The sequence below is a fragment of the Halomonas campaniensis genome (assembly GCF_002211105.1).
Classification (GTDB): domain Bacteria; phylum Pseudomonadota; class Gammaproteobacteria; order Pseudomonadales; family Halomonadaceae; genus Vreelandella; species Vreelandella campaniensis_A.
This window is the reverse complement of sequence record NZ_JPUA01000002.1, coordinates 1-57,047: the sequence shown is the minus strand read 5'-3', so window position 1 is coordinate 57,047 and position 57,047 is coordinate 1. Positions and strand designations below refer to the sequence as shown.

The window sequence follows — 57,047 nt, the reverse complement described above, 5'->3', positions numbered from 1 at the left end:
TAGCAGGATCGATACAATAAAGGTGATCATCTAAGGTACCTAGAGCAGTAAGGGGATGGGCGAGCATGCCAATGAGCACACAAGCAGGCACTTCTTAAGCAGGGCTGAATTTACAGATAAGTGCTATAAAATCACAGTTAGACTTTAGTGGGCCGCAAACAAAAAACGGACAGCCATAGCTGCCCGTTTTCCCTTATCAGCGGCGTCTGATGTTTTACGACCCCGCTTTTACCAATGAGCTTTTTTTAAAGTTTCACCCATTAAGATTCCACGACGCCACAGGCCATACGGGTGCCACCGCCGCCAAGATGGGGCTCATCTTTGTAGGTGTCGCCACCTTCATGAATCATGATGCTGCGACCTGGCATATCTTCCATGCTCAAGCGCGGTGCCAAAACCGGTAGGTTAGCTTCGCCATCTTCATTAACCGTCAGCACAGGTAGGTCGCCTAAATGGCCTTCGCCATAGGGGCCCTGGTGGGTGCCGGTTTCTTCGGGGTCATAGTGACCGCCCGCCGCGAAAGCAGCGGTCATTTCGCCGTCGTCATTCTCGGCAGGATCGCAGCTGGCGTTCTGGTGAACGTGAAAACCGTAAACACCGGGTTCAAGATCCGTTAGCGAAGGGGTCAGCAGTAAGCCGTGATCCGTATGCTCAAGGGATACGGTACCGATTGACTCTTCATTACCCTCGGTGCTGACTTTATGCATCTCGACATCAAGCGTTTCATTCGCTTGTGCCGCTGAGGTAGCGAGCAGCAGCGAGGCGGCAATAGCGGTAAGCGGTGTTGAGAAACGTATAGTGGAATAGCGCATGGTGATCTCCTTCCGAATCCATGGAAACGCTGTGGCAGCGTTGCTTATTCAAGGTAGCTGGCGAGCCGTTACTTCGCCACCCGCCTAGCGAGGATCTGCTGAGATATGTTGTAAATTCAGTAAAGTAGCCGTTAGTGCTTGCGTCCGCGGCACCAGCGTATCGAGTAAGCAGTACTCCTCATCAGTATGCATTTTCGCACCGACCGGGCCGAGGCCACACAGCGTGGGAACGCCCAAGCTGGCCGTCCAGCCCGCATCGGAACAGCCGCCGGTAAATTCGCCATCGACAGCAAAACCGATCGCTTTAGCTTGCGATTGATAAAGCGCAAACAGCGCGCTGCTCATACGCTCTTCAAGCGGGAAGAACTCCGATGTCTGCTCGATGGTGGCTAGCGTGCCGGGAATATCAGGCTCGGCGATTATCGCCTCAATGGCTAGATAAAGCTGGTCACGTTGCGCTGTGGTAACAAAACGGACATCCAACTGAGCAGAAGCCGAAGGCGCGACGGTGTTGCGAGATACGCCGCCAGTGACAGTGCCCACATTGGTGGTTATGCCTGCCTCGTAATCGGTCAGCGCATGCAGTTTGATGATCTTGCGGGCGAGTGTTTCGATGGCGCTGGCACCATCGGCATGGCTCACGCCGGAGTGGGCGGCTTTGCCGGTGACGTTGATTAAAAAACCAGCGCCCCCTTTTCGGCCCGTGACCACATTGCCGCTGACGCGCCCAGGCTCGACGTTCAATACGGCACGTGCCCCCTCTGCCGCAGCCTCAATAAACGGCCGTCCATCCGGCGAGCCAATCTCCTCATCGGCGGTAAACAGGGCGCGAACGGGCAGCGGGCAGTTGGGCAGACGGCTTAGCGCGCGCAGTACAAAGCAGTTCATCACCAGGCCGCTTTTCATATCGGCAACGCCAGGGCCAAAGCCAAGGTTCTCTTTTTGGCTATAGCCTCGGCCCGCCACTGTGCCGGTAGGAAAAACCGTATCCCGGTGGCCCATAAGTAGCGCATGGCCTTGGCCAGCCTCACCCAGTTGGGCCTCTAAAATATCGCCTGAGTCGGGGCGTTGGTGGCGTATCACCGTGATGCCATCCTGTTCGAGCCACTGGGTAATCAGGTCAGCCACCTCATCGTTACCCGCTTTGTCGTAGCTATTGGAGTCGATATTGACCAGGGCCGCTAAGCAGTCAACCATTGCCTGCTGCTGTCCCTCCAGCCAATCGCAGGCTTGTTGTATTAGTGGCTCTTGCATGACGCTCGCTCCTTATGAATCTCTGCACCTTGGGCACTCAAATCCCAGAATAGCCCTGCCATTAATATAAGCGCTTCTGAGGCAATGCTTCCCAACAGGTGTTCATCGGGGGCGTGTTGCGAACAGGAGGGGTAGGAGTGGGGAACCCATAGTGTGGGTAAGCCCAGCGTCTCGGCAAATACATCGTTGGGTAACGAGCCGCCCAGGTTAGGTAACAGCGTGGGCGTTTTATGGGTCGATAGCTGCATTGAGGTTAACGCCCAGCTCACCCAGGGGTCTTCAGGATCAAGCCGCGTCGCATTCATCTGTGACATGCGCGCCGCGCTCACTTCAATATCGCTATAGCCGTGTTGATCCAGGTGGTGGCGCAAATGGGCTAAAAAGTTATCCTGGTCACTGCCCACCACATAACGCAGCTGGCAGTGGGCGTAGGCGTGGGGTGGAATCGCATTGGCCGGGGCATCCGGGTTGCCTGCCTTCATGGCGAGCACTTCTAGCGTGTTCCAGCCAAACAGGCGCTCAGCGGGGGATAGCCCTGGCTCCCCCCAGTCGGTGTCGATGGCGGGGGCATTGTCACCAACCCCTACCTCGAGTAAGGCAAGCGCTTGGCGCACGGCGTCGGGTATCGGCGCTGGGCGTAACCCTTCAATCTGGATCACTCCATTGGCATCTACCAAGGTGGCAATTGCATTGGTTAACCGCACGGCAGGGTTTTTGAGCACGCCGCCCCAGTTACCCGAGTGGTGTGCGCCTTCACGGGCTTGTAGTTTAAGGTCAAAATTGAAGGAGCCCCGTGAGCCTAAAAACAGCGTGGGGGCGTCAGCGTTCAAACGGGGGCCATCCGAACCGATAAACATATCGGCCGCCAGCCGCTCGCGGTAGCGGTGGCAGACCTCTTTTAGCCCCGGCGATCCGGTCTCTTCGCCCATCTCCAGCACCAGCTTCACGTTATAGCCCAGATGCCCTCCGTTGGCTTTTAGCACACAGCCCAGGGCGGCTAAATTAATCGTGTGTTGGCCTTTGTTATCGGCGGTGCCACGGCCATACCAGCGATCCCCCCGCTGGGTGATTTGCCAAGGTGACAGCCCGTCGGCCCACTGGTCATCATAGCCACGTATTACATCGCCATGGCCGTAGGTTAATACGCTGAAGGCGGCCTCTGGCTCAACTCTTTCCGCGAGAAGAAAGGGCCCAAACCCTGCCACCGGGTTATTGACGATTTCCCATGTAAAACCGAGCTGCTCAATGTCTGGGATAATCTGTTCCGTCAGATAAGCGTGCAGTTCCTCCTGCCTATTCGATTCCTGGCTTTCACTGCGGATGGCAATACGCGGGGCAAGCTGAGCATAAAACTCACCACTATCAAAATAGGCTTTGGCATTGTCTAAGGCGTGTTGGCGCGACATAACTATTCCTTTTAACGTGAGGCGTTAATTAACCGCTGTTAGGCAAAGTGGCAGGCGACACGCGCCTGATTGCCGTGACGAGTCGCCTGAGCAGACGTCTGAGCAATAGCGCTCAGCGTTGGCGCCTGCTGTGAGCATGTGGGCTGAGCAACGGGGCATCGAGGGTGGAAGGCACAGCCCGAAGGTGGCTGTGTAGGGTCGGGTTGCCCCGCCCCAAGGCCGATATCAGGCACGCCCAAGCCAGGCTCTGGGGTCAGCGCAGAGGCCAGCAGCGCTTGGGTGTAAGGGTGGCGGGGCGCGGTGAAGATTTGTTCACGGGTACCCTCTTCGACAATTTGCCCCAGGTACATCACCGCCAGCCGATCCGCCAAATGTTCCACCACGGCGAGGTCGTGGCTTATAAACAGATAGGTAAGACCAAACTCATCTTTAAGGTCGAGCAGGAGATTGAGAATCTGGGCCTGAACCGACACATCCAGTGCGGAAGTGGGCTCGTCACAAATCACCAGGTCAGGGCGCATAATCAGTGCCCGGGCAATCGCCACCCGCTGGCGCTGCCCGCCAGACATTTGCCCTGGGTATTGCTGGGCCGCGCGTTTGGGCAGCCCGACCAACTCGAGCATCTCCTCGACTTTTACGGCCTGCTCCTTGGGGGTGCCGATGGCATGAATACGCAGCGGTAGGCCAACGATCTGGGCAATCCGCTGGCGGGGGTTCAGTGATGAGTAAGGATCCTGGAAAATTGGCTGTATATGGCGGGCCAGTGCCTTTTGGTTAGCGTTAACAATCGCTTTGCCATTGATCAGCACATCGCCTGCGCTAGGGGGCGTCAGCCCCAGCAGCATTTTGGCCAGGGTGCTTTTACCGCAGCCTGATTCGCCCACCAGCCCCATCACCTGACCGCGGGGAACGCGCAGCGATACATCGTTGACGGCTTTTAAGGTACGGCTTTTATGCAGCATCCCGCCGCCCAGTTTGAATGTTTTGGACAGCGCGCAGAGCTCAAGGGCAAGCGGGTCAACAGGGATTTCGGCACTGCTCATAGCGTTACCTCCTGAGCGTTTAGCTGCGCTGGGTTTGATAGCTGATGAGCAAAGTGGCAGCGCGACAAGTGACCATCTGCGACGGTTTGCAAGGGCGGTGTGGTGTGACAAAGCTCATCCGCTTGGTCGCAGCGATTACAAAAGGCGCAACCGTCAACTTTCTCTACCAAGTTGGGCACTACCCCTGGAATAGCCTGCAAACGGCTGCCCGGCAGCGTTTTTCCGGGTGTCGGTATGCAGCGCAGTAATCCTTGGGTGTAGGGGTGGCTAGGGGCTTGAAAGAGCGCCTGGGCAGAGGCGGTTTCAATCACTTCACCGGCATACATCACGGCAACCCGATCGGCGATGCGTGCGACGACGCCTAGATCATGGGTGATGAAGATAACCGCCGTGCCAAACTCCTGCTGCAGGTCGCGCAGCAGGTGCAGGATTTGCGCCTGAATCGTAACGTCTAGAGCTGTGGTGGGTTCATCTGCAATGATCAAATCGGGTTCGCACATTAGCGCCATGGCGATCATGACCCGTTGGCGCAGCCCGCCCGAAAGCTGGTGGGGGTATTGGCGCATACGCTCTTCGGCGGCGCTGATGCCTACTCGTTTAAGCAAATAGAGGGCGCGGTCGTGGGCCGCTTTACGCGATACACTCTGATGGCGGCGCAGGGCTTCGCAGAGCTGATTGCCCAGGGTGTAGGCGGGGTTGAGGGCGGTCATGGGCTCTTGGAAAATCATCGCCATGCGCGCACCGCGCAGGTTGCTGCGCTCGCGATCGGAAACCGTCAGCAGATCAACGCCGTCAAAGTTGAGGCAGTCGGCGTTGATCTGCGCTTTGCGCGGTAGCAGTCCCATTAATGCAAGCGACGTCATGGACTTGCCACAGCCCGATTCGCCCACCAGGCAGAGCATTTCACCCCGTTCAACGTGGAAGTCGATTCCCCGCACGGCGTGAAGGGTACCTTTTGCTACCGGCAAGTCGACGCGCAGCTGTTTTACGGTGAGCAGTGGTGAGGCTGGTGCTGTTGAGCGCTCAGCTGAGGAGAGATTACTCATTGCGGCCTCCTGGTGCGCTGAGATCGCGCAGTCCATCGCCTAGCAAGTTAATCGCCAGCACTAGAATAAATAGCGCGCTGCCGGGAATCGTAATCACCCAGGGCTGAAAGAACATATAGGCTTTGCCTTCGGCGATCATCAGCCCCCAGGAGGGCGATGGTGGCTGCACGCCCATGCCCAGAAACGACAGCGTTGCTTCGAGCAAAATGGCGTTGGCGACCTCAAGCGTGGCCACCACGATGAGAGCACCGGCAATATTGGGCAGCACTTCGCGCAGCAAAATATACGGCAGCGGACAGCCCAGTGCCTGGGCAGCCTGTACGTACTCGGCATCGCGCAATTGCTGAGTCGCCGAGCGGGCAACGACTGCAAAGCGATCCCATAGCAGCAGCCCCAGCAGCAACGTGACGGTTAGCATCGAACCGCCCATCAGCGAGGCCATGGCCAGGGCTACCAATACCACGGGCATAGCAAGGCGAGTGGTGAGCAGGTAGCTCACTACGGCATCAACGCGACCGCCGAAGTAGCCTGCCAGCACGCCCAGAGTGGTACCAATCAGCCCTGAAATCAGCGCCACCACCAGCCCGATAAAGAGTGAAATTCGGGTGCCATAAATCAGTCGGCTCAGATAGTCACGGCCGAGGCGGTCGGTGCCTAATGGGTGCGTCCAGCTACCGGTTTCGTGCCAAATAGGTGGCACCATGCGGTTAGCGGTATTCTGTAAATAGGGATCATGAGGGGCTAGCCAAGGGGCCAGAAGCGCCACAATCCCTAGTGAAGTGATGATCAATAATCCTATGGTTAAGCTGCGGTTATTGAGCGTGCTGCGCAGTAGGCGAGATTGCCAACTGCCGACTAAGTGTTGCTCTGCCGCCACCGGTGAGGAAAGGGTGTGTGCCATGGTGTTCTCCGTTAGCGCGCGCGTAGGCGTGGGTCTAAAACTGCGTTGAGAATGTCGGCAAGCAGCGTCAGCACGATATAAAACAGCGCAATGATCAACACGATGGCTTGAACCACCGGATAGTCATTGCGTGAAATCGCGTTCCAGGCCAGTTGCCCTAGCCCGCGCAGCGAAAAGACGGTCTCGATGACCACCGAACCGCCGAGCATAAATCCCAGCTCCACGGCGGCCAGCGCCACCACCGGAATCACCGCATTGCGTAGCGCGTGTTTGAAAATCACCGTGCCGGTGTGCAGCCCCTTGGCCCGGGCGGTGCGAATGTAGTCAGCCTCTAGGACTTCCAGCATGCCGCTGCGGGTTAGCCGCATCATGGCGGGGGTGGCGTAATAGCCCAGCGCTACGGCGGGCAGTACAAAGCCTTGCCAGCTATCGCTACCCGCCGCAGGAAACCACTGCAACTTGACGGCAAACACAATGATCAGCGTTAAGCCAAACCAGAAATTGGGCATGGCCTGGCCAGTCACCGCAATCGCCATGGCCATGCGGTCTATCCAACTGCCCCGCTTGAGGGCAGCTACGACGCCGAGGGGTATAGACACGCCTAGTGCAATTGCCAACGCTAATATCCCTAGGGTCATCGTTACCGGTAGGCGCTCGACCACCAGATCCATGACCTCGCTCTGATAGTAGTAGGAGCGCCCAAAATCGAGCTGAACCGCCCCCCATAGCCACGTGGTAAATTGCTCAAGCACCGGGCGATCCAGGCCGTACTCAACGCGGATTTGCTCCACCTGTTCAGCGGTGGCCTCGGGGCCGCCAATGGAGAGCGCCAAGTCCCCTGAGAGCTGCAGCAGACTAAAACAGAGCACCGAAATGGTGAACGCGACGCTAAGGGCTATCAGCGTGCGCTTGAAAACAAATGCCCACATAAAGCATCACTCCCTCGCTGCGGAAAGCGAGCCGTGGCGAGATTGCCACGGCTGCCATTACGTCGATCACACGCCGTTACTTCCAGCTCGCCTCGTAGAAACGGGGGAGTTCGTCCGGGTAGGCGGTGAAGTCGAGATCAGCGGTGTGGGCGTAATAGGTGGAGTAGGAGAACAGCGGCGCCCAGTACGCTTGCTCGGAGATGCGGGCGAACGCTTTTTGGTAGTGCTCTGAGCGCACATCAGGATCTACCGAGGTGTCGGCGGTCTGAAGCCACTCTTGCACTTGGCTGTCCTGCCAGAGATCGTCAATACCGCCTGTGAAGTAGACGCTCACGAAGGCCGATACATCGTTAATAGAGAATGAGCCCCAGGCTTTAAACGACATATCGGTTTGGCCGTTACGCTGAAGCTCAAGTAGTGCGGGGGAGGTCATAAAGCGCAGGTTGGCATTGATGCCTACGGCGCGTAGATCGCCAATCATCGCTTCAGCGTAGTCGCGTTCCCGGTAGGCGTGAAGGTCGATATCAAAGCCATCGGCGTAACCCGCTTCGGCGAGGAGCTCACGGGCTTTTTCAGGGTCGTACTCATACTCGATGACGTCTTGTGTTTCACAGCCGAACTGGGTGGGAAAGCAGGGGGCGTAGAGGGCCTGGCTGCCGCCGCGTACTAGATCTTTAGCGAGGCCTTCCCGGTTCATGGCGTGGTTAATGGCTTGGCGCACGCGAATATCATGTAACGGCGAATCTTCTCGGGTCGCGGAGTCCAGGCCGATATAGCCGACGCGCATGGTTTCGCCGCCCAATACGCTAAGTTGGGGCATACCGCCTAATGATTCAGCTTGATCCGACGGTACGCGCCAAATCCAATCCACTTGCCCCGACATCAATTGCGCCATACGTGAGTCCGCATCGGCAATCGCCTTGAACTCGATATTGCCAATCTCCGGCTGACCAATGGGGCTATCGGTAAAATAGTCATCAAAGCGCGTCAGGCTGACGCCATCCCCCGGGCGGACATTGGTAATCCGGTAAGGGCCGGTGCCGACGGGCTCGCGGCTAAAGCCCTCGATACCGACTTCCTGGAAATACTCATCGGGATAAATCGGCATCGGGCCTGAAAGATACTCAAGGGCCGCTGGGAAAGGCTCCTTGAGATGAATGCGAACCTGGTAATCATCCAGTTTCTCAACGCTTTCGATCCAGTCGACATTCTGGCGTGTTACCACCCGCGACTCCGGTGACACCGCATAGTTGAAGGTGAAAACCACATCGTCGGCGTCGAAGGTCTCGCCGTTATGAAAGGTCACGCCCTCGCGAAGCACAAGATCCAAGGTCGAGTCATCGACCCACTCCCACTCTGTCGCCAAACGGGGCTCGTACTCATTGGTTTGTGGGTTGCGGTAAATCAGCGTGTCCCAGGCCAAATGGGCGAGAATCACCCCTTCGCGCAGGTTGTTATGGTAGGGACTAACGTTCTCAGGTTCGCTGTCAGAAGCATAGACCAGCGTGTCGTTGGCCTTGCCCGCCACTGCCGACGTGGCGAAGCCGAGTAACGTAATTGAAGCAGCCCAAGCGGAAACAGCCCGAGCGAGTTTGCGTTGTGGATGCATGTCATACCTCGTTATTTTTTACTAAGAAAGGTTATGAGCGTTTGGCGTACCAGCGGGGCTTTTTATTGTGTTGGATGAGTTGCCCTCTGAGTTAAAACTAAGCTATTGATTAGTCATGCCGCCAGTGCAATGTTTAGAATTTATCATTGCCATTTCGGCAATGATGATGGCGAAGGGAGCCTTTATGAATTCACGGGTGCTACAAGAAACCGCGTTACGCTATTTTTTAGAAGTCGTGCGCTGCGGCTCCATCAGTGAGGCTTCGGGGAAGCTAAACGTGGCGCCTTCGGCGATCAGTCGTCAGATTGCCCGGCTGGAAAGTGAGTTGGATACGCTGCTGTTTGAACGCCGTGCCCGGGGCATGGTGCCGAGCGCGGCAGGCGAACTGTTGGCGGTGCACGCACGCCATATGCAGCTGGAAGCCGACCGTATTGGCAGTGAAATTCTGGCGCTGCGTGGATTGCAGCGGGGCAAGGTGCGCTTGGCTAGTTCAGAAGGCTTTGCCGTGGATTTTTTACCGGCGGCCATCGCCGCTTTTCGCAAGCGCTATAGCGGTATTCATTTTCATTTGATGGTGGGGCCACCTGCCCAGGCGACCCGGCATGTCAGGGAGGGCAATGCAGACATCGGTATTACCTTCAGCCTAAAGCCCGAAGCAGATATTAGCGTCGCGCTTAGACAACCCGCGCCAATTATGGCGCTGGTTTCACCTGGCCATGAGCTAGCCACAAAAAAACACCTAACGTTAGCGCAGCTACAGCGCTATCCACTGGCGCTGCCCTCGCCAGAAACGACCCTGCGGCAGCTGTTTGATATTTGCTGTAGTCGCCAAAATCTGGCGTTTGAATCCATTTTTAGCAGCGATTACACCGAGGCATTGATTAACTTCGCTATGTTGGGAGGCGGGGTAGCGCTTGCCGGTGAGATCTCCGTTCGTTACCGCATTTATCAACAGCGTGTCGTCGCGATTCCTATTCGTGACCAGGGCATGGATTCCCGCTTTATCGAAGTCCAGACCCTCGCCAATCGCACCTTGCCGAGTGCTACCCAGGCTTTTTTGGCGTTTATTAACGAGCACATCCCGGGTGGGAAGCTGCCGTTTTTACCAAATCCACAGCTATTGACGGATATTCATGCGCCTTCTGAGTAAACATGGGGAAGTGATGCAGCATTGCTTGGATGACATCTCCCTGTCTAGCCGCGACAATAGCGACCTGTTGCCATTGTGATCGATCTTTTTTGTTGCCAGCTTTTACTCGGGAGCGTTATGACGCCACTTAACATCCTCTATCAGGATGAGCATCTAGTTGCAGTGCACAAGCCATCAGGGCTTCTCGTGCACCGCTCGGCGCTGGCCCGTGGCGAAACTGAATTTCTACTCCAGCGTTTGCGTGACCAGCTTGGTAAACGGGTATACCCAGTTCATCGGCTGGATCGTCCTACTTCTGGAGTGATCGTGTTTGCGCTCTCTTCAGCGGTTGCCGGGTTGCTCAGCGAAGCCTTTAGCGAACGTCACGTAGAAAAGCGCTATTTGGCGGTGGTGCGCGGTAAAGCGCCAGAAAGTGAACGATTGGATTACCCACTGCGGGAAGAAGACGGTACGCGGCCTAAGGCGGAGATGCCCGCCATGCCCGCGATGACCGATATTCGCCGCCTGGATAGCGTGGAGCTGCCAGTACAGGTCGACCGCTACCCGGTGGCGCGTTACTCATTGGTGGAGGCGCGGCCGCTGACCGGGCGGCGCCACCAGATTCGCCGCCACCTCTCCCGGCGGGGCTATCCGATTATTGGCGATGCCAAGCACGGTAAAAGTGTCCACAACCGTTTTTTTGCCGAGCAGATGGGGGCGCCGCGTTTACTGCTGGCGGCGACCTATTTGGCCTTTGACCATCCGCTGTTAGACAAGCGCGTGCAGTTGAGCTGCGCTTTGGATGAAACCATGATTGCGCTGTTTAATCAGCTTGGCTGGGCAGTGCATTTGCCGATGGACAGCGTGCGTACCCCGCCTCAGAAAACGCCCTCAGCCCTCCAAGCGCTATAAGTGAGTCTGCTATGTCCTCAACTGTGTCATTGACCTCGTCATCGGCTGCCACTGCCGACTCATCAAGTGACTATGAGTTTCGCTTTGGCGGCATTCGCCGTCTTTATGGCCAGCGTGCAGCCGAGACGTTTCGTCATGCCCATGTGGTGGTGGTAGGCGTCGGCGGGGTAGGAAGTTGGGCGGTGGAGGCACTTGCACGTTCGGGCATTGGCAAGCTGACGCTGATTGATCTGGACGACGTCTGTGTCTCCAACGTCAACCGTCAGCTCCACGCCCTGGATGGCACCATTGGTCAGCCCAAGGTGGAAGTGCTTGCCGAACGCTGCCGCTTGATTGCTCCAGAAATCGAGATTGTGGCCGACACCGCCTTCGTCACACCCACCAACTTGGCTGAGCGGATTCCTGATGACGCTGACCACGTGGTGGATGCCATCGACAGTGTGATTGCCAAAGCTGCGCTGATTGCTTGGTGCAAACGACGCAAAATTCCCATCACGGTGACCGGTGCGGCCGGTGGGCAAACCGATCCCACGCGTATTCAAGTTGCGGATCTCACCCGTACCGAGCACGACCCGCTGCTATCCAAGGTGCGCTCGCGGCTGCGTCGGGATTACGGCTTCTCCCGCAACCCCAAGCGGCGCTTCTCGGTGGAGTGCGTCTACTCCGACGAGCAGTTAATCTATCCCGGCGCCGACGGTGAAGTCTGCCTGCAAAAGCCCGGCAGTGGCGACGCCACGCGCTTGGACTGCGCCTCTGGCTTTGGCGCCGCCACATTTCTGACCGGCACCTTTGGTTTCGTCGCCGCCTCAAAAGTGCTGGAACGCTTGGCCAAAAAAGCCAATCAGCCAACTGCCGCAAACGCCACTTAAGAGGAAACCGAATGACCGCGCCCGTTCCCGGCATTTACCGCCACTACAAAGGCAGCCTCTACGAAGTACTCGGCACTGCTCAGCACAGCGAAAGCGAAGAGCCCCTGGTCGTCTACCGCGCCCTTTACGGTGAATACGGCCTCTGGGTGCGCCCGCTCGACATGTTTGTTGAAACGGTGACTAAAGAAGGTCTCACCCAGCCGCGCTTTGCGCTGGAGAAAGTGTTTTAAGTCGGAATTCCGCTATCAAGGAGTATTCATGCCCCCTATATCACCCCAGCAAACGCTGAAAGACGTATTCGGTTTTGACGACTTTCGTGGCGGCCAGCAGGCGGTGGTGTCCAGGGTGTTGGATGGCCACTCCACGGCGGCGATTTTCGCCACCGGTGCGGGAAAGTCGCTTTGCTACCAGCTCCCAGCGTTGCATCTGCCGCATCTCACCCTGGTGGTGTCGCCGCTGCTGGCGCTGATGCAGGATCAGCTCTCTTTTCTAAACCGCCATGGCGTGGCTGCCGCTAGCATTGATTCCACTCAAGACCGCGAAACGACGCGCGATGTCATGGAGCGCGCCAAAAGCGGTGAGCTGAAAATCCTGATGATCTCGGTGGAGCGGCTCAAGAACGAGCGCTTTCGCCACTTTCTGCGCCAAGTGAAGATCTCGCTGCTGGTGGTCGATGAAGCACATTGTCTTTCAGAGTGGGGGCATAACTTTCGCCCTGATTATTTGAAGCTGCCGGATTACCAGCGCGATTTTGCCATTCCCCAGGTGCTGCTGCTTACCGCCACTGCGACACCCACGGTGATTGCCGATATGGGCGAGAAGTTTGCTATCGCGCCAGAGAACGTCATCACCACCGGCTTTTACCGCCCCAATCTCGAACTGCTGGTGGCACCCGCTATGGAGGATCGTCAGCAGCAGTTGATTGAGTGGCTTAAACCCCAGATGCAGCCGGGCAGCGAAGCGCCAACGATTATTTACGTCACCCTGCAACAAACCGCCGAACGAGTGGCGAACGCACTGACAGCCCAGGGCATTACCGCCCAGGCGTACCACGCGGGACTAGATTCCCAGCGGCGGGATGAAATTCAGCGCCAGTTTATGGGCGGGGAATCGCCCTGTATTGTGGCCACCATTGCTTTTGGCATGGGCATCGACAAGGGCGATATTCGCAACGTGGTGCACTATGACCTACCCAAATCCATCGAGAACTACAGCCAGGAGATTGGTCGGGCGGGGCGTGATGGCCTGTCTTCCACCTGCCTGACCATGGCCGGGCGGGATGGCCTGCGGGTGCTGGAGAACTTCGTTTACGGCGATACACCCGAATACGCGGGCATCTACCGCCTGTTGGAAGAGATTGCTGCGGCAGGCCAATCGGCAGACCAACAGTGGGAGGTGCTACTCAATACGCTTTCCCGGGATACCAATATCCGCCCGCTGCCGCTGAAAACACTGCTGGTACGGCTGGAGATGCACGGCATTATTGCCCCGCGCTTTGCGTTTCTCGCCGAGTATCGGCTGCGCTACCATCTTGAGCCTAGTGAATTGGTAAATGGATTTGAAGGCGAGAGGGCGGCGTTTGTGCGACTTTTAGTCGATAATATTCTCATCGCCCGCACCTGGGGTACGGTGGATTTTGAGCGCCTACATCAGGCGGGGCAGGCGCAGCAGATTGACGCTTCCCGTGCTCGCGTCATTACCGCCCTTGAGTACTTTCAAGATAAAGGCTGGCTGACCCTGGAAGGCAAGCGGATGACCGATGTTTACGAGGTATGTCAGCCCAGTTTTGCCATTGAAACGCTGGCGAGCCAGCTGTATGAAGACTGCCTCAAGCGTGAACATATCGAGATCGAGCGGCTTCAGGCCATGCTGGCGCTGTTTGAGTCGGAGAGCTGCCTAACACGACGCCTGGCCGAGCATTTTGGCGATAGCACTTTTGATACGCCATCCGACACCGAGCAGGGGCGCTGTGGTCACTGCTCGGTGTGTTACGGCCACCCGGTAAAACTACCGGATGCACCTCCACAACCCGAATTAACGGCGGCTGATTTTCAGCGCAACGCAACGCCGCTGATTGAGCGTCACACCGACCAGTTTGGTCAGCTACCCAATGCACAGCGGCTGGCGCACTTCCTGTGCGGCTTTACCATGCCGATCTTCACCCCACTCAAAGCCCGCAGCCTTAATGGCTTCGCGATCTTTGAGCAGCGCTCCTATCCTGAAGTGCGCCAATGGGCGGAGGCAATGCTGTAGCGAGTAGCCCTAGGGCAATACTGCTGAACCGAGCTTCAAATGAAGCAGCTCAGCGGCACTTCTGCCCGCTACAGCCCCCAGCACCACAGCACTCAGCAGCCCATTGCCAGAAAGATAGCCGCTATCGTTGGAGCCTGAAACACCCCGGGCAGCGCCGCCTGCGGCGAACAGGTTGGGTAGCGCTTGGCCTTGGGTATTGAGCACGCGTGCAGTGCGATTCACTTCTAAACCGCCCTGGGTATGAAACAGCGCACCGGTCACGCGAATGGCGTAATAGGGTGGCTCGAGTAGGTTCACTGAGTCAAAACGGCGTCCAAACGCATCCTCCGTTTGCTGTTCGGCATGCTGCTGCATCTCCGCAAAGGTGGCCTGCAGCGCTGTTAGCGGCAGGTTCAAACCAGCGGCCATCTTTTCAAGGCTGGCAAAGCTGCGCACCGCGCCGCTCTCCTGGGCATTACGATAATCTTCAAACGCCTGAGCCGATTCATGAATACGGGCGTCATAAAGATTCCAGACAATTTTCTCCGGCTGGGCCAATACCTTGGCCGCTTGCTCTGAGTAGCCGCCGTGCTCGTTGGAGAAGCGCTCGCCGTTGATGTTGACCTGAATGCCGCCTTGCATCATCAGCGCCCAACTGATCAAAATCTGATGGGGCGTCGCCAGCGAGCCATGCCCCTGGCAGGCGCCCAAGTCTTTGGTGCTGGCGCCCATGGCCTGACCCCACAGCAGTGCATCACCTTGATTGCCTTCATGGCCGTAGTAGAGCGCGTGTTTGAGCGTGGGCAGGTAGCGCTCAACCAGCTCAGCGTTACCGCCATAGCCGTTGCAGGCCAGAATCAACGCATCGCAGCCGATGCTTTCGCGACTGCCGTCCGGGCGCTCAAGCGTGACGCCACGCACCCGCTGAGCGTCATCGACGTGTAAATCCACCACTCGCGCCTGGGTCAAAATATCGATACCCGCCGCCTCAATAGCGTTGAGCAGCGCGCCCATCAGCTCTTCGCCGGTTCGCCTTGGAGTAGCGTGCATGCGCAGGTGGCGGTGCCCAGGGTAGAGAAAGCCCTCCACCAGTTCAAAGGGCACGCTGTGCTGATCCGCCAGCCACTCGATGGTTTGGCCTGATTGAGTAGCGAGTAGTTCGACAATAGCTGGGTCTGCCTCAAAACCGTTCTTCTTTTGAATATCTTCCGCCATGGCTTCAGCAGAGTCAGTGACGCCCAAATCATGCTGAAAGCGCGTATTGGCCGCGGGAATAAAGCCCGATGACATCGCCGTACTGCCGCGGGGCAGGGCGTCGCGCTCTAAAACAGCAAGCTCAATGCCCGATTCCTGGGCGGCCAGCGCCGCGACCAGGCCGCAGGCCCCTGCGCCGATAATCAGCAGCGGAAGGTGGGCATCAAATCCGTCGTGTGTGTAGGGAAGTATCGCCATTACGCCTGCTCCGCAGCATGGTGGAAGGCATCCAGAATCTCACCCGCCGGGGCCTGCCACACTTCCGGATGCCCGTTAATATGGGCCAGCACTTCTTCTAAGCAGGCAATGCGATGGGGCTGGCCCACCAGCCAAGGGTGGAGGTTTAAGGCGAATAAACGACCGCCCTGCTCGCGAGACTCTTCCAACAGAAAATCGAAAGCGTCTTTCACCTGGGTCACCCAGGCATCTTCCGAGTGCAGGTTCTGGCTCATCACAAACTGGTCTTCGATCTCGGTGGCCAGCGGCATCATGGTCAAATTGCCTGTCTTGGTTTCACAAGCATAAGGCATATCGTCATTCACCCAGTCGGCGCAGTACTCAATGCCGTTTTCTGCCAGCAGGTCAGGGGTGTTGAAGCTTTGATGCTTGGCCGGGCTTAGCCAGCCGCGAACGGGTTGGCCGGTGACGCGGCGCAGGGTCTCCACGGAGCACTTGACCAGTTCGGCCTCCTCTTCGATGGGCTGGCCGCCGTAATGCAGGTGATCCATGTTCCAGCCGTGGGCGATAAATTCACCACCATGCTCTTTCAAGCGCTGCACCAGATAGGGCGTCTGCTCCGCCAGCTGTGCGTTGATCGCAAAGGTGGGCGTGATGTCGTGCGTGGCCAGCGCTTTGAGCACGCGATAGATGCCCACGCGGTTACCGTAATCTCGCAGCGAAAAGTGGCGCAGGTCCGGGTAAGGCATGGTCATGCCGTTAGGCACTTTAAACGGCATGCCGCGCTGGTTCAGCGGATAAAACTGCAGCGAGATATTGATCCATACCGCCAGGGTTTTGCCCTCGGGCCAGGTCACCTTCGGGCGTTCACTCAGCATCGACCATGCATAGCGCTCATGGTCGTAGCCGTGGCGGCGGTAAGGGTAGTCGAGATAGTCGTCATTGAGCGCCATAGCGTTATCCCTGTTTGCCTGCGGTGGCGGCCTGGGCCGCGATACTGTCGAGGGCGGCATCGTAATAGTTGGCTAAGTAGTAATCAGCAATCTCGCGCCCGGTGGCGACCCATACATCCGGATGGCCGGTGATGTACTCCAGCGCCTCTTCAAACGCCTTGATACGGTGTGGGCAGCTCACCTGATAGTTGTGGGTGGGAATGCACATCACCGTGCCAGACTCCGCGCCCTCGGCATATAGGCGGTCAAAATGGCGCTTTAGCATGGTGGCGTACTGGCGTGGCTCTACTTTGTTCACTGCGTAGACAATGGTGTCGTTCATCTCCAGCGAGTAGGGCATGGAGATAAACCGCTTACCGGAGCGAACGCTGATCGGCGTCGGCTGGTCATCGTGGAACAGGTCGCAGGTATAAAGCCCGCCTTTCTCGCCGAATAGCTCTTCGCCCACTTCAGCAAATAGATCCAGGGTGCGCTCTGAGTGGGAGAGCGCAGGCGCCAGATAGCCCGCGCAAGCTTGGCCGGTATGGCGGTGAATGGTTTCCATGCTGTCGCGGATCATCGCCCGCTCCTGGGCTTCGCTCAGGCCGTAGGTGTAGCGTGTGTTGTAGATGCCGTGGCTAAAGAACTCCCAGTCACGCTCGCGGCACATCTGGATAATCTCAGGGTGGTGCTCGCAGAGCGCCACCGACAGCGACACCGAGCCGCGAATGCCGTACTTCTCCAGCAGGGCCATTTGACGCTGGTGGCCAACCCGGTTGCCGTAGTCCCGAATGCTGTAGCCGGGCACCGAAGGGTGCGGATGCGGCCAAGGGTTGCGCTGGGGGTTCAGCGGCGGGTCGAGTTCGTAATACTCGATATTGGGGGCGACCCAGAAGGCCACCTTGGCGCCTCCTGGCCACTCGATTTTAGGGCGTTGGTCGTAGGCCCAGTAGTCGTAAACGCCTAGTGACTCTTTCATAACCGGCTCCTTTGAAACTTGGTAGGCCTTAGGCGTTGCCACTCAGCCATTCGAGTACATCGGCAACCGGCAGAACATCGGCGTACTTGAGGTGCAGGTCGGTCAGGTTGGCGTAGTGGTAGCTCTCGTGCTTGTCTGCCACGCACTCCATGGGCACGATGGTGCGGTAGCCCCGGGAAAGGCTCTCCACGGCGGTGGCTCGAATGCAGCCAGAGGTAGAACCGCCGGTAATAATCACCGTGTCGACCTGATGCCACACCAGCAGCGACTGCAGCGGCGTTTCAAAAAACGCTGAGGGCATACGCTTGGTGTAGATCACATCGCGGCTGCGGTCGATCTCGCAGCGCTCGTCGAATTCGGCCCGCTCAGAGCCGTACTTAATGTTTTGCAGCGAATCAGGCGTATCGGTGCGAGTGCCCCAAACCCCTGCGTCTTCGGCGGAGTCTAGAAAAGCGACGTGAGTCCAGACCACCGGCCAACCTTTCTCCCGAAAACCGCGTGCCAGCTGGTTGGTGTACTCCAACTGCTTGGGGTCGGTTTCGTAGGCGGTTTTGAAGAGATCGGTGCGGGTGTAGGCCTTTTGCGGATCGACGTTAACCAGCACCGCTTTGTTGCCAAAACCAAACGGCACCCGCTGAGGGTTAGCCATGACATCGTTAAAAATCTCTTTCGCCGTTTTGTCAGTGGTCTGCATCGTCGTCTCCTGAATAGTTATTTATTCGCACTTATAAATAATGGGCATGGTTTGGTGAGCGAGGGCTAGCGATTGTCGTACTGCTCGCCAAGCTCCAGCATCGCCTGGGTGCCTAAATAGTCGTTAAGCTGTTTGAAATCGAGCATCTGGTCGCGGAAGGCATCGGTGGTACCGTCCTGTTTTAGCGTGGCAAAGAAACGGCTGGCCATATGGGTAATCGCCCGCACCAGTGCGCCGGGGAAAATCACCAGCGAGAAGCCAAGGTCTTCAAGTGCCTGGGCGTTCTGCAGCGGTGTGTCGCCGCCTTCGACCATATTGGCCATAATCGGCACCTTGCCTTTGAACTGGGTCATGATCTTGCTGATATCTTCGTCGCTACGAATGCCTTCGATAAACAGCATATCCACGCCCGCTTCATAATAGGCCTGGGCGCGCTCAATGGCGCTGTCGGTGCCTTCCACGCCCAGCGCATCGGTACGGCCAATAATAAGCGTGCTGTCGCTTTCTCGGGCGTCCAGTGCAGCATGCAATTTGCCGACCATTTCGCTTTTGGAGACCAGCGTTTTACCGCGCAGGTGGCCGCAGCGCTTCGGATAGGTTTGATCTTCCAACTGAATAGCATTGGCGCCAGCGCGTTCCAACAGGCGCACGCTGCGCATCACATTCATGGCGTTGCCAAAGCCGGTGTCGCAATCCACGACCACGGATAAGTGGGTGCGCTCACGAATATGCGACATGGCAGTGCAAATTTCGGTAATGCTGAGCAGGCCAATATCCGGCCGCCCCAATTGGGTATAGGCCAGGCTGGCGCCTGAAAGGTAGACCGTGTCGAAGCCAGCTTGCTCGGCCAGGGAGGCGCCTAGGGCGTCAAACACGCCAGGAGCAACCACAATGGAGCTGTCTTGCAACTGCTGTTTAAGTTGGGCGGGCTGGTCTGTAGCGTGCTGTTGGCGTGTCATAGCTATCTCGTCATTGTAAGGTAAGCGAAAGGTAGGGTAGGCGTTAGCGGTAGCTGCTTGGTCTAACGACTAGCGCCAAGTCATTCCAAACGTCCTGGCGGGTAATCAAGCCATCGGTTAATTCAAAACGGTCAATAAAGCGCACGCCGGTGGAGGTGCTGCCATCCAACCACTCCACTGCCAGCTCGCCATGGCAAACCACTACGCTGTGGGTAGTGGAAGTGTCACAGTTTGGATAGCGGCAGAGATCGATGGCGTAAAGGATTTTGCTCACCCGGCGGTAGCGGGTTTTTGCCCACTCAACGACTTCGCTTAATTGCTGCATAGGCGGAGCGCCAGGGAACTGCATTACCACGTTAGCCGCCAGATAGCGCTCTGCACTGGCCAGGTCGCGGGCTTCCATGGCACTTAGAAAAGCGCGCACCTGCTTTACATCGTGGCTTTCTGAGTCAGTCATCTCTGCGTTAGGCATTTCGACTCTCTTGCAACTAGCTGCTCACGTGAGGCCACATCGTTAGCGATACGAAACAGCGCTGGTTCTGTGATAATGGCCTTCAAGTGGCAGTGATTGTGTTATTGATTAGCTGTCGATATGTATTATATGTAATACATTTTTATGTCTATTATTATCCCTACGTCAAGCCTGACATGAATTTTTTGAACAACATCCTGAGGAGAGGCGTGGATGAGTGAGGCACAATCCTCTGCGGTGGGCGGCACCAAATCCCACCGTATTTACCTGTTACTGAAAGATGCAATCTTGAGCGGGCGGCTGCCTGCGGGCAGTAAATTGCCCGGCGAAAATAAACTGGCGGAGCAGCATGGGGTGTCGCGAGTCACCGTTCGGCGTGCCATGGAAGCGCTGCAAGCGACGGGCATGGTAGAGCGTAAAGCAGGCGTGGGCACGGTGGTGCTGGAGCAGCCGCTGGATGCCACGGTGATGACCGCCAGCGTCTCAAACCTCATGCCCAATATGGTCAAGATGAGCCAGGCTTCTCAGGTGCGGCTGTTGGAGTTTGCCTATGTGCTGCCACCGGAAATGATTCGCGAGCGGTTAGGCATGGGGCCGAGTGGGAAGGTGCAGCGCTCGGTGCGGGTGCGTATGGTCGACGACAAGCCGTTTTCCCATTTGGTAACCCATGTGCCTGAATCGATTGCCCTGCACTACAACGAGATGGATTTAGCCAATACACCGCTATTTGTGCTGCTGGAGCGCAGCGGCGTGAAAGTTGATCACGCCTCCCAATCGATTTCCGCCACTCTGGCTAGCCACGAAGTGGCGGAAGCGCTGGATGTGGCCGTGGGTTCCCCGCTGATTTCACTGACCCGCGTGGTATTTGATGAGCAGGGCCGAGGTGTCGAACATTTGGATGCGCTCTACCGCCCTGATCGCTATCGCTTCCAGATAGATCTAGAGCGAAACGGCGATGATGACTCCCGCTACTGGGAACCGAAGGTGGGCGGAATGCCTACCGGCGGGAAGGCTGAATAGCGTCATTAGGCTGTTTTTTAATGTATTAAATTTAATACAGATTTAAAATTATAAAAAATACATTTGACCTGTGTTGTGGAATTGCGCTAGTTGTATTGGGTAAGAACGATAAGTCTAACGAAGGCCGAGGCAACGAGCGACGACCATGAGTACCCCAACAACGCTGTTTGACAAAGTTTGGCGCGCCCACGAGGTTCACCGTAGTGAAAGCGGTCAGAGCCTGCTGTGGATTGACCGCCACTTTGTCCATGAAGGCTCCTTCCATGCGTTCAATAAGCTGGCTGAACGCCAGTTGCCCGTTGCCCGGTCCGATTTAACCTTTGGTATTGCTGACCACTACGTACCAACGCTGACCCGCGACCTGGTAGGTGTTGCCGATCCCAAAGTGCGCTCAATGATCGAGCAGCTCTCCCGCAATACCCAGCAGCATGGGGTGGCGCTGTTTGGTCTTGATGACCCCCGCCAGGGTATTGTGCATGTGCTGGGGCCCGAACAGGGACTCACTCAGCCCGGCATGGTGATGGTCTGCGGCGATAGCCACACCGCCACCCACGGCGCCTTTGGCAGCATTGCCTTTGGTATTGGTGCCTCGGAAGTGGCCCACGTGCTGGCCACGCAAACCCTATGGCAGAGCAAGCCCAAGGTGATGAGGATTACGGTGGAAGGCCAATTGGCCGAGGGCATCACCGCTAAAGATATTGCGCTGACCTGGATTGCGCGCCTGGGCGCCGACGGTGCCCGCGGCTATGCCATTGAGTACGCTGGTGAGGCGATCCGCTCGCTCTCCATGGAAGCGCGGCTTACGCTGTGTAATCTCTCCATTGAGGGCGGCGGTCGCTGCGGCATGATTGCCCCAGACCAAACCACCTTCGACTATCTGCGTGACCGTCCCTGGATTCCGCAAGGGGAAGCTTTCAAACAAGCCTGCGCCTACTGGGCCACGCTCTACAGCGATCCAGGCGCCCGTTTTGATCTTGAAGTGACGCTGCATGCGGACGAAATCGCTCCCACGGTGACCTGGGGCGTCTCGCCTGAAGAGGCACTGCCGATTGATCGCGCTGTGCCCGACCCAGAGCAACTGAGCGATCCCGCGAAAGCGCGCCAGGCTCGGGAGAGCTTGGCCTATATGGGCTTAACGGCGGGCCAAAAGCTCACCGATATCAACATTGATCGGGTCTTTATCGGTTCTTGTACCAATGCGCGTATTGAAGATTTACGGGCCGCTGCCGCCGTGCTGGTAGGGCAAAAAAGTCGTGTGCCCGGCATGGTCTCGCCCGGCTCAACGCTGGTGAAAACCCAGGCCGAAGCTGAAGGATTAGACCGTATCTTTATCGACGCAGGGCTTGAGTGGCGACACTCCGGCTGCTCCATGTGCGTAGGCATGAACGGTGATTTAGTGGCCAGCGGCGAGCGCTGCGCTTCGACGACCAATCGCAACTTCAAGGGCCGCCAAGGGCCGGGGGCACGCACTCATCTGATGTCACCCGCTATGGTGGCCGCCGCGGCGGTGAGTGGGCGGCTAACCGATGTGCGTACGTTAACAGCGGGCGTTGATTCATCCGTTCAGGCTTCAGGAACTCGCTAATGCAACCTATTACCGTACTAGACACCCTTGGCGTTGCCCTTGCCGCGGCTAACGTGGATACCGATCAGTTGATTCCCGCGCGCTTTATGAAAGAGCCGCGCAGCGTCGGCTACGGTCAGTTTTTACTTTATGACGTTCGCCACAACGAGCAGGGCACACCGGACGCCGAGTTTATTCTTCATCGCCCTAATGCTGCCGACGCTGAAGTGATGGTCAGTCGCCGCAACTTTGGCGCGGGGTCATCGCGGGAAGCGGCAGTCTATGCACTGGTCGATTACGGCTTTCGCTGCGTGGTGGCGCCAAGCTTTGGCGACATTTTTGCGTCTAACGCCGTCAATAACGGCTTATTGCCCGCAGTGGTGGAAGAGGATGACGCCGAGCGTTTGCTAGCAGCCCTTGGTGATACACCGGCGGCCATTTACGTTGATTTGGAGAAGCAATTAATTCGTGTCGCTGCAGTAGAGGTCAGTTTTTCAATTAGCACCGTTTGGCGCACCAAGCTGCTGAACGGTTGGGATGATATTGATATGACCCGCCAGCACGCTAACACCATTACCGATTTCGCAGCGAACTACGCCAGGCAGTTCCCTTGGACAGCGCCCAGGCTTCCTGAGACCGAGATTATTAGTAAAGGGTAATGCCAAGGCTAAAACAATATTGGCAAACATTCTCATTACAACAATGTGCACGCTTGCATCAGATGTTTTAAGAAGGGTTCACAAAAAATATCAACACAACAACCGCTATAAAAAACCACCTTGTGCAGGAGACTAACTCATGAAAAAAGTAACCCTTACCCTGGGCATGCTAACAGCCCTGGCGTCCACTCAGACCCTAGCATTGGATCAAATTAACGCGGTGCATGCGTTTCCTCCCTCGCTGATCTATACCCAGAGCTTTTTAGAGTTCGTCGATAAGGTTAACGAGCGCGGTGAAGGTGTGGTGCAAATTAACGTGCGCGGCGGCCCTGAAGTGATTGGTCTTTCCGAGCAGCCCGACGCAGTGCGCAACGGCGTGGTGGATATGGCCTACACCGCCGCGAGCTTCTACGCAGGTACCGTGCCAGAGCGTGATGCCATGGTGGCTTCTAACACCAACGCTATTTTCGCCCGTGAAAATGGCGGCATCGATCTGCTGAATGAAATTCATCAGGAGAAGATGGGCACTTACTACCTGGGCTGGTTCGACAGCGGGGTCAGCTACAACTTCTACACCATTGATGAGCCCACTATTGATGACGAAGGTAATCTAAACGTTTCGGGCCTTCGTCTACGCAGTAACCCGGTGTATGACGCCTTCTTCCAGGACTACCTGGGCGCGCAGCCAATCAGCCTGCCGACCACCGATGTTTATGCGGCCCTGGAGCGAGGCGTAGTGAACGCGACCGGCTGGACTCAAATTGGCCTGAAAGACCTCAATTGGGATCGTTTCCTTAACTACCGGGTTGACCCTGCCTTCTTCTCTACCGATATGGGGGTGATCGTTAACCTGGATAAGTGGAACCAGCTCAGCGAAGAGTCGCAGCAAATTCTTCAGGAAGTCGCCATTGAGCATGAGCGCGACAGCGCCGAACAACTGGCTGAGTTAGCCAAAGAGCAGCAAGCCGAGCTTGAGGCTGATGGCATGCAGGTCATTACCCTGGAAGGCGAAGCAGCACAGCGCTTCTCAGACGCTGCCCGGGATGCCACCTGGGAGCGTATGCGCGGCCAGATGGAGCGCCACCCCATGGGACTTGAGCATTACGATACGCTGATTGAAAAATTCAACGATCTATAGAAACGTAGGGGCGCCGAGCGATCGAGCCCCCTATTTGTGTGGCTTATTTTCTAGGGTCTTTTATGCGCTACGCACAACGCGGCTACCTGCTGCTGCTTAACGGCATGGCCCTGCTGGCCGCCATCATGCTGGTATGGCTGATGGTAGCGGTGGTGCTTTCCGTGGTGATTCGTAACTTAGGGCTTCAGCCCTCGGCGTGGTTTTTCCTCTCCACTGAATACGCCATGTTCTACCTCACTCTGCTCGGGGCTCCCTGGCTGGTGCGCCAAAAAGGGCATGTGCATATCGAGCTGCTGACCTCGGTGTTGCCACCAGCAGCGCTGAATATACTCAGCCGTGGGGTGTCGCTGCTCTGTGTCGTGGTGTGCGGCGTGCTGGCGTGGAAGGGGCTTGATCTGGTGCTGCTCAATATTGAGCGCACTGACTATGACGTGCGGGCTTTCTTTGTGCCGAAATGGATACTGACCATCGTCTTCCCCATCAGCTTTTCCCTGATGGCGATCGAATTTGGCCGCTTTGTGGTGGGCCATGAAATTCTTCACAGCGGCGAAGCGGGGATTAAAGAATAATGGAATGGTATTTTGCGCTCGCTTTCCTACTCTCGCTGATTCTCCTGTTCATGGCCATTGGCACCCCCATTGCTTTGGCGTTTTTGGCCGCCAACGTGATTGGCGCCTGGCACTTTATGGGTGGCCAAACCGGCATCTTACAGATGCTCAACAACGGTTTCGGCGCACTCTCCAGCTTTAACTTGGTGCCCATTCCGCTGTTCTTGCTGATGGGCGAACTGTTTTTCCGCACCGGGCTGGGCATGAAAATGTTCAACGCTGTGGATCAGCTAATGGGCAAGGTGCCGGGGCGTTTATCTTACGTCACAGTGGTGGGGGGTACGGCGTTCTCAACTCTGAGTGGCTCCTCCATGGGCTCTACGGCATTAATGGGTTCGCTATTGGTGCCGGAAATGGAGCGGCGGGGCTATAAAAAGAAAATGGCGATTGGCCCGATTCTGGGCACTGGGGGCCTGGCGATTATTATTCCGCCCTCCGCGCTGGCAGTGCTGTTAGCAACCTTAGCGAAAGTGGATATTGGCGCACTGCTTATCGCTGGTATTCTGCCGGGACTAACGCTGGCGGGGTTCTATATCGCAACCATCTTTATTCAGACCAAGCTGGATCCACTGGCCGCCCCGAATTATGAGCTTGAGCCGGTGCCGCTGAGCGCGAAGCTCAAACTGATCGTGACCGATATTCTACCCATGCTCAGCGTGATGGTGATTATCGTCACGCTGATGCTGATTGGGTTTGCCACGCCGTCAGAAGCCGCAGCCTTTGGTGCGCTAGGCGTGATTATCCTGGCGTTTATTTTCCGCTGCATGACCTGGGAGGCGTTTAAACTTTCGGTCACCGGGGCATTAAAAGTCACGCTAATGGCCTACCTGATCGTGTTTGGCTCGGCTACCTTCAGTCAGCTGCTTGGCTTCTCTGGCGCTTCGGGTGGCTTAATCGGCTGGGCGACCAGTTTTGATCTGTCGCCGATTCTGATGCTCCTGGCAATGTTCGCGGTGCTACTGGTGCTGGGCACCTTTATGGAGCAGATCTCTATCATGATGCTCACCGTGCCGATCTTCTTCCCACTTGCCCAGGCGCTGGGGTTTGACCTGGTGTGGTTCGGTATTGTGGTTTTATTGGCTCTGGAAATCAGTTTCTCAACGCCACCGTTAGGACTGCTGCTTTTTGTGATGAAAGGTGTTGCGCCCGCGGGTACGACCATGAGCGAAATATACTCGGCGGCGATTCCTTATATCCTCTGTTCGATGCTGCTGGTCGCGGTACTGATCGTGTTTCCGGGCCTGGCGACTTGGTTGCCCAGCATGTTGCAGTAATTAACCCGTAAATGTCGTGAATAACCTCCCAGGCTAACATTAGCCTGGGAGGTTTTTTTATTTTCAGATCCTTGACTACGCTTAAGCTCTTTCAAGAGCATCAACGCAGGGAGCAGCAATGTTAAGCGGAACTGGGGCGGCCATTGTTATTACGGCGATAGCGGTACTGGCCAGTGTGGTGGTGCATTTTGAAGTGGCCATTCGGGTGAGCCGCAAACTTGAGTACTGGCCGTTAACGCTAAGACGGCGTTTTCTAGTCCTAATGTTCTCGTTGTTTGGAGCGCATGTGGCCGAAATTTGTCTGTTTGCTCTTGCGTTGGTAGGTCTGCAATATCTACCGGAAACGGGACAGCTTTCCGGCAGTGAAACGGTAGCACTGTGGGATTATCTCTATGTGTCGGCAACGAGCTATACCACCCTCGGTTTTGGTGATCTAACTCCCGAGGGTGGTATCCGCCTGCTTCTCAGCACCGAAGGCCTGATCGGGTTCATGCTGATTACCTGGTCTGCGTCGCTTACCTTCCTACAAATGCAGCAGCACTGGGCAGTGGGGGCTGAGTAGCCAGCTAGGTTACTCCCAGGCAGGGAAGGGGTCGGGTAGCTTCTTCCATGCTTTCATGCCTTCCTGCAGCTCGGCTTCGCTCAATAGGCAGGCGTCCAGGGCTTCACGCATCTTGGCTTGATCCAGATCCTGGCCGATAAACACCAGCTCCTGGCGCATATCCCCGAACGGCTCCTGCCACTTCTCCATAATAAACTGTCGCGTTTCGGGGTCGGTAGGCCAGCGCTCTTCGGGAATCGCTTTCCAGAACACCCCCGCAGGGCCATGGTGGGCGATGCCGCCTGCCTGGCTCCACTGGCCCGCAGCTTGGGGACGGGTGGCAAGCCAGAAAAAGCCCTTCGAGCGTAACAGGCCTTTGCCGAACCACTCCTGATTGAGTAGGTCATGAAATTTCTGCGGATGAAAGGGGCGACGGGCGTGGTAGGCGAAGCTGCCGATGCCGTACTCCTCGGTTTCTGGAACGTGTTCGCCACGCATCTCCTTTAGCCAACCTGGCGCCAATTGGGCGCGCTCGAAATTGAACTTACCGGTATCCAGCACTTTGCCCAGTGGCACGCCACCTTGGGTAATGGGCACTAATTCCGCATCGGGATTCAGCGTGCGCAGAATGGCTTTCAGGGCTTCCAGATCTTTCTCATTAATCAGGTCAGTTTTACTGATCAGCAGCACATCGCAAAACTCGATTTGATCGACTAGCAGGTCGGCGACATTGCGCTCGTCGTCTTCGCCTAAGCTTTCCCCAGCTTCAGCGAGGCTTTGTGCTTCGCGGTACTGTTCAAGAAAGTTGGCACCATCGACCACGGTGACCAGCGTATCCAGCCGGGCAACATGGGAAAGGCTTTGGCCGCTTTCATCTTCAAAGGTGAAGGTTTCTGCCACGGGCAGCGGCTCGGAAATCCCAGTGGACTCAATAACCAGGTAATCGAACTTGCCTTCCCGGGCCAACTGGCTGACTTCTTCTAGCAAGTCTTCGCGCAGGGTGCAGCAGATGCAGCCGTTACTCATTTCTACCAGCCGTTCCTCACTGCGATTAAGCGCCACGTCGCCGTCCAGCGTTGATTCGCCAGGGCCGCCGCGCACCAACGCACCGTCGATATTTACCTCGCTCATATCGTTAACGATAACGGCGACACGGCGACCTTCACGGTTGGCCAGAATATGATTGAGCACGGTGGTTTTACCGGCGCCCAGAAAACCCGAGAGCACCGTCACGGGCAAGGGAGTAAATGCGGTCATTGCTAGGTCACCTCTAAACGGGCTTGTGTTATGTGATAATATAACAATTAAGTCATTTAGAGAAAGGCTTCTTTTGTAGAAGACTTGGTCAGTTTTGTAGGTGCTAATTTGTTAGCGCTTGTACTGTGTTGGGCAGTAGCCGCGTAGCACATCCGGCGAGCGTAGGGCTTGGTGTTTGGTCGTACGACCGGTAACACGTTTGCGCCATAGGCGAAACGAGGCGGGTTTGAGCTGATGACGCATCACCTCAATGACATCCGGCTCGCCAAGGCCAAATAGCGTTTCGATGGCTTCAAACGGCGTGCGGTCTTCCCAGGCCATTTCAATGATGCGCGACTGCTCGTCATCGGGTAGGCGGCGAAAGCGCTTAACGGGGGCTTTGGGCATCGTTCACCTCATGGTATTCGAATGGCGGGCATTTAGCGTGCGGGCAGTGTAGCGCTTTTTAATAGTCCAGCGCAGCGCATCGATCACCACAAAAATCGCTAGGCTGGCGCCCAGGACAGGCAGCGCCAGGCCCACAGCGATAGTGCCTGCCAGCAGGCTTAATTTGGCCGAGAGCGGCAGTTGCCAAAACGGCTCAGCCACCGTCGGAAAGCGCTGACCGCTTACTGCGCGTAACCGCCGCCACGCCATTAAATAACCCCATACGATCAATGTCACAAGCCCGGCGGCGATCAACGCCAGCACGATTTGATTGGCAATACCAAACAGCACCCCCATATGCAGATCAATCCCCCAGCGGGTGAGTTTGGCGGCCCATGGAAAGGTGGCAAAGTCGGTTTGATCAGTCACTGCCATTGAGCGTGGATGCAGTGCCACTTGATCTACCTGGGTGGGCCATTGGCGGTCAATTTCCGCTACCCGCCATGCCTGCTGGGGAGTGCTTGGGGGCGTGAGTTGCATCCGCGCTGCGCTGAGGCCCGCCTGACGAGCAGCATTCAGTGCCCGATCAAAATCTTCTGGCGTAATAGACGTGGCTACCATGGCCATATGGCCGTGATGCTCGGCATGTTCGTCGACGACTTGGCTATCGGTATCGTTCAACGCCGTTGAGGCACTTGGCGTGCCCCAGCCCCAGGCATGACGAAGTTCCGCAATATTGTCCCCCGCCCACTGTGACCATGTAAGCCCGGTGGCCGAAAAGAACAGTAACCCCAGCGAGAGTACCAGCCCAAGCGTTGCGTGGCGCCGGCGAGTCCTGTGAGGGCTGACAAGCGCTTTCAGCGAGCGGCGCTGACGAATCCATAGCAGCACACCGCCTAGCGCAGCCACCCATAGCCATGAGGCGGCCAGTTCACTATAAAGACGCCCTACGTTACCCATTAACAACTGGCGGTGAAAGTGATCAATCGCGGTGCGTAGTGGCAGGATGCCACTGGTACCGTAAACAGTTGTCTCACCCGTCACTTCCAGCGAAATGGGGTCAACGAATACAGCGCGGTGTTCAGATGGGCCAAGGCTTGGCTCGCTATACATCAGTCGGGTCGTGCTGCCGGGGTCCGGTGCCGGGCGCACTGCGCTTGGCAAGGTGGCGCTGTCCAGGTAGCGTTGTGCCGCCGCAATTTGTTCGGCAAGTGGCTGAGGCTCTCCCTGGTTAACCCCATTCAGGGTGTCGTGGTAAAGCCACTCTTCAAGCGGTGGGCTGAGTAAGTAAGCGATGCCGGAGAGGGCCGCAATCAGTATAAAAGGGCCGACGAAGAGGCCGATATAGAGGTGCAGACGGCTAATCAGGGCAAAAAGCAGTTTGCCAGTGTGGGTAGAGGGGCGGGTTGGGGCTGTCATGCGCTGGATCCGAGTGGCATCGGTAAAAGAGAGAGACAGCTTAGATAGTTTACTTAGCAACTACTAGCCTACACACAGCGGTAAAAAGTCACACGCCTAGCGATTAGAGGGTGTGGGTTTCGCGGCTAGGAGTGCACGAAATAGGCCATTCATTAGCACCGGTTCGTCGTGGCGAATCAGGAACCCAGCGTCGGTGAGCAGAGGCTCCGCTTGCCGGGTAATGTCGGTTGCAAGGGCTGATGTAAGTAGGTTCAAGAGGCGCCGGCCTGGCCCTGCAGGTTGTGCATCCGGCTGAAACTTATCCATTACACACAGTTGCCCGCCGGTTTTAAGCACCCGGTGAGCTTCGGCAAGCCCTTGTCGTGGGTCGGGCATCACCGCCAGAATCAAGTGCATAACCACTACATCAAAGTGCTCATCGGGGTAACTGAGTGCTTCGGCATCCATCACACCGCACTCCACGTCTCTATTCAGCGCAGCCGCCCGTTTAACCGTTCGCTTGACCATGGCAGGGGCTATATCAGTGGTGTGTAATTCGATGTCCTGGGGCAGGAAAGGCAGATCCAACCCTGTCCCCGCGCCTACCAACAGCACGCGCATGCCGGGCTCCCAGTCCACTTGGCCAAGCGCTATGCGCCGCGGCCTGCGAAACACGCGGGCCGCAACCGGATCGTAAAAAGGTGCGTAAACCGTATAGCGCAGTCGGTTCCAAGCAGTGGTGTTGAGCATAGCGCCTCTTTGCAGCACAGCGCTGCGATGGCTGAGCAGTGGTGACTGGTTACCTATAGCATAAACGCCATTATTCAACCAATAGGGCACTGACGGTGTGGTGCTGGTTTATAAGGCCGATATTGAAAAGCGGGTTCCTTTCTTTATGTTGAATCAAAATTTTAAGTTTTGAAAAAGATCAATTTGGTTTTGATTATAAGGTTTATTATGGTCTGATTTTTAAACCGTGGATGTGTTATTGTCATTATGTTTTTTACCCTTTCTGAAGGCGCGTAGTTAAGTTTTCAACAATATCGATCACTAATTTTCTATCATTTTGATTTAAAGGGGCTAAAAGTTGCTTCATTCTGCTTGACTGGTCATCAATATGAAAGCTTGCTTGGCCAAGCAGCTCCGCGGCTTCGCAATTGAAAATTTCAGCAAGCTCAATTAAGCGCACGATATTAGGGATCACCCGCCCGCGCTCGATACGCGAAACGGCTTCATTGCCAACGCCTAAGCGCTCAGCAACCTCTTCTTGGGTCAATTGACTGCGAACCCGCTGTTTGGCAATGGCTCGGCCAATACTGCCCGCTAGCCGTTCCTGTTCTGTTTTGTTCACGATGCCCTCCATTAGACCTAGATGGTTGAGGAACGACCTATTGACATGAAGGACTGTTTAGGTTGAATATCATCTTCTAAGGTTGATTTGGATGCTGATAGTTACTTTTTGTTTCATTTGATTACTCGCTGAAATGAATAATTGGCGGATATGAATTTAATCGACTATCCAAAAAACATAGATGGATAAATGAAAAACCTCAGCTATGAAGTGCACTATCGAAGGTGATTTGATAGGTAGAAGCTGAATAGATTGAATGTTCGTATTTGAGTTGAGTTTTCTTTTAAAATTGGCATCAATGTTTTAAAGAAGAAGTGTCGTTAGTGTTTAATGATGTTCGTGTGTAAGTTTTAGCGTTTGAATAAAACTGTCGAATAACGTTTATGCGGTAGACGTATGTGTTTTTTCAAATAGAGTGTTCAAGAAAACGGGATAGAAGCTTGATATTTAAATCTGAAGGCGCTTAATAGCATGCACCCTACTTCTGCACCAGAGATTTTTCGACAGCTGGCGGATAAGTTGTCCTATGTCAGTGAAGAGGGTTTTTTTCACCACCTCGTGAGATCCTTGGCGGATATTCTCGGGGTGGATCACGTTGTTGTTGAACATGTTGATAGCCATCAGAGTATTTCGACAACCCTGGCTGTGTGGTCTCAAGGTGAGTTCATTGAGCTGGCTCCCTATTCGCTCCAGAACACACCATGCCAGCAGGTCGCCAATCACTCACGTCTATTTGTTGCCTGCCAGATTCGCGAGCAGTTTCCGGCTGACCAGCGTCTGGCGGCCTTGAAGGCAGAAGGGTATTTGGGCATCTCTATCGCGGCACCTGGCGGCGGTTTTTTGGGCGCTATTGTACTGATGCACTCCTCTGCTCTGGGGCTTCCTCCGTATGCCGACGAAGTATTACGTATCGCAGCGGCGTTGGCAGGCGCCGAATTGGCGCGCCAGTTAGCGGAGAGTCAAACACGCGAACGTCTGTTACATAAAAAGCTAGCGCTGCAGCGCATTGGTCGATACAACGAAGATTTGATTAACACCCTTCATGAGCAGCAACGTTTCCAGCACGCTGTGGTTAGCGTGGCCACTGCTATATCAGCGGAAAATGGCGAAGCGTTTCTGCATCAACTAACCGCCCATATGGCTGAGGCGTTATCTGCCGAAGTGGGGTTTATAGCGTTGCTGGATGAGCAGGATGCCGATATTGCTCATACCTTAACGCTGTATGTCCATGGTCAGTGCCAGGATAATTTTGCTTATTATCTTCCCGGCGTCCCTTGTCACAAGGTCATGATAGAGCAGGAGTGTATCGTGCACGAGGGCGCCGCCATTATGCTGCCTGCCGAGAGCAACGGGGCGCTTTCGTGGGTAAACGGTTATGTTGGGCGGCGGCTGGATGATAGCCATGGCCAGCCCATGGGGCTTATTGGTGTCATGTTTAAAAAGCCGCTGAACGATGTGGAGGTGGTGCGCAATGTGCTGCAGATATTCGCCGCGCGGGCCGCTTCAGAGCTAGAGCGCCAGCAAGACGAAGTACGCATTCGCCAATTGGCCTTTTGTGATGCTGGCACCCAATTGCCTAATCGGTCGGCCTTTATGCGCCACTTGGAAAACGTGGTCGCTGATCCCCAAACCACCGAACTAGCGCTATTGCTGCTGGATCTTAATCATTTCAAAGAGATCAATGATACCGCTGGCCACGACCTGGGTGATTTAGTCCTTAAGGCCGTGGCCGAACGCTTTGCGGCGTCGCTAACAGAGGGGCAGTACCTGGCCCGTTTAGGTGGCGATGAGTTTGTGGTGGTATGCCCAGGTGTCCAGGCAAATAGCGCGTTAGCGACGGCTCAGCGACTGTGTGACAGCATCGCACTGCCCTTTATGGTTGAGCAACACTCTTTCGAGCTTTCCGTGGGCATCGGCCTCGCGCTTTATCCCCAGGATGCGGCAACGCCATTAGAGCTGCTGAAACACGCCGACATTGCCATGTACCAAGCAAAACGGCAAAAGCTTCCCGTGTGCGTATTTGAGCCCTGGATGGAGCGCATTGTGGCTGAACAGCTGCATATCGCCAAACGCTTAGCGTCAGCCATTGCAGAGAAACAGCTGAGTTTGCACTTTCAGCCTCAGGTAGATTTACACAGCGGCCGGTTAATTGGCGCCGAGGCACTGTGCCGGTGGCACGATGAGGAGCTGGGACAGGTTTCACCGGGCAAGTTTATCCCCATTGCCGAGGAGCGCGGCATGGTCGTTGCGCTTGGCAGTTGGGTCATTGAAGAAGCCTGTAGGCAGCTTGCCGCATGGCGAGAGCAGGGACACTCCATGCCTGGCCAGTTGGCGATTAATATTGCCGCCCAGCAGTTTGAAGAGGATGACCTGGTCGCCAGCGTGCTCAATCGCTGTGCCCAGTTCGCCGTTGAAGCGTCACAGCTGAGTCTTGAAATTACCGAAAGCGGCATCATGGAGAACCCTGAAAAGGCAATTGCAATCACTGAAGTGTTAAAGAGCAAGGGGTTAGGGCTGTCTATTGATGATTTTGGCACCGGGTACTCGTCGCTTGCTTACCTGAAGCGCTTTGCCGCCGATAAGATCAAAATCGACATCTCCTTCGTCCGCGATATGCTCACCAGCGACAATGACCGTGTCATTGTGGCAACGATTATTGCCATGGCGAATACGCTGGGTCTAGAGACCATTGCAGAAGGGATTGAAAACCAAGACCAAATCACCGCGCTGCTGGCATTGGGCTGTGCTCAGGGCCAAGGCTATTACTTTGATCGGCCATTGACCGCAAAAGAGTTCGCCGAGCGCTGGCTTCGCTAGGTCAGTAGGGCGGTGTTGCGTTCAGCGTTTGTAAAGGGCGTCCACCAAACCTATCTCTATAATAATGATAAGCTTAAGATAGCACCTGTTCTCCCGGCTCAACGAAGCGAGCCAACTCTCATTTTAGCTGCAACTCTTTCAAAAAGCCCGGTTATTCAGGGTGCCAAGTAGTCTAGACTCATGCTATACCTAAAACGTAACCTCATCTTCAAATACGCTCAAGGTGCGCGCTTTCGCGATGGTGAGAAAATCAAAAGGACGCATTTAGCTGATCGAATGGACGCTATCGTATGTCGATTTGGTAAATAAGCGAATTTGAATTCAGTCAAAGGATTGTACAGGAGCATTGCGCTAAATGAGTGAATCGACCCTGCAAAGTAAATTCTCAAGTCGCAAAGGTTGTTTTTCAGCAGTTGTTCTAAGCGGGCTACTGGTGGGGAGCATCCCGCTTGAGGCTGTGGCGTTTGGTTTTGATGATGTCGCTCGAAGGGCAGAGGAACTGGCTCAACAGGGCTACCGTGCCCCAGAAACATCTTTGCCGGATCAGTTGCGCGAACTCAGCTATACCGAGTATTCGCAAATACAGTACAAGCGCGATCGCGACGTATGGAGCGGTAAAGGCGCACCTTTCACACTGAGCTTTATCCCTGAAGGAATGCATTATGACAGTGCCATCCAATTAAACAGTATTGATCAGGAGGGCGAGGTTCACGGCTTTGCTTACAACCCTGACGACTTTACCTACGGTGATTTAGACATCTCCGACGATGTTAAAGAGAGCGATGGCGTGGGTATCGCCGGCGTCAGAATCAACCACTCACTCAATGGTGTTGATAGTAATGAAGTGATGGTGTTTCTGGGCGCAAGTTATTTTCGCGCTATCGGCGAAGGGCAGGTTTACGGTCTTTCAGGGCGCGGGCTGGCCGTTGATACGGGATTATCGTCGGGCGAAGAGTTCCCTCGTTTCAGCGAAATGTGGATCGTCGAACCAAGTCCAGAAAGTCAGTACTTGACGATTTTCGCCCTGCTTGACTCGCCAAGCGTTACCGGTGCCTACCGCTTCGTGCTACGCCCCGGAGAAGACACCATCGTCGACGTACAGTCGCGGCTATATTTGCGTCGGGCTGTCGAGAAGCTGGGGATTGCTCCGCTAACCAGTATGTATCTCTACGGCCCAGAGCAGCCTTCATCGACGCAACACTATATCCCGGCCATGCATGACTCAAATGGGCTATTAATCAGTGATGCGCAGAATGGCTGGCTGTGGCGCCCGCTAGCCAATCCGGCCAGATTGATGATGAATAGGCATGCTACACCTCAGTTACGCGGTTATGGTTTGATGCAGCGTGGCCATCACTTTAGCGATTATCAGGATATTGATGCACGTTATGATTTGCGCCCAAGCGCCTGGATTGAACCACGCAACGAGTGGGGAGCTGGTAGCGTTGAGCTGATTCAGATTCCGACAGACAACGAGACCAACGACAACATCGTCTCGATGTGGCTGGCTGACGAAACGCATGAACCTGGAGCACCGCTGGAATTCGATTACCGCATTACGTTCACCGCAAGTGAAAGCCGTCACCTTGATCCTGAGCTTGCCTGGGTGGCAGAGACGCGTCGCTCACGGGGGGAGGTGATTCGCGATGACCTGGTGCGTGAGCCCGACGGTACACTCGCCTTTGTTCTCGACTTTGTCGGATCCTCGCTTGAAGGGATCGGCAAGGGTGCCAATCTGAGCGTTGAAGCCAGCGTAGGCGATAATGGCGAATTGGCTAATAGTCGCGTTGTTCAAAACCCGGCCACTAACGGCTGGCGCGTATTTGTCAACGTGAAGCGCAATAATGGCAGCCAGCCGTTGGATATCAGGGCCAAGCTAATGCTGGATGGCAAGCCATTATCTGAGACTTGGTACTATAGGCTGCCTGCCAATGGCTGAAACAATGTCTTCTTCGCAGGCAACGCCTACGGATCTTTATTTAGAGCGGTTGGCGTTAGAGACCCAGGATCGTGAGGAGCGCTACAAGTTACTGGTCGGTGATCTTGATAAACACGACATGGCTTCGCTGCATGCGGCGCTGGGTGGGGAGAGAGATTGCCAGAGTAAGGACAGTGATGACCCGGCAGCGTTATCTGTGGGTAGGCGTTTGGCGCTTGCCTATGCAGAGCCGCCACTAGCGCCACCGGAAGTGCTGTCAACGGACACGTCGGGCATTACACGACTATGGACTGCGCCAGCGATGAAGCGGACGCCGCTGGCCCCCCAAAAGTGGTCGACCAATCCTTTTGTGAATATCGGCCGACGTTTCAAGCGCTGGGCTAACGGTGATTTCCGTCGGCGTAAAAGAGCGTCACCCTCCGCGTCTTGGAAGTGGGTCGCCTCAAGGCGTCGCTGGATTTTGCTGGTGCTTATTTTTGGTCAAAGCATCATCGCCGCCAATCAGATGCGTACCGTACTCCCCGGCCAAGGCCTGGAGTGGCTTGAGATCACTATCCTATCGTTGTTTGTGCTGCTATTTGCCTGGGTATCCGCCGGGTTTTGGACGGCCTTGATGGGGTTTTTCCAGCTATTACGACGCCATGACCGCTACGCTATTGATAGTGAGGTGGGTGACGAGCCGATTGATGATGAGGCACGTACAGCGTTGCTGGTGCCCATCTGTAACGAGGACGTTGCCAGGGTATTTGCCGGGGTGCGCGCCACCCTGGAGTCATTGCGCAGCACGGGTAATGATCGTCATTTTGACATCTTCATCCTGAGCGATACGTCCGATCCCGATACCGCCATTCAAGAAACCTATGCCTGGCTGGTGTTGTGTCGCGACTTGGATGCGTTCGGTCAGGTTTTCTATCGCCGTCGACAGCGTCGTGTGAAACGTAAGAGCGGTAACCTTGACGATTTTTGCCGACGCTGGGGAGCACTCTATCGCTATATGCTGGTATTGGATGCCGATAGCGTTATGAGTGGCCAATGCCTTACCCGGCTGGTGCAAATGATGGAGGTGCACGCCAATGTGGGTATTATCCAAACGGCGCCACGTGCTTCCGGACGTCTCAATTTGTACGCTCGCATGCAGCAGTTTGCGACGCGGGTTTACGGGCCGCTGTTTACCGCCGGGCTGCATTTTTGGCAGTTAGGCGAATCACATTATTGGGGCCATAACGCGATCATTCGCTTAGCGCCGTTTATGCAGCACTGCATACTGGCGCCACTGCCCGGTAAAGGCTCCATGTCGGGCGAGATTTTATCCCATGATTTTGTCGAAGCAGCGCTGATGCGCCGCGCCGGTTTGGGGGTATGGATTGCCTACCAACTGGAAGGCAGCTATGAGGAAATGCCGCCTAACCTGCTCGATGAGCTCAATCGCGACCGACGCTGGTGTCACGGCAATTTGATGAACTTCCGGCTGTTTTTTTCCCAAGGCATTCATCCCGTGCACCGTGCCGTTTTCCTGACCGGTTTAATGTCTTATCTTTCAGCGCCGCTATGGTGTCTTTTCCTAGTCCTCTCTACCGCACTGTTAGCCGTGCACACGTTTAGCACCCCCGACTACTTTCCTGAGCCGGGGATGCTGTTTCCTGTTTGGCCGCAGTGGAACCCCACCTTAGCAGTAGGACTGTTTGGTGTGACGGCGTTACTGCTGTTCTTGCCTAAGCTGCTCAGCGTATTGCTGGTGTGGATACAGGGTAGTCGTCGATTTGGCGGGCCACTCAAGGTGTTGGCGAGCATGGTGCTTGAGTCGCTCTTCTCGATGCTATTGGCGCCAGTCAGGATGCTGTTTCACACTCGCTTTGTGCTTACGTCATTGATGGGGTGGGCGGTTCAGTGGCGCTCACCATCACGGGAAAATAGCGACACGACCTGGGGGGATGCCTTTCGCGCTCATTGGAGTCAAACCCTAATAGGGGCTGTTTGGGCAGCGGGCGTTTACGTTATGGAACCAACATTTCTGTGGTGGCTCTCGCCCATCGTCGTCGCCTTGATGGTATCGATCCCGGTATCCGCGCTGTCGAGCCGTGTCTCGTTAGGGCGGTTCTGCTTCCAAAGGCGGTTGTTCCGGATTCCCGACGAAACGCAACCGCCACGAGTACTGCGGCGCATGGTGAGCTTGCTCTCCCGTATGAACACAGGCATGGCGGCGCCCTCTTTTGCCCAAGTGGTGGTAGACCCTGTGCCCAATGCGTTGGCCACTGCCTTAGCAACATCACGGCATAACGATGTTGAACCAATACGTCGACGTCGCGCCGAGCGGGTGGCTCGCGGAGTCAGGATGGGGCCCGCGGCAATGAGTCGGCTGGAGCGTTTGGATTTTCTAGATGACCCGGTGATGCTGTCGCAGCTGCATTATCACATTTGGGACGACAGCATGGCGCACCACAGTTGGTTTGATTGTGGTCTGCCGGGGCGTGAATCCAAGCACCTGCCGACCTTTAACTAAGCTTACTAACGCGTGTTTAATAACTACCGCAGTTAATCAGGCCCGCGGAAGGCTAGCTTGTATAGCCTATCCGCGATTGGCTCAAAACGCTCTCCCATTAAGCGTTTGCGAAGGTGACTCCCCAAACTGCTGCTTATAGTCGTGGGCAAATTGGCCCAGATGCCAGAAGCCCCAATAGGTCGCAATGTCTGTTACCGACTGCTCCGGCGATGCCGCACGCAGCGCCCGACGTACGCGATTCAGCCGTGTCAGGCGTAAAAACTGTAGTGGGCTAATGCCTAAAATGGTCGTAAAGCTGTATTGCAGCGTGCGACGGCTAACATGGGTCAACTGGCAAAGCTCCTCCATGGTCACCGGGCCATCCAAATGTTCGTCTACATAGCGCTTAACACGATCAACCACGTCCTTGCGATGGGCGTAGCTGGGGGGCAGTTCGGCGCTAGGCTGCTCTGCTTGTAGCAGTTCCAGTAGCGCCATAAGCAGAATATCTTGATGAATATGGCTGGCGATCGTCAGCGTTTGGCTGGTGAGTAAACGTTCGATAAGAAACGATACGGCATTCAGCGTCTCCTTGGGCGCAGGCCGACGTGGTCTCTCCTGCCAGCGTTTATCCAGGCTCACACCCTGCCGTTGGGCAGCCTCTGCTAACGCTGGTAGCTGAATCACTAGTCCATAGATATCGAAGGTTTCGGGGGTGACCAGCTCAAAGTCCCGTCCGCCAGGGCGGCACATCACCTCGCCCGCGCTAAGCGGTTGACCGTTGATACGCGTACCCTGGCGAGTGGTAGGAATCCCGATCCACAGCGAGTTTGGCCACACCCGGCAATCCTGACGTAGCGCCTGCCCGGTGTACTCCTTAAACACCTGCATGGTTTCAAGTGCCACTTCATCCAGGCGGCCATAGAAGCTGCCAGGACTGAGCTGATCGTACTCCTGCTGCCAGCGCGTCAGGTTTTGCGCATGCTCATCGGCATCAAAGGCCTCTTGAATGCACCTTGTTGGTGCGAATGAGCTGTCGAGCGTGGTCATGAAGCGCACCTCGCAGTGATTATTTGGCTAATCATAATTTATTTATCGCCATAACATTTTGTATTTATTTGGATTTGTGAAATGTCAGTGGGTTTGCCAAAACTCGATACTACCTGACTAGTGATAGCGCTATGGTAGAAACAAGCAAGTTTTATACCTCAACGCGTATGCCTGACGCTGTGTCTAAAAATATACGTAGAAATTGAAATATAAAAAAGGAAGGCCCCATGACGCAGACCTATCACACGACGGTGGGGAGCCGCCGCTACCGTTTTGAAAGTCTAGCCGAGCTGATGGCCAAAGCCACGCCACCCCGTTCCGGCGACCGTTTGGCCGGGGTAATGGCGGAGAGCGCCGAAGAGCGGGTGGTCGCCCAAATGGTATTGGCCGAACTACCGCTCACTACTTTTTTAAACGAAGCGTTGATTCCTTATGAAGAGGATGAGATCACCCGGCTGATTATGGATGAGCATAATGCCGCCGCCTTCGCTCCCATCAGCCACCTGACCGTGGGCGACTTTCGTAACTGGCTACTTTCTGATCACGCTACCAGTGAGGTACTCGCGGAAGTGAAAGCGGGGATTACCCCCGAAATGGCCGCCGCTGTCAGCAAGCTAATGCGCAATCAGGATTTGATTCTGGTTGCGAAAAAGTGCCGGGTTTCCACTGCGTTTCGTAATACCATCGGCCTGCCGGGGCGGCTCTCTACTCGGCTCCAGCCTAATCACCCCACCGACGACGTGACCGGTATTGCGGCGAGCATCCTGGATGGCCTGCTCTACGGCAGCGGCGATGCGGTGATTGGCATCAACCCGGCAACGGATAATGTCGCCCAAAGCGTCAAGCTGATGCGCCTGATGGATGAGGTGATTCAGAAGTATCAAATTCCCACCCAGTCCTGCGTGCTTACCCATGTGACCAATACGCTGGAAGCGATCGAGCAGGGCGCCCCGGTCGATCTGGTCTTTCAATCGATCGGCGGCACCGAGGCCACTAACCGCAGCTTTGGCTTTGACTTGAGCACTCTCGCTGAAGCCGAAGCGGCGGCCCAGTCGCTGAATCGCGGCACGGTGGGGCGCAACGTAATGTATTTCGAAACCGGCCAGGGCAGCTCGCTCTCCGCCGATGCCCACCATGGGCTCGACCAGCAAACCTGCGAGGCCCGCGCCTACGCGGTAGCGCGCAAATTTAATCCGCTGTTGGTCAACACCGTAGTGGGGTTTATCGGCCCCGAGTACTTGTTCGACGGTAAAGAGATCACCCGGGCCGGGCTGGAGGATCACTTCTGCGGCAAGCTGCTGGGCGTGCCCATGGGCTGCGATGTCTGCTACACCAACCACGCCGAAGCTGACCAGAACGATATGGATAACCTACTCACGCTGCTCGGCGTGGCGGGCTGCAACTTCATAATGGGTATCCCCGGCTCTGATGACATTATGCTCAATTACCAGACTACCTCCTTTCACGACGCGCTTTATGCACGGCGAGTGCTGGGGCTGAAGGCCGCGCCGGAGTTTGAGCGTTGGCTCGAAGAGATGCAGATTTTCCAGGATGTCAGCACCCACCGGCTCAATGACCAGCTACCCGCCGCCTTTGCCAACAGTCTGCGCCACCTACCCAAGGAGCCTCGCCATGGCACATGATCCATCATCACCCATCGTGGTGGAGAACCCCTGGGAGCGGCTAAACGCCTTTACTGACGCACGAATTGGCCTGGGGCGCGCTGGGGTTAGCCTGCCGACCAGCAAACTGCTGGCGTTTCAACTCGCCCATGCCCAAGCCCAGGATGCGGTTCACTGCCCGCTGGATGTGGAAGCACTCTCCGCAGAGCTAACCCAAGCCCTAAGTTTGTCTGAAGCACCGCTGCGCCTGCACAGCCACGCCCAGGATCGTGCCATGTACCTGCAGCGGCCCGACTATGGCCGTCGCCTTAACGACGAGACCCGTGAGTACCTACAGAAAGCCGCTGAGTCTCAGCAGCGCTATGACCTTGCGATCGTTGTGGTCGATGGGCTTTCTGCGTTGGCTGTACAGCAAAACAGTGCGCCGTTTCTTAGCGCGCTTTATCAGATGCTGAACAGCGATGCGGCTGATTGGACGCTAGCACCACTGACGCTTGTCGAGCAGGGGCGTGTGGCGATTGGCGACGAAATTGGCGCACTGCTCAATGCCGATGCCGTGCTGGTGATGATCGGCGAACGGCCAGGGCTAAGTTCGCCGGATAGCCTGGGGCTATATATGACCTGGGCACCGGAACCGGGGCTAAAAGATGATCGGCGCAACTGTATCTCCAACGTACGCCCGGCAGGTCTACAGGTGGAGGAGGCTGCTCGACGCTTCTTTCTACTGTTAAAAGAGGCCCGTCAGCTCAAGGTATCCGGGGTTAAGTTAAAAGACCGCAGTGAAGACGATGTGCTGGAAGGTGATGCCTCATCCGGTTCAACACGCAACTTTTTGGTCGCTGATTAACGACCTTGGCCCACGGCAAAAGCCGTACAGCAGCAGACGTATAACACCAGACGTATAACAACAAACGTTTAACAATCAGGACGTAACAATTCTCCCATAACAATATGGAACGCAGTAAGCAGCCTATAGCAAAGCACGCCGCTGACGACACTTTCGTTCCACACCATGAGGGTAAAAAGATGACACAACCATCTGTTGATGAAGCGTATCTGGCCAAGCGCCAACTGCGCAAAGGTACCGCTGGCTGGATGCTGCTGGCGGGCCTAGGGGTTTCCTACGTAATTTCCGGTGATTTCGCCGGGTGGAACTTTGGTATTGCTGAAGCTGGCTGGGGTGGCTTTGCGATAGCCGCGTGTCTGATGGCATTAATGTACCTGGCGCTGGTGCTGTCACTTGCCGAAATGTCGGCGGCGATACCCGCGGCTGGGGGCGGCTACAGCTTTGCCCGCCAGGCAATGGGGCCTGCTGGCGGCTATCTGACCGGGCTGGCCGTATTGATCGAGTATGCCCTGGCACCGGCGGCTATTGTGATCTTCATTGGTGCCGCCGTAGAGTCGTTGCTGGGTATCAACGGGCCGCTGGTCTACCTCATTTTCTACGCGCTGTTTATCGGCATTCACCTGGCGGGGGTTGGGGAAGCGCTAAAAGTCATGATGGTCATCAGCGGCTTGGCAGTGTTTGCTATCCTGGCTACTGCCGTCGCACTGATCGGTGATTTTGATGCCACCAACCTGTTCGATATTGCCCCTACCGATGCGGCGGGTGCGAGCACCTTTATGCCCTTTGGCTGGTACGGCGTCTGGGCGGCATTACCCTTTGGTATGTGGCTGTTCCTGGCGGTAGAAGGCGTACCGCTGGCTGCCGAAGAGGCTAAGGATCCTGCCCGGGACATGCCCAAAGGCATTATCGGCGCGATGCTCTTCCTGCTCTTCACCGCGCTGTTAGTCGTGGTGCTGCTGGCGGGTGCGGCGGGTGCCGAGATGATCGGTCAAAGCGGCGTGCCGCTGGTGGATGCGTTGAATGCAGCAGGTAACCCGACCCTGGCAACCGTGGTGAACGTGCTGGGCCTGGCGGGGCTGATTGCCTCCTTCTTCTCTATCATCTACGGCTACAGCCGGTTGGTGTTTGCGCTCTCACGGGCGGGGTACCTCCCCAAGGCACTGTCGCTGACCAGTGGCCGTAAAGTGCCTTACCTTGCCTTGATCGTGCCCGGCGTGTTTGGCTTTCTGGTGTCGTTAAGCGGTGAAGGCGACCTGATGCTGGGAATGGCCGTGGTCGGTGCGACGATCTCTTATGCGCTCATGGCACTCAGCCATATTCTACTGCGGGTAAAACAACCCGACCTGCCGCGCCCGTATAAAACCCCTGGCGGTGTCGTCACCTCAGGGATTGCACTGGTGCTTTCCCTGGTTGCGCTCACCGGGGTATACGCCTTCGACCCACGCGCCTTTAACTACACCATTGTGCTGTTCATTGTTGGCGCAGCCTACTTCTTCCTCTACAGCAAGCATCACCTCGTAGCGAAAACCGCCGAGGAGGAGTTTGCGCTGGTGGTCGCTTCACCTGAAGATCTGGAAGGTAGTGATTCAGACCCAGCTGTCACGACAGCGAAGCTGTAATTTGCGAGGTTAATCGCCTAGGCTAAACAAGCCTCTTTGCCCTGCGGCAAAGAGGCTTTTTTGGCTAATGATAAAGGAGTCGTCATGACGTTGACATTTGATCGTCCCAGCGAGCAGCAGCGCTGGTATGCCGTTGATGATGACGTAATGGGAGGCGTTTCAAGGAGCGCTTTTCGCGTTACTGATGGCGAAGGACATTTTCATGGCGAGGTGTCACTGGAAAACGGCGGTGGCTTTGCCTCCGTTCGTCGCGAGCCCAACGGCTTCGAACCCACGCTGGCGGATGCCCAGGGCCTCGCGCTGACCGTGCGGGGCGACGGGCGTACCTATCAACTACGTCTGAAAAGCACCGCTCTGGGCGATGCCTCAGCGTACCGAGTGAAGTTTACGCCTGCTCAAGATGCCTGGGAGACGCTGCACTTTTCATGGGATGCTTTTGAGGCAGTGCGGCGGGGAACGGTATTGAGTGACGCGCCAGCAATAACGCCAAGCGAGATTCACCAGCTCGGCTTTTTGATTGCTGACCGCACGTCTGGCGCCTTCTGCTTACAGGTCAAACATATAGAGCCCTTGCGCTAACTGGGCACAGGGTACCCACCAAGGTCGTCTCGCATATGGTTTCCAGTTACGCGAAGCTGGTAAAAATAATCTGGAGCCTGGCCCGTGAAGCACTCACCTGCATACCGCTTAGCGACGACGATTTTGCATGGCTTCGATGAGTATCGCGCGCGTTTTAAAGAGATCACTGCCGATGCCAGCCGTCGTTTCCGTGACGCGGCGTGGCGCGAAACGCAGCAAGCATCCGCCGAGCGCATCAATCTCTATAAGGAAAAAATTGATGACACTCTGGGGCGCTTAAAGCGTACTTTTGATCCCGAGGTGGTTTCTCACTGTGAGTGCTGGCGCGAGGCGCGCAACCACTACGCTGAGTTGATCAGTCACCGACTCGATTATGAGCTCGCTGAAACCTTCTTTAACTCGCTGTTCTGCGCCATTTTCCACCACCGCCATATCCGCAACGACTGGATGTTTGTGTATAGCTCCCGGCAGGATGCCGCCCACCGCTCGGGAATTGACCTATGCCGTCGCAAACAGGTTAACGGCGACTGGCAGGCCGCGCTCAAATGGGCGCTTATCGATGCCCCCTTCGAAAATCGCTTTGCGGAAATAGATCAGGATACTCATCTCGGCGCCACCTTTTTACAACAGCACTTACCCGCGGCGATTTTGAGCGCTGATAACGCTGAAGTCGAGCTGCTCAATAGCGTCTTCTATCGCAATAAAGGCGCCTATCTGGTCGGGCGAATCCTGGGCGGCGGTGAGCAGGTGCCGTTAGTGCTGCCGGTACTCCACGGTGAAGGGTTTGGTGAACAGGCAGGAGGCGATCCCCGTCTACACCTGGATACGGTGCTGATCGAAACGGATGAAGTCTCGATTATTTTCTCCTTCACCCGCGCCTACTTTCAGGTTGATGTGGCGGTGCCCAGGGAATTTGTCGACTACCTGCAGCAGTTAATGCCGCACAAACCGGAAGGCGAGCTCTACGCAGCTATCGGCTTCTTCAAGCATGGTAAAACCGAGTTTTTCCGGGCCTTGAACCGTCAGGTCGCCAAACGTGAAGATCAGTTTATTATCGCCCCAGGCGTGCGCGGCATGGTCATGGCGGTGTTTGTACTGCCCAGTTTTCGCACCGTGTTTAAGATCATCAAAGATAAATTCGACCCGGCCAAAGACGTGACCCACGCCGTGGTGCGTGAAAAGTATCGGCTGGTAAAGCGCCATGACCGGGTAGGGCGCATGGCCGATACCCAGGAGTTTTCCAATTTTATTGTCCGTCAGGATCATTTTGCGCCGGAGTGCCTGGAGCATCTGCTGGAAGTGGCGCCCTCAACCGTTGTGTTGAAAGACGATAAGGTCATCATCAAGCACTGCTATACCGAGCGGATGATGACGCCGCTCAATATCTATTTGGAGAAGTGCAGCGACCAAGAGAAGGAGATGGTGCTCAAGGATTACGGCAATGCCATTAAGCAGATGGCGGCAGCGAATATCTTCCCTGGCGATATGCTGCTGAAAAATTTTGGCGTGACACGCCATGGAAGGGTGATCTTCTACGACTACGATGAAGTCTGCTACCTCACCGAGTGCCGTTTTCGGCATATCCCTAAATCCTACGGCAATGACTTTCAGGGAGGCGACACGCTCTCTATCGGCCCCAACGATATCTTTCCAGAGGAGTTTGGGCCCTTTATGTTTGCCAATAAAGCGCTGCGCGATATGTTCATGCACCAGCATCCTGAACTCTTCGACCCGGATTACTGGCTGGAACTGCAGCAGGCCATTATCGATGGGCGCGTCATTGATGTTTACCCTTACCGCAATAAGCAGCGCTTTGCGGGCAGTGTCGGTCAGCTAGTATATTAAGCAGGATTGGAGCATTAATAACGAGGTCATCATGGCAGCAAGCCCGCATTTGGTGGTGTTTACCGGCTCGGGGATTAGTGCTGAGAGTGGTATCAAGACCTTCCGTGCCAGCGACGGCCTATGGGAGAACCACCCGGTCGAGGATGTCGCCACTCCCGAGGCGTGGCAGCGTAACCCGCAGCAGGTGTTGGATTTCTACAATCAGCGCCGGGAGCAGATTCGCCGCGCCAAGCCTAACGCTGCCCATAAAGCGCTGGCTGGCCTGGAGCAAGATGGCTTTAACGTCAGCATCATTACTCAGAATATTGATGACCTGCATGAGCGGGCAGGTTCGCACAATGTACTGCATTTACATGGTGAGATTTTAAAGGCTCGCTCATCGGTAGATGAACGTATGCGCTATCCGCTGCTTAAAGGCGGCATCGAACTGGGGAATGTTTGCGACAAGGGCAGCCAGCTGCGCCCCGATGTGGTTTGGTTTGGTGAATCAGTGCCGCTATTTGCCGAAGCCTGCGACCTGGTTAGCCAGGCTGACTTTTTGCTGGTCGTCGGTACGTCGCTGGCGGTCATGCCCGCCGCTTCGCTTCTTTCGTACATTGACTACGACACCCCCTGCGCACTGGTCGACCCAGAGGCGGATAGCCTTAGCCCGCCGGGAGTGCTGGCAATTAACACCACCGCCGGCGAGGGTGTGCCAGCGCTGGTAAATCGCTGGAAGCAGCAGGGTAATCTACTGTTGTCTTAGTGCTCTTCGGGCACTGCAAATGGCACCCGTGGGAGGCAGCTTTAGCTCGCGACCATCCTGGCTCGTAGCCTAATGGCTTTGTCTTTTAGCTGTGGCTAAACCACGCCTTCATCACCTCGGTAATCTTTACCATCTCCGCTTCAGAGGTGATATAGGCGGGCATGGTATACAGCCAACGGCCAATGGGGCGCAGCCAGACGCCCCGCTCCCGGGCGAAGCCGCCTACCCCTTTGAGCGCCTCGGCGGAGTGGGCTTCAATCACCGCAGTGGCGCCCAGCACTCGCACGTCGGCAACGGCGGTATGCGCGTTGAGCGCACGGTCTTCCAGCAGTTCGCGGCGCAGTAAGCGGTTAAGCGTCGTAATCTTGCCCAGATAGTTCTCATCCTCGAAGACGCGCAGGCTCTCCAGCGCCACGCGGCAGGCCAGCGGGTTGCCCATAAAGGTCGGCCCGTGCATAAAGGCGTGGTGGGGAGTGTCGCCGATAAAGGCGCTATGGACGCGATCCGTTGCCAAGGTGGCGGCGTGGCCTAAATAACCGCCAGTCAAGCCTTTGGAGAGCACCATGATATCTGGCGTAACGCCCGCATGGTCAGCGGCAAACAGTTTGCCGGTGCGGCCAAAGCCGGTGGCGACTTCGTCAAAGATCAGCAGCACATTAAACTCATCGCACAGTGCCCGGGCGCCAGCAACATAGGCAGGGGAGGTCATATTGAGGCCGCCAGCCGCTTGTAAAAGCGGCTCCATCAGCAGTGCGGCAATCTCATGATGGTGGCGCTCCAATACGCTACGCAGAGCGCTAAGATCGTGCTCGACCTGCTCAGCGGTGGCATCAAAAGGGGCTGTGGGCGCCGGGGCGAAGTGGTGCTGGGGCAGCAGACTGGCAAACAGGCTGTGCATGCCTTCTTCAGGGTCGCACACCGCCATGCAGCCGGTGGTGTCGCCGTGGTACGCCTTCATCAATGAGAGCATCCGGCTTTTTTCCGGGTGGCCAGTAAGTACCTGGTACTGCAGCGCCATTTTCATCGCCACTTCCATGCCCACCGAGCCGCTGTCCGAATAGAAGACGTGATTCAGACCGGTGGGGGTAATCCGCACCAGTTCACGGGCCAACTGGTCGGCGGGCTCATGGGTTAAGCCGCCGAGCATCACATGGCACAGCTCGCCGGCCTGTTCGCGAATGGCCGCTACCAGGCGTGGGTGGCCGTAGCCGTGGATCATGCACCACCAGGAGCAGGTCGCATCCAGCAGCCGCTCGCCGCTCTCGAGCACAAAGTGAGCGCCGTCACCGCCCACCACCTTGGGCGTGGGCGTTTGGGTTTTTAGGTGGGCGTAAGGATGCCAAACAGGTGTTGTCATAACGGCTCCAGGGAGAGATAGGGGGCGGCAGCCGCGGCACTGGGTGCATCAAGAGGAGGAATAATGCCTAAACAGGGGGCCGCCAGCTTGGCGTTCAAATGGGCGATATTGGCCTCAAAACGATCAGAGTCGGCGGTAAAGGTGGGGTCTACCACGCTGCCCGCCCAGCCTGCTAATACCAAGCCGTCTGCGTGGATGGCTTCTGCGGTCAAACGGGCATGGTTTAAGCAGCCCAGCTTTAAGCCGACGACCAGAATCACCGGTAGCTCTAGGGCCATCGCTAGGTCGGCAAAATCCTCCTGGTCGTTTAACGGCACGCGCCAGCCACCGGCGCCTTCAATCAGGGTGAAGTCCCTGGGTGTTTGGCTAAGCGTTTCGCGTAGTGAGCTTACGATGGCGCTAACCTCAAGTGGCTGGCCCGACTCCTTCGCGGCGAGATGAGGCGCTATGGCGGGGGCAAAGGCGATAGGGTTTACCGTGGCATAGTCGACCGGCGGCACACTCTGCTGCTGTAACGCCAGTGCATCACCATTGCGCAGACCTTCGCTAGTCGGCTCGCTGCCTGACGCCACTGGTTTAAGGCCCAGCGAGCTCAACTGCTGTTGGTGGGCGGCGTGCAGTAAGCCGCTGGTCACTAATGTTTTACCCGCATCGGTATCGGTGCCGGTCACAAACCAGACGTTCATGGCGATTTTTCCAGTTGCAGCGTTAAACAGCGATAGCTCACCGGCAGGCCCTCCGGCTGGCGCAGTTGCTCATAGCGTGCTTTTGCAGCGGCGATGTCAGCCCGGGTAAGGTTGGCATGCGCCCGGGGGAGCTGCGCACCGACGCCTTTAATGGAGGCCATAACGGCTTGCAGGTTGGCATAGTAGAAGCGCTCAACGGTGGCCGCTTGCCGGGCAATGGTTAAGTCACTTTCACCAATGGCCCATTCGACGCTGGCGAGGTTAGGGGGTTGCAGCAGCGCCTCGGGGCGCTGCCAGGCAAAGGCGATCTCTTCCAGGGTGCCGGGTAGCAGCGTGGTGATATGCGCCTGCCCACCGGGGCGAAGCACGCGATAAAGTTCCGCCATCACCGCGCCGATATCGCGACACCACTGGAGTGCCAAGTTGGAAAATGCCAGATCAACACTGTGGTCACTAAGCGGCAGTGCCGCCGCGTCGCCTTGCTGCCAGTGGACAGCGCCACCATAGCGCTGGCGGGCCTGGGCGAGCATGCCGGGGGCTAAATCTAACCCGGTTATCTGAGCGTGGGGGTAACGTTCAGCCAGTTGCTGCGTCCAGTAACCGGTGCCGCAGCCCAAATCGAGGACTTTATAGGCGTTGTGGGGTAGCGAATCCCATAGCCGTTGACCGATTTGGCGCTGAGCAGTGGCTAGCGCATCGTAGCATGGGGCGGCCCGGGAGAAAGCGTGAGCGATCTGCGCCTGCCAGCGGGCATCGCTGTTCACCGTTAAAATGCTCATAAAACCGCCATATTGGCGTTAGCCATCAGGGTGGCATGGTGGGTAATCGCAGCAGCCAGAGCCTGGGGCTGGGAGAGCATAGGGGAGTGGCCGACGCCGCTTAAGGTTTCACCTAAGCAACGCTGGGCCGGGCCGAGTAAGGGGTCATGTTCGCCGCTGAGCCGTACAACCGGGCAAGGGGGCGCTGCTAGGCGCGGGCGGTTATCAAGCGTTGCCAGCCAGTGCAAACCGGTAGATAAGGTGCTGTTATCGGCGGGCGGCGTATCGCCCAGCAAGTCACGCAGTTGCCGGTAAGCCAACCGAGGGCTGGGTTCCCCTTGTGTCTGCCAGCGCAAAAAGTGCTGCCAAGTGGCAATAGGGTCGCGCAGAAAGGCGCGCTGAAAGGCCTTGAGCTCGGCAGTGGTGACGCCATCATCGGCGCAGAAGGTTGGGCCTGCGCCTAATAAGATCAGCCCCTTAGGGGCGGGAAGATAGTCGAGCAGTGCAGTGGCAAGTAAGCCTCCCAAAGACCATCCTACCCAGATAGCATCGCTGGGTAAGGAGTCAGCCATAGACTCTGCCAGCTGCGCCAAGGTCGCATCAGCGGACAGGGCAGGAGCGTCACCATACCCTGGCCACTCCACTGCCTGGGGGGTGAGTCTGCTTGGCCAGTACCCGTCAAGTAACTGCCAAATACGCTGGTCAATGCCCCAGCCTGACAGCAGCACTAAGCGTTGGCGTGGCACGCAACCTCCTCGCGTTGACACGCAGCTAGCGCCTCCAGTAAACGGTCAATATCGCCCTCCTGGTGACGAGCACTTAGGGTTATGCGCAGCCGGGCCTCACCTTTCGCCACTGTGGGTGGTCGAATCGCTCCAACCTGTACCCCTTTTTGCCGGAGCTGTACCGCCCAGTGGAGTGTACGTGCTTCATCACCCAATATCAGTGGTTGAATGGGCGTTACTGAGGTGGTTAGCGGTAGTCCCACGCGCAGCGCCTCGCGGCGAAAGTAAACGATGTTGGTGTTGAGGTTGGTACGGTGCTCTGGCTCACTCTGAACAATTTCCAGTGCTGTAAGCGTGGCGGCAGCAATGGCCGGGGGCTGGGCGGTGGTGTAAATATAGCTGCGCGAAAACTGAATAAGGTGGTCGATAAGCGCAGCATCGCCGGCCACAAAGGCCCCTGCGGTGCCCAGTGCTTTACCCAGGGTGCCGACCAGAATCGGCACCTCGGCACTGTTCCAAGAGCTACCCACGCAGCCGCTGCCATTGTCGCCTAGCACGCCTACGCCATGGGCATCATCGATCATTAGCCAAGCGCTGTGCTGCTGGCTGACTTCGACAAGCGCGGCAATGTCGGCGACATCGCCATCCATACTGAAAACGCCATCGCTGACCACGAGCTTGTGCGCGCATTCACTGCGCGCTAGCAGGCTTTCCAGATCAATAGCATCTCGGTGATGAAAGCGCCGCGAGCGGGCACCGCTTAACGCCGCACCATCAATTAGCGATGCGTGGTTGAGGCGATCCTGGAAAATAGCGGTATGGCGATCTGCCAGCGCTTGCAACACGCCAAGATTGGCCATATAGCCGGTAGAAAACAACAGCGCACGTTCGCGGCCTGTCCAGCGTGCTAATGCTTCTTCCAGGACGTCGTGAGCCTCCAGATGGCCGCTAACCAAATGCGAAGCGCCTGCGCCTGCACCGTAACGGCGAGCGCCCGCTGCCTGGGCCTCGCTAACGCGCGGGTCTTGAGCAAGGCCCAGGTAGTCGTTACCTGCAAAGTCGAGGGTATTGCTTTTGGCTACTTGTCGAGTGCGCCAGCGATCCGTCTGTTGACGATGAGCGCGGGCGTCGGCCAGACGCTGTTGCCACGCTTTAGACACTGGCGTCTACCGCCAGCTCGGCAACGCGTTCGGCGTGCACCTGCTGCTGTGTCTGTTGGGCAAGGCGTGCTGCTTGAGTATCCTCGCTTTCACAGGTTTCGATCTTTTCAGGGTGCAACCCCAGCTTGGCAAACAGCGCACGGTCGCGATCCACTTGAGGGTTGCTGGTGGTCAGCAGTTTGTCGCCGTAGAAGATCGAGTTGGCGCCGGCCAAAAACGCCAGCGCCTGGGTCGATTCGTTCATCTGCTCGCGGCCAGCGGAGAGGCGCACATGGCTTTGCGGCATCATGATGCGGGCGACCGCAATGGCGCGTATGAACTCAATGGGGTCTAGATCTTCGACGTTTTCCAGCGGTGTGCCGGGGACTTTCACCAGCATATTGATGGGCACGGATTCCGGGTGCGGGGAGAGCTTGGCCAGCTGTTGCAGCAGGGCGCTACGATCCTGGGCATCTTCACCCATGCCGAGAATGCCGCCGGAGCACACTTTCATGCCCGCATCGCGCACGTTGGAGAGGGTTTCCAGCCGGTCGCTGTAGGTGCGGGTGGTGATGATTTCGCCGTAGTAATCTGGCGAGGTATCCAGGTTATGGTTGTAGTAATCGAGCCCCGCAGTGGCCAGTCGGCTGGCTTGCTCGCCGTCGACCATCCCCAGCGTCATACAGGTTTCCAGGCCTAGGGCTTTCACCTGACGAACCATCTCTTCGACCAGCAGCAAGTCTTTATCCCGTGGGCTGCGCCATGCCGCACCCATGCAAAAGCGGCTGGCACCGGCTTCTTTCGCTGCCTTGGCTTGTTCGACGACTTTTTCGATTTCCAGCAGCTTCTCTTTTTCTAGCTGGGTGTTGTAGTGGCCGGATTGGGGACAGTATTTGCAGTCTTCCGGACAGGCGCCGGTCTTGATCGACAGCAGGGTAGAGACCTGCACCGCGTTAGCATCAAAGTGGGCCCGGTGAACCTGCTGGGCTTGGAACAGCAGATCATTGAACGGCAGCGCGAACAGCGCGTTGATCTCTTCTAGCGTCCAATCGTGGCGCTGTTCGTGAAATCGCTCGTGGGGCACGGTCATGGTGTAAACCTTTTTAAATTTAATAGTTGACGAGACTTTAGCGGCGTTGCGCTTTGTGTGTCAACGTTGGATGTTTTTTAGGTTTACGGTGGTAGCGATGAAATATGCTAGCCTTTGCATAACCCCATCTGAGGTGAGCTACTATGCGTTTGAGCGACTATCAGCGCCAAATGATCGTTCAGTCAGTAAAAAGCTGTTTCGGCCCCAAGGCACGGGTGAAGCTATTTGGCTCGCGTACGGATGACAGCCGTCGAGGCGGTGATATCGACCTACTGATCACCACGGACATGCAGGATGTTAATGATATCGTCCGGGCTGAAATGCGGTGTCAGGTGCAACTTCAGCAGGCGCTGGGCGAACAAAAAATCGATATGTTGATTGACTACCCCAATAGAGGTCACTACCCAGCCATTTTCCGCATAGCCGAACAATCAGGTATTGCGTTATGACTCAAGATATTTCGCAACAGCGTTTACTTGATGCTTGGCGCGAGTGTCAGCGTCATCGGCATTTCATTGACTATGCGTTGTCGTCTTTGCAAACGTCGCTACCTATTACCGGCGAGCGCTTTGCGCGACTAAGTGATGCAGAGATCCAAAGCCTGGATCAATTCGTGCTTCGGTTTGGCAAATTGCAGGATGCTATTGGTGCGCGATTGCTCCCTTCGGTACTTCTATACCTTCAGGAGCCTTATGAAGATCGGCCTATGCTCGACAAACTTCATCGTCTCGAAAAGCTAGGTTACATCGAAGACAGTGAGCAATGGCAAGCGCTTAGAATGCTGCGCAATCGCTTCGCCCATGAATATCCGGATGACCCCGATAAAAATGCGGCGATCTTGATGTTGGCGATTGAGTCAGTAGCCTGTTTGAGTTCTATTCTGGAGCGCATTGACCAAAAGCTTGCGCTTTCTTCTATCGCATAATCATTTCCTCATAGCCCTGTTCTTATGACAGAGTGCCTAGCTGATCAGCGCTACCCTGCTTTATACTCTGCGCCTTTTACCATTCTCGGTAGTTCTCGTTTTAACTTTTTCACTCTTTCACTCTTGGATTTCCCACCCTATGGAGCGCGGATGTCTGCTTTTGATAGCTCTGTTGATAAGAGCTCTGTGAATGATCGCTCTGTTGTTGGTTCGGGAGACAGCCCAACCAGTGAGTATCCGCGTCCGCCGCGGCGCGAGTTCAAGGCGCGGGGCAGTTTTGTCACCCGCTGCGATCACTGCCAGCTACCCATACTGAATTGCCTGTGCCCCTATCAGGTGAAGGCGGAGAGCCATGCTCAGGTCTGGCTAATAACGCATCCGATAGAGCACTTTAAGCCGACCAATACCGGGCGCTTGATTCGCGATGTGATCACGACGACCCAGGTGTTTACTTGGTACCGCACGGCGCCGGATGCTCAGTTAGCGGAGTTGCTAAAAGACCCGCGTTACGCGCCCTTTGTGATCTTTCCCGATGATCAGCCCGATTACGCGGATCGGGTGGTGGGTATCGACGCGGTTCACTCGGCGAAAGAGCTGGCGCGCATTCCGGTGTTTATCATTCTGGATGGCACCTGGCGTCAGGCGCGGCGTATGTTCCGTAAAAGCGCCTATCTGGATGCGTTGCCTGTGCTGCCATTGAGAACAGAGCGTGAGACGCGCTACCGGCTGCGCAAGCCAGCGTCGAAAGCGCACCTTTGCACTGCGGAAGTGGCTATCGAGCTGCTGCGTCAGGGTGGGGATACGGTTGCTGCGGACGTGCTAGATGACTATTTTGAGGTGTTTAACGATAGCTATGCGGCGAGTCGATTGCATCATAAAATCGACCCGCCTACTGCGGCGATGCGGCGCCTAGCCGCCAAACAGAGCGCCAGCGATTCTGAACCCGGCCACCCAGGTGCCTATCGCCGAGCCTAGTGTCGCGAGAATAAACACCAGCAGGGTGCGCGATACGCGGTTTTTCCACCAGCCTTTTAACTGCGTGACATCGTGGCGTAGCGATGAAAAATCGCGCACTTTGGGTTTGCGCATATAGAGCTCAACCCCGGCGGCCACAAAGCCAGCGCCGATGGTGGGGTTCAGCGAGGTGAGCGGCGCAGCAAAGAAGGTAGCAATAACGGTTACCGGGTGGGCCATGGCGATAATCGTCGCACCGCCAGAGAGAATGCCGTTAATCAAGAACCACTCAAGCACCAGTTGCCAGCCAAGGTCGGTGTTGCGCGAAAAACCAATCGCAAAGCCGGTAAGCACCAACGCGGTAATCAACCACGGCAGCGCTTTCCAAAGCTTGGACGGCGGCGGGGTGGCTTCCAGCGCTTCGCGCTCGACCTTTGGCTCGGCGGGCAGTGGCGCTTCAAGATGCTCGCCGGTGCCTTTGAGGTGGCCTGCGCCAAGCACCACTAACACGTGTTGGTAGCGCCCTGGCGGCGCATCCTCGGCCAAACGAAGCGCCATATAGCGGTCGCGTTCACGAATCAGCGGTGTATAGAGCGCTTCGGATTCGGCGGCAAACTCGCTGAAGGTGGCCTCCAACATATCGCCCTCTTTGAGCTTTTCTATATCCTCTTTGGAGATATCCTGGCGGGATAACACACTGCCCAGCAGACCTGAGAAGAGCGAGAAGCGCTGCCACCAGGGTACATTGCTGTAAATGCGTTTCAGCGTTATGCCGACATCGCGATCGACCAGCAGCAGCGGTAGCTGACGGCGGCTGGCTTCCTCAACGGCGGCGCGCATTTCGGCACCCGGCTGAATGCCGGATTGATCGGCAATCCGCTGCTGAAAGGCGCCCAGCGCCAGGCTCGCGGCCACCATGCCCGCTTTACCCTGTTTAAAGACTTGAAACAGATCCTGCTCGCCCATGGCATCCGGGTTGGCCATGCTGTGGTGACGGGCATCGCAGAGCTCAATGGCGACGGCGTCAAACGCACCGCTATCCAACAGGGCGCGAACATCGTCGGCGCTTTCCGCCGACACGTGAGCAGTGCCTAGCAGCGTGTAGCGGGATTCGCCAATGGTGAACGTTTTTAATGGCCCACTGGTAGGGGGAAGCGGGATCGCTGTTTCAGCCAGCGGCCTCGCCTCTGCGTTAGGCGTTTCTTGGTGAGATGGATCATCGTGGTTCATTAACAGCTCTCAATTCGATCAAATAAGTGGGTCTGGTGGAGGTTCAACGCCGCCAGAAAGCGGGCGTAAACAGCACCAGTACCGTAAAAATTTCCAGGCGCCCAAGCAGCATGGCCATGACCAATATCCATTTGGCCAGGCTGGGCATGTCGCCATAGTGGGTGCTGGCTTCGCCTAGAGCGGGGCCAAGGTTGTTGAGCGCAGAACCCACCGTCGACCAGGCGGTTACCTGATCAACCCCGGTCGCCATCACACCCACCAGCATTAAAAAGAACAGCATGACGTAAACCGAAAAGAACCCCCAGACCGCTTGAGCAATGCTGTCGGGAACGCTGACCTTGCCCACTTTGACCGCAATCACCGCGTTGGGGTGGATCAGCCGCATGATTTCGCGCATGCCCTGTTTGATGATCAAAATAATTCGGATCACTTTCATGCCGCCGCCGGTAGAGCCGGAGCATCCACCTACGAAGGCTGCCACAAACAGCAGAAAGGGCAGGGCGCCGGGCCACATGGAGAAGTCGGCGACACTAAAGCCCGCGGTGGTGGCCACCGACACGACTTGGAAAACCCCGTGGCGCAGGCCGCGTAGCGTGTCATAGGTGTCGGTTAACCAAAGAGAGAGCACGGTGATCACTGACAGCGCGAGCAAAAAGAGCATCAAAAAACGCGCTTCGGGGTCGTGAAAGTAGTGCATCAGGCTTTTTTCACGCCAGGCGATAAAGTGCAGGCTAAAGCTGAACGCTGAAATCAACATAAAGCCCACGCATATCATTTCGATGGCGGCGCTATCGAAGTAGCCGATGCTGGCGTCGTAGGTGGAAAAACCACCGATAGCAACCGTCGAAAAGCTATGACTCAAGGCATCGAACCAGCTCATGCCTGCTAGCATATAGGCAATCATGCAAGCTAATGTCAGCGTGGCGTAGATGTACCACAGCGCTTTGGCCGTTTCGGTGATACGGGGGGTGAGTTTGGAGTCTTTCAGTGGCCCAGGAATCTCGGTGCGGTAAAGCGCCATTCCACCCACCCCCAGGGTCGGCAAAATGGCAACGGCCAGAACGACGATACCCATGCCACCCAACCACTGGAGCTGCTGGCGGTAGTAGAGAATCGATTCGGGTAAAAAATCGATACCGGTGACCACCGTGGCGCCGGTGGTGGTTAAACCGGAAAATGACTCGAACACCGCATCGGTGATACCCAGTGACCCTTCACCAAATAGCATTAGCGGAAGCGAGCCGAACAGTGCCAGCACCGTCCAGAACATCGCGGCGATGATAAAGCCGTCGCGGATACGCAGCTCTTTTTGTGAGCGTCGATTAGGCAGGTAGAGCAGCAGCCCGGTGGAGACAGAAATCGCAATGCCGCTAATAAAGGCACTCCACACGCCGTCGCGAAACCACAGTGAGATCAGGGTAGGGGGGAGCATGGTTAGGCTGAACAGCATGAGCAGCAGCCCCAAAATGCGCAAAATAACCCGCAGACTCATAGTTGTCGCATGCTCCTGTTATTAGCCGCCAGTGGCAGTGATTCGAGGGTTATCAAAAGAACGTTAAACCGACTTGGAACAGACGCTCCACATCGCGAATGCGGCGCTTGTCGATCACAAACAGAATCACGTGGTCGCCACTCTCTACCATCACATCGCCGTGAGCGATGATGACCTCTTTGCCGCGTACAATCGCGCCAATCGTGGTGCCATCGGGCAGGTCGATCTCACGAATAGTGCGGCCCACCACTTTCGATGACTGTTTATCGCCGTGGGCGATGGCTTCAATGGCCTCGGCGGCGCCCCGGCGCAGTGAGTGGACGTTGACGATATCGCCCCGGCGCACGTGGGTCAGCAGGCTGCC

General features: G+C 56.3%; 54 protein-coding genes (1 of these 54 running past the window's edge). 24 read left to right on the top strand and 30 right to left on the bottom strand.

Translation table 11 applies throughout. The annotated features are described in order from the left end of the window. From JI62_RS01075 to JI62_RS01035, 9 genes are all read right to left on the bottom strand, one after another. Nucleotides 1-30: the beginning of a carbon starvation CstA family protein gene (locus tag JI62_RS01075; RefSeq protein WP_088698389.1), read on the bottom strand. The gene continues 1,440 nt to the left of window position 1, outside the view; only the first 30 of its 1,470 coding nucleotides appear in the window; it begins with the start codon at nt 28-30; the stop codon falls past the left edge of the window. Nucleotides 31-260: 230 nt separating this feature from the next. Beyond that, nucleotides 261-812, bottom strand: a complete 552-nt coding sequence (gene sodC, locus JI62_RS01070) for a superoxide dismutase family protein (protein WP_088698388.1) — start codon at nt 810-812, stop codon at nt 261-263. An 84-nt stretch (nt 813-896) separates the two neighbouring features. Further along, a complete protein-coding gene (locus JI62_RS01065; RefSeq protein ID WP_088698387.1) occupies nt 897-2,066 on the bottom strand; it encodes a M20 family metallopeptidase in 1,170 nt (389 codons plus the stop codon). Further along, nucleotides 2,051-3,472 (bottom strand): M20 family metallopeptidase, encoded by a 1,422-nt coding sequence (locus JI62_RS01060; protein ID WP_088698386.1) that lies wholly within the window; start codon nt 3,470-3,472, stop codon nt 2,051-2,053. The genes JI62_RS01065 and JI62_RS01060 overlap by 16 nt, the downstream gene beginning before the upstream one ends. A gap of 38 nt (nt 3,473-3,510) precedes the next feature. Continuing rightward, on the bottom strand, nt 3,511-4,515 hold the full coding sequence (locus JI62_RS01055) for an ABC transporter ATP-binding protein (RefSeq protein WP_088698385.1): 1,005 nt from the start codon (nt 4,513-4,515) through the stop codon (nt 3,511-3,513). Beyond that, nucleotides 4,512-5,561, bottom strand: coding sequence for an ABC transporter ATP-binding protein (locus JI62_RS01050; protein ID WP_088698384.1), 1,050 nt, complete (start codon nt 5,559-5,561; stop codon nt 4,512-4,514). Before JI62_RS01050 ends, JI62_RS01055 begins: the two co-directional genes overlap by 4 nt. Further along, nucleotides 5,554-6,462 carry an ABC transporter permease gene (locus JI62_RS01045; protein WP_088698383.1) on the bottom strand — a complete coding sequence of 303 codons (909 nt, stop codon included), beginning with the start codon at nt 6,460-6,462 and terminating at the stop codon, nt 5,554-5,556. Before JI62_RS01045 ends, JI62_RS01050 begins: the two co-directional genes overlap by 8 nt. Nucleotides 6,463-6,473: 11 nt before the next feature. Continuing rightward, on the bottom strand, nt 6,474-7,391 hold the full coding sequence (locus JI62_RS01040; protein WP_088698382.1) for an ABC transporter permease: 918 nt from the start codon (nt 7,389-7,391) through the stop codon (nt 6,474-6,476). Nucleotides 7,392-7,467: 76 nt separating this feature from the next. Further along, nucleotides 7,468-9,000 carry an ABC transporter substrate-binding protein gene (locus JI62_RS01035; protein WP_240513092.1) on the bottom strand — a complete coding sequence of 511 codons (1,533 nt, stop codon included), beginning with the start codon at nt 8,998-9,000 and terminating at the stop codon, nt 7,468-7,470. A gap of 184 nt (nt 9,001-9,184) precedes the next feature. On the opposite strand from JI62_RS01035, the gene JI62_RS01030 reads away from it, so the two are divergent. The 5 genes from JI62_RS01030 (at nt 9,185) to JI62_RS01010 (ending at nt 14,163) form a co-directional block, all read left to right on the top strand. Further along, complete coding sequence (locus JI62_RS01030) at nt 9,185-10,150, top strand: LysR family transcriptional regulator (RefSeq protein ID WP_088698406.1); 966 nt, start codon at nt 9,185-9,187, stop codon at nt 10,148-10,150. A gap of 117 nt (nt 10,151-10,267) precedes the next feature. Further along, entirely contained in the window at nt 10,268-11,041 is a 774-nt protein-coding gene (locus JI62_RS01025) for a pseudouridine synthase (protein ID WP_088698381.1), read from the top strand. 11 nt (nt 11,042-11,052) lie between these two features. Next, nucleotides 11,053-11,910 carry a tRNA cyclic N6-threonylcarbamoyladenosine(37) synthase TcdA gene (gene tcdA / locus JI62_RS01020; protein ID WP_088698380.1) on the top strand — a complete coding sequence of 286 codons (858 nt, stop codon included), beginning with the start codon at nt 11,053-11,055 and terminating at the stop codon, nt 11,908-11,910. 11 nt (nt 11,911-11,921) lie between these two features. Then, a complete protein-coding gene (locus JI62_RS01015) occupies nt 11,922-12,140 on the top strand; it encodes a DUF1653 domain-containing protein (protein WP_088698379.1) in 219 nt (72 codons plus the stop codon). Between the two features lie 28 nt (nt 12,141-12,168). Next, nucleotides 12,169-14,163, top strand: a complete 1,995-nt coding sequence (locus tag JI62_RS01010) for a RecQ family ATP-dependent DNA helicase (RefSeq protein WP_088698378.1) — start codon at nt 12,169-12,171, stop codon at nt 14,161-14,163. A gap of 9 nt (nt 14,164-14,172) precedes the next feature. On the opposite strand, the gene JI62_RS01005 is transcribed toward JI62_RS01010, so the two are convergent. The 6 genes from JI62_RS01005 to JI62_RS00980 form a co-directional block, all read right to left on the bottom strand. After that, complete coding sequence (locus JI62_RS01005) at nt 14,173-15,594, bottom strand: FAD-dependent oxidoreductase (RefSeq protein ID WP_088698377.1); 1,422 nt, start codon at nt 15,592-15,594, stop codon at nt 14,173-14,175. Then, on the bottom strand, nt 15,594-16,526 hold the full coding sequence (locus tag JI62_RS01000) for a polysaccharide deacetylase family protein (protein WP_088698376.1): 933 nt from the start codon (nt 16,524-16,526) through the stop codon (nt 15,594-15,596). The genes JI62_RS01005 and JI62_RS01000 overlap by 1 nt, the downstream gene beginning before the upstream one ends. Nucleotides 16,527-16,530: 4 nt before the next feature. Continuing rightward, nucleotides 16,531-17,484, bottom strand: a complete 954-nt coding sequence (locus JI62_RS00995) for a polysaccharide deacetylase family protein (protein WP_088698375.1) — start codon at nt 17,482-17,484, stop codon at nt 16,531-16,533. Between the two features lie 28 nt (nt 17,485-17,512). Further along, nucleotides 17,513-18,178: an isochorismatase family protein gene (locus tag JI62_RS00990; RefSeq protein WP_088698374.1), complete on the bottom strand. Its 666-nt coding sequence runs from the start codon at nt 18,176-18,178 to the stop codon at nt 17,513-17,515. 65 nt (nt 18,179-18,243) lie between these two features. Beyond that, nucleotides 18,244-19,137 (bottom strand): isocitrate lyase/PEP mutase family protein, encoded by an 894-nt coding sequence (locus tag JI62_RS00985; RefSeq protein ID WP_088698373.1) that lies wholly within the window; start codon nt 19,135-19,137, stop codon nt 18,244-18,246. Between the two features lie 43 nt (nt 19,138-19,180). After that, nucleotides 19,181-19,609, bottom strand: a complete 429-nt coding sequence (locus JI62_RS00980) for a nuclear transport factor 2 family protein (RefSeq protein WP_240513091.1) — start codon at nt 19,607-19,609, stop codon at nt 19,181-19,183. Nucleotides 19,610-19,822: 213 nt separating this feature from the next. On the opposite strand from JI62_RS00980, the gene JI62_RS00975 reads away from it, so the two are divergent. The 7 genes from JI62_RS00975 to JI62_RS00945 all read left to right on the top strand — a co-directional run bounded on the left by JI62_RS00975 (nt 19,823) and on the right by JI62_RS00945 (nt 26,434). Next, nucleotides 19,823-20,629: a GntR family transcriptional regulator gene (locus tag JI62_RS00975; protein ID WP_088698372.1), complete on the top strand. Its 807-nt coding sequence runs from the start codon at nt 19,823-19,825 to the stop codon at nt 20,627-20,629. A 145-nt stretch (nt 20,630-20,774) separates the two neighbouring features. Further along, nucleotides 20,775-22,214, top strand: coding sequence for a 3-isopropylmalate dehydratase large subunit (gene leuC / locus JI62_RS00970; RefSeq protein ID WP_088698371.1), 1,440 nt, complete (start codon nt 20,775-20,777; stop codon nt 22,212-22,214). Beyond that, complete coding sequence (leuD, locus tag JI62_RS00965) at nt 22,214-22,852, top strand: 3-isopropylmalate dehydratase small subunit (protein WP_088698370.1); 639 nt, start codon at nt 22,214-22,216, stop codon at nt 22,850-22,852. The genes leuC and leuD overlap by 1 nt, the downstream gene beginning before the upstream one ends. A gap of 139 nt (nt 22,853-22,991) precedes the next feature. After that, the gene (dctP, locus tag JI62_RS00960) at nt 22,992-23,990 is read left to right on the top strand and encodes a TRAP transporter substrate-binding protein DctP (RefSeq protein ID WP_088698369.1); all 999 of its coding nucleotides are present in this window, start codon (nt 22,992-22,994) and stop codon (nt 23,988-23,990) included. A 62-nt stretch (nt 23,991-24,052) separates the two neighbouring features. Further along, nucleotides 24,053-24,559 (top strand): TRAP transporter small permease, encoded by a 507-nt coding sequence (locus JI62_RS00955; RefSeq protein ID WP_035576621.1) that lies wholly within the window; start codon nt 24,053-24,055, stop codon nt 24,557-24,559. Further along, nucleotides 24,559-25,872, top strand: a complete 1,314-nt coding sequence (locus tag JI62_RS00950) for a TRAP transporter large permease (RefSeq protein ID WP_088698368.1) — start codon at nt 24,559-24,561, stop codon at nt 25,870-25,872. Before JI62_RS00955 ends, JI62_RS00950 begins: the two co-directional genes overlap by 1 nt. Nucleotides 25,873-25,990: 118 nt before the next feature. Next, nucleotides 25,991-26,434 carry an ion channel gene (locus JI62_RS00945; protein WP_088698367.1) on the top strand — a complete coding sequence of 148 codons (444 nt, stop codon included), beginning with the start codon at nt 25,991-25,993 and terminating at the stop codon, nt 26,432-26,434. Between the two features lie 9 nt (nt 26,435-26,443). On the opposite strand, the gene zigA is transcribed toward JI62_RS00945, so the two are convergent. The 5 genes from zigA to JI62_RS00920 form a co-directional block, all read right to left on the bottom strand. Continuing rightward, nucleotides 26,444-27,670 (bottom strand): zinc metallochaperone GTPase ZigA, encoded by a 1,227-nt coding sequence (zigA, locus tag JI62_RS00940; protein ID WP_088698366.1) that lies wholly within the window; start codon nt 27,668-27,670, stop codon nt 26,444-26,446. Nucleotides 27,671-27,781: 111 nt separating this feature from the next. After that, nucleotides 27,782-28,057, bottom strand: a complete 276-nt coding sequence (locus tag JI62_RS00935) for a TIGR03643 family protein (RefSeq protein WP_088698365.1) — start codon at nt 28,055-28,057, stop codon at nt 27,782-27,784. 3 nt (nt 28,058-28,060) lie between these two features. Further along, a complete protein-coding gene (locus JI62_RS00930; protein ID WP_088698364.1) occupies nt 28,061-29,455 on the bottom strand; it encodes a PepSY-associated TM helix domain-containing protein in 1,395 nt (464 codons plus the stop codon). A 96-nt stretch (nt 29,456-29,551) separates the two neighbouring features. After that, nucleotides 29,552-30,184, bottom strand: a complete 633-nt coding sequence (locus JI62_RS00925; protein WP_088698363.1) for a class I SAM-dependent methyltransferase — start codon at nt 30,182-30,184, stop codon at nt 29,552-29,554. A 253-nt stretch (nt 30,185-30,437) separates the two neighbouring features. After that, entirely contained in the window at nt 30,438-30,785 is a 348-nt protein-coding gene (locus JI62_RS00920; protein WP_170938452.1) for a helix-turn-helix domain-containing protein, read from the bottom strand. Nucleotides 30,786-31,256: 471 nt separating this feature from the next. On the opposite strand from JI62_RS00920, the gene JI62_RS00915 reads away from it, so the two are divergent. The 3 genes from JI62_RS00915 (at nt 31,257) to mdoH (ending at nt 38,041) form a co-directional block, all read left to right on the top strand. Continuing rightward, entirely contained in the window at nt 31,257-33,602 is a 2,346-nt protein-coding gene (locus JI62_RS00915) for a putative bifunctional diguanylate cyclase/phosphodiesterase (RefSeq protein WP_088698361.1), read from the top strand. A 355-nt stretch (nt 33,603-33,957) separates the two neighbouring features. Then, complete coding sequence (locus JI62_RS00910; RefSeq protein WP_088698360.1) at nt 33,958-35,541, top strand: glucan biosynthesis protein G; 1,584 nt, start codon at nt 33,958-33,960, stop codon at nt 35,539-35,541. Between the two features lie 4 nt (nt 35,542-35,545). After that, nucleotides 35,546-38,041, top strand: a complete 2,496-nt coding sequence (mdoH, locus tag JI62_RS00905) for a glucans biosynthesis glucosyltransferase MdoH (protein WP_240513090.1) — start codon at nt 35,546-35,548, stop codon at nt 38,039-38,041. An 81-nt stretch (nt 38,042-38,122) separates the two neighbouring features. On the opposite strand, the gene JI62_RS00900 is transcribed toward mdoH, so the two are convergent. Beyond that, a complete protein-coding gene (locus JI62_RS00900) occupies nt 38,123-39,070 on the bottom strand; it encodes a helix-turn-helix domain-containing protein (RefSeq protein WP_088698358.1) in 948 nt (315 codons plus the stop codon). A gap of 227 nt (nt 39,071-39,297) precedes the next feature. Between JI62_RS00900 and JI62_RS00895 the strand changes: the two genes are divergently transcribed. The 6 genes from JI62_RS00895 (at nt 39,298) to JI62_RS00870 (ending at nt 46,327) form a co-directional block, all read left to right on the top strand. Continuing rightward, on the top strand, nt 39,298-40,713 hold the full coding sequence (locus JI62_RS00895; protein WP_088698357.1) for an ethanolamine ammonia-lyase subunit EutB: 1,416 nt from the start codon (nt 39,298-39,300) through the stop codon (nt 40,711-40,713). Next, nucleotides 40,703-41,539, top strand: a complete 837-nt coding sequence (gene eutC, locus JI62_RS00890; RefSeq protein WP_088698356.1) for an ethanolamine ammonia-lyase subunit EutC — start codon at nt 40,703-40,705, stop codon at nt 41,537-41,539. The genes JI62_RS00895 and eutC overlap by 11 nt, the downstream gene beginning before the upstream one ends. A 179-nt stretch (nt 41,540-41,718) precedes the next feature. Next, a complete protein-coding gene (gene eat, locus JI62_RS00885) occupies nt 41,719-43,158 on the top strand; it encodes an ethanolamine permease (protein WP_088698355.1) in 1,440 nt (479 codons plus the stop codon). Between the two features lie 84 nt (nt 43,159-43,242). After that, nucleotides 43,243-43,737, top strand: a complete 495-nt coding sequence (locus tag JI62_RS00880) for a CIA30 family protein (RefSeq protein WP_088698354.1) — start codon at nt 43,243-43,245, stop codon at nt 43,735-43,737. An 84-nt stretch (nt 43,738-43,821) separates the two neighbouring features. Continuing rightward, a complete protein-coding gene (gene aceK / locus JI62_RS00875; RefSeq protein ID WP_088698353.1) occupies nt 43,822-45,582 on the top strand; it encodes a bifunctional isocitrate dehydrogenase kinase/phosphatase in 1,761 nt (586 codons plus the stop codon). A 31-nt stretch (nt 45,583-45,613) separates the two neighbouring features. Further along, complete coding sequence (locus JI62_RS00870; protein WP_088698352.1) at nt 45,614-46,327, top strand: SIR2 family NAD-dependent protein deacylase; 714 nt, start codon at nt 45,614-45,616, stop codon at nt 46,325-46,327. Between the two features lie 85 nt (nt 46,328-46,412). Here JI62_RS00870 and bioA read toward each other — a convergent pair whose 3' ends face one another. The 6 genes from bioA to bioB are packed head-to-tail and all read right to left on the bottom strand — an operon-like array spanning nt 46,413 to nt 52,082. Continuing rightward, nucleotides 46,413-47,684, bottom strand: coding sequence for an adenosylmethionine--8-amino-7-oxononanoate transaminase (bioA, locus tag JI62_RS00865; protein ID WP_088698351.1), 1,272 nt, complete (start codon nt 47,682-47,684; stop codon nt 46,413-46,415). Next, entirely contained in the window at nt 47,681-48,370 is a 690-nt protein-coding gene (bioD, locus tag JI62_RS00860; RefSeq protein ID WP_088698350.1) for a dethiobiotin synthase, read from the bottom strand. The genes bioA and bioD overlap by 4 nt, the downstream gene beginning before the upstream one ends. Then, nucleotides 48,367-49,149, bottom strand: a complete 783-nt coding sequence (gene bioC / locus JI62_RS00855) for a malonyl-ACP O-methyltransferase BioC (RefSeq protein ID WP_088698349.1) — start codon at nt 49,147-49,149, stop codon at nt 48,367-48,369. Before bioC ends, bioD begins: the two co-directional genes overlap by 4 nt. Beyond that, a complete protein-coding gene (locus tag JI62_RS00850) occupies nt 49,146-49,874 on the bottom strand; it encodes an alpha/beta fold hydrolase (RefSeq protein WP_088698348.1) in 729 nt (242 codons plus the stop codon). The genes bioC and JI62_RS00850 overlap by 4 nt, the downstream gene beginning before the upstream one ends. Continuing rightward, nucleotides 49,856-51,013, bottom strand: coding sequence for an 8-amino-7-oxononanoate synthase (gene bioF, locus JI62_RS00845; protein WP_088698347.1), 1,158 nt, complete (start codon nt 51,011-51,013; stop codon nt 49,856-49,858). The genes JI62_RS00850 and bioF overlap by 19 nt, the downstream gene beginning before the upstream one ends. Further along, entirely contained in the window at nt 51,006-52,082 is a 1,077-nt protein-coding gene (gene bioB / locus JI62_RS00840) for a biotin synthase BioB (RefSeq protein ID WP_088698346.1), read from the bottom strand. The genes bioF and bioB overlap by 8 nt, the downstream gene beginning before the upstream one ends. Nucleotides 52,083-52,225: 143 nt before the next feature. Between bioB and JI62_RS00835 the strand changes: the two genes are divergently transcribed. The 3 genes from JI62_RS00835 (at nt 52,226) to JI62_RS00825 (ending at nt 53,982) form a co-directional block, all read left to right on the top strand. Then, nucleotides 52,226-52,531: a DNA polymerase III subunit beta gene (locus JI62_RS00835; protein ID WP_088698345.1), complete on the top strand. Its 306-nt coding sequence runs from the start codon at nt 52,226-52,228 to the stop codon at nt 52,529-52,531. Next, nucleotides 52,528-53,007, top strand: a complete 480-nt coding sequence (locus tag JI62_RS00830) for a hypothetical protein (RefSeq protein ID WP_170938451.1) — start codon at nt 52,528-52,530, stop codon at nt 53,005-53,007. The genes JI62_RS00835 and JI62_RS00830 overlap by 4 nt, the downstream gene beginning before the upstream one ends. Nucleotides 53,008-53,157: 150 nt before the next feature. Then, complete coding sequence (locus JI62_RS00825) at nt 53,158-53,982, top strand: DTW domain-containing protein (RefSeq protein WP_088698344.1); 825 nt, start codon at nt 53,158-53,160, stop codon at nt 53,980-53,982. Here JI62_RS00825 and JI62_RS00820 read toward each other — a convergent pair. The 3 genes from JI62_RS00820 to JI62_RS00810 form a co-directional block, all read right to left on the bottom strand. Continuing rightward, nucleotides 53,917-55,191, bottom strand: coding sequence for a TraB/GumN family protein (locus JI62_RS00820; RefSeq protein ID WP_088698343.1), 1,275 nt, complete (start codon nt 55,189-55,191; stop codon nt 53,917-53,919). The genes JI62_RS00825 and JI62_RS00820 overlap by 66 nt on opposite strands. Nucleotides 55,192-55,234: 43 nt before the next feature. Continuing rightward, on the bottom strand, nt 55,235-56,683 hold the full coding sequence (locus tag JI62_RS00815; RefSeq protein WP_088698342.1) for a TrkH family potassium uptake protein: 1,449 nt from the start codon (nt 56,681-56,683) through the stop codon (nt 55,235-55,237). A 52-nt stretch (nt 56,684-56,735) separates the two neighbouring features. Then, nucleotides 56,736-57,047: TrkA C-terminal domain-containing protein (locus JI62_RS00810; protein ID WP_276206539.1), on the bottom strand; the 312-nt coding region annotated here is incomplete at its 5' end.

Bases quoted from the DNA above. Each gene is read 5' to 3' on its own strand.
- JI62_RS00955 (WP_035576621.1), top strand. From the start codon at position 24,053: ATGCGCTACGCACAACGCGGCTACCTGCTGCTGCTTAACGGCATGGCC.
- JI62_RS00815 (WP_088698342.1), bottom strand. From the start codon at position 56,683: ATGAGTCTGCGGGTTATTTTGCGCATTTTGGGGCTGCTGCTCATGCTG.
- JI62_RS00895 (WP_088698357.1), top strand. From the start codon at position 39,298: ATGACGCAGACCTATCACACGACGGTGGGGAGCCGCCGCTACCGTTTT.
- zigA (WP_088698366.1), bottom strand. From the start codon at position 27,670: ATGACCGCATTTACTCCCTTGCCCGTGACGGTGCTCTCGGGTTTTCTG.
- JI62_RS01010 (WP_088698378.1), top strand. From the start codon at position 12,169: ATGCCCCCTATATCACCCCAGCAAACGCTGAAAGACGTATTCGGTTTT.
- tcdA (WP_088698380.1), top strand. From the start codon at position 11,053: ATGTCCTCAACTGTGTCATTGACCTCGTCATCGGCTGCCACTGCCGAC.
- JI62_RS00915 (WP_088698361.1), top strand. From the start codon at position 31,257: ATGCACCCTACTTCTGCACCAGAGATTTTTCGACAGCTGGCGGATAAG.
- JI62_RS01060 (WP_088698386.1), bottom strand. From the start codon at position 3,472: ATGTCGCGCCAACACGCCTTAGACAATGCCAAAGCCTATTTTGATAGT.
- JI62_RS00925 (WP_088698363.1), bottom strand. From the start codon at position 30,184: ATGCTCAACACCACTGCTTGGAACCGACTGCGCTATACGGTTTACGCA.
- JI62_RS00935 (WP_088698365.1), bottom strand. From the start codon at position 28,057: ATGCCCAAAGCCCCCGTTAAGCGCTTTCGCCGCCTACCCGATGACGAG.
- JI62_RS00990 (WP_088698374.1), bottom strand. From the start codon at position 18,178: ATGCAGACCACTGACAAAACGGCGAAAGAGATTTTTAACGATGTCATG.
- JI62_RS00980 (WP_240513091.1), bottom strand. From the start codon at position 19,609: ATGCCTAACGCAGAGATGACTGACTCAGAAAGCCACGATGTAAAGCAG.
- bioD (WP_088698350.1), bottom strand. From the start codon at position 48,370: ATGAACGTCTGGTTTGTGACCGGCACCGATACCGATGCGGGTAAAACA.
- JI62_RS00945 (WP_088698367.1), top strand. From the start codon at position 25,991: ATGTTAAGCGGAACTGGGGCGGCCATTGTTATTACGGCGATAGCGGTA.
- JI62_RS01055 (WP_088698385.1), bottom strand. From the start codon at position 4,515: ATGAGCAGTGCCGAAATCCCTGTTGACCCGCTTGCCCTTGAGCTCTGC.
- JI62_RS01040 (WP_088698382.1), bottom strand. From the start codon at position 7,391: ATGTGGGCATTTGTTTTCAAGCGCACGCTGATAGCCCTTAGCGTCGCG.
- leuC (WP_088698371.1), top strand. From the start codon at position 20,775: ATGAGTACCCCAACAACGCTGTTTGACAAAGTTTGGCGCGCCCACGAG.
- JI62_RS00835 (WP_088698345.1), top strand. From the start codon at position 52,226: ATGCGTTTGAGCGACTATCAGCGCCAAATGATCGTTCAGTCAGTAAAA.
- JI62_RS00825 (WP_088698344.1), top strand. From the start codon at position 53,158: ATGTCTGCTTTTGATAGCTCTGTTGATAAGAGCTCTGTGAATGATCGC.
- eat (WP_088698355.1), top strand. From the start codon at position 41,719: ATGACACAACCATCTGTTGATGAAGCGTATCTGGCCAAGCGCCAACTG.
- JI62_RS00995 (WP_088698375.1), bottom strand. From the start codon at position 17,484: ATGAAAGAGTCACTAGGCGTTTACGACTACTGGGCCTACGACCAACGC.
- JI62_RS01025 (WP_088698381.1), top strand. From the start codon at position 10,268: ATGACGCCACTTAACATCCTCTATCAGGATGAGCATCTAGTTGCAGTG.
- JI62_RS00950 (WP_088698368.1), top strand. From the start codon at position 24,559: ATGGAATGGTATTTTGCGCTCGCTTTCCTACTCTCGCTGATTCTCCTG.
- JI62_RS01005 (WP_088698377.1), bottom strand. From the start codon at position 15,594: ATGGCGATACTTCCCTACACACACGACGGATTTGATGCCCACCTTCCG.
- JI62_RS01065 (WP_088698387.1), bottom strand. From the start codon at position 2,066: ATGCAAGAGCCACTAATACAACAAGCCTGCGATTGGCTGGAGGGACAG.
- JI62_RS00820 (WP_088698343.1), bottom strand. From the start codon at position 55,191: ATGAACCACGATGATCCATCTCACCAAGAAACGCCTAACGCAGAGGCG.
- bioB (WP_088698346.1), bottom strand. From the start codon at position 52,082: ATGACCGTGCCCCACGAGCGATTTCACGAACAGCGCCACGATTGGACG.
- JI62_RS00870 (WP_088698352.1), top strand. From the start codon at position 45,614: ATGGCAGCAAGCCCGCATTTGGTGGTGTTTACCGGCTCGGGGATTAGT.
- JI62_RS00930 (WP_088698364.1), bottom strand. From the start codon at position 29,455: ATGACAGCCCCAACCCGCCCCTCTACCCACACTGGCAAACTGCTTTTT.
- JI62_RS01015 (WP_088698379.1), top strand. From the start codon at position 11,922: ATGACCGCGCCCGTTCCCGGCATTTACCGCCACTACAAAGGCAGCCTC.
- JI62_RS00900 (WP_088698358.1), bottom strand. From the start codon at position 39,070: ATGACCACGCTCGACAGCTCATTCGCACCAACAAGGTGCATTCAAGAG.
- mdoH (WP_240513090.1), top strand. From the start codon at position 35,546: ATGTCTTCTTCGCAGGCAACGCCTACGGATCTTTATTTAGAGCGGTTG.
- JI62_RS01045 (WP_088698383.1), bottom strand. From the start codon at position 6,462: ATGGCACACACCCTTTCCTCACCGGTGGCGGCAGAGCAACACTTAGTC.
- bioA (WP_088698351.1), bottom strand. From the start codon at position 47,684: ATGACAACACCTGTTTGGCATCCTTACGCCCACCTAAAAACCCAAACG.
- eutC (WP_088698356.1), top strand. From the start codon at position 40,703: ATGGCACATGATCCATCATCACCCATCGTGGTGGAGAACCCCTGGGAG.
- dctP (WP_088698369.1), top strand. From the start codon at position 22,992: ATGAAAAAAGTAACCCTTACCCTGGGCATGCTAACAGCCCTGGCGTCC.
- JI62_RS00880 (WP_088698354.1), top strand. From the start codon at position 43,243: ATGACGTTGACATTTGATCGTCCCAGCGAGCAGCAGCGCTGGTATGCC.
- JI62_RS00910 (WP_088698360.1), top strand. From the start codon at position 33,958: ATGAGTGAATCGACCCTGCAAAGTAAATTCTCAAGTCGCAAAGGTTGT.
- JI62_RS01035 (WP_240513092.1), bottom strand. From the start codon at position 9,000: ATGCATCCACAACGCAAACTCGCTCGGGCTGTTTCCGCTTGGGCTGCT.
- bioC (WP_088698349.1), bottom strand. From the start codon at position 49,149: ATGAGCATTTTAACGGTGAACAGCGATGCCCGCTGGCAGGCGCAGATC.
- leuD (WP_088698370.1), top strand. From the start codon at position 22,214: ATGCAACCTATTACCGTACTAGACACCCTTGGCGTTGCCCTTGCCGCG.
- JI62_RS00985 (WP_088698373.1), bottom strand. From the start codon at position 19,137: ATGACACGCCAACAGCACGCTACAGACCAGCCCGCCCAACTTAAACAG.
- JI62_RS01030 (WP_088698406.1), top strand. From the start codon at position 9,185: ATGAATTCACGGGTGCTACAAGAAACCGCGTTACGCTATTTTTTAGAA.
- JI62_RS01050 (WP_088698384.1), bottom strand. From the start codon at position 5,561: ATGAGTAATCTCTCCTCAGCTGAGCGCTCAACAGCACCAGCCTCACCA.
- JI62_RS00830 (WP_170938451.1), top strand. From the start codon at position 52,528: ATGACTCAAGATATTTCGCAACAGCGTTTACTTGATGCTTGGCGCGAG.
- JI62_RS00975 (WP_088698372.1), top strand. From the start codon at position 19,823: ATGAGTGAGGCACAATCCTCTGCGGTGGGCGGCACCAAATCCCACCGT.
- sodC (WP_088698388.1), bottom strand. From the start codon at position 812: ATGCGCTATTCCACTATACGTTTCTCAACACCGCTTACCGCTATTGCC.
- JI62_RS01000 (WP_088698376.1), bottom strand. From the start codon at position 16,526: ATGGCGCTCAATGACGACTATCTCGACTACCCTTACCGCCGCCACGGC.